This is a genomic window from Flavobacterium cellulosilyticum (genome assembly GCF_004349355.1).
Classification (GTDB): domain Bacteria; phylum Bacteroidota; class Bacteroidia; order Flavobacteriales; family Flavobacteriaceae; genus Flavobacterium; species Flavobacterium cellulosilyticum.
Genome location: NZ_SMFK01000002.1, coordinates 173,015 through 230,685, shown reverse-complemented (window position 1 = coordinate 230,685; position 57,671 = coordinate 173,015). Strand labels below are relative to the sequence as shown.

Here is a 57,671-nt window from a genome sequence, read left to right as displayed (position 1 = left end):
TTGTTACAGGGATAGGGCTTGTCTATTGGATAAGCCGTAGAAAATTTTACAGGCGTAATGCGGTTGGTGCAGAGGGGTTTTCGAGCTTTGAAGCATCTGTATTTACCCGTTTTATAGAACGTATCGGTAAATGGGTTGCTTACGCTTTGATTATCATCGGTATTCTTTTTATTTGGTCATATACACAAATGAAAAAAGACAAGGAGAAAGAACAACAGGAAATAAAAACAGAACAACCTGTCCCACGCTGACACATATTCTTCTGATAATTTAAAACAAAATCGGATAGCCCAAAAGGTTATCCGATTTTTTATTTGTGACAAAAGTAAACTGCCAAATACTGCCTTTCAAAGCCAACGGGTACAACATTTTCGAACCTTGTAATAAGCCTTTATAAATTCGACTTCCACAGAAAAATGGAGCAAGCTATGGAAGTTATCGCAATACAAAAATCCGTATTGGACGGAATGAAAAATGAGTTGAAGGAACTTTTGGAACTGACCGAAAATGCCACTCGGAAATATACCTCGATTTTCAAAGAAGAGAAATGGCTGGATAACCAGGAAGTGTGTCTGATGATGAATATTACCAAACGTACTTTACAGACCTATAAAGACAAAGGTTTATTGCCTTATTCCAAACTGAACCGCAAGAATTATTATAAACTCTCGGACGTACAGGCTTTGCTCGAAGCTGGACAACCATACAACACCAATGACAATGGATTTACTGACGAATGAAGCCGAAGAAATCATTGAACAACAGCAGATGATAATGCAGTTGAGAAGCCGTATCGAAGAAATATTAAAGAATTACCGTCCTGTAATGAATGGAGAAATATACTTCTCTGGTCAGGAGGTATGTGAGTTGCTACACATTAGTAAGCGTACTTTACAACAATACAGGGATGATAAAATACTTCCTTATATCCAGATAGGCGGTAAGATTATTTTCAAGCAATCAGATATACTCTTAGTACTTGAGCAAAATTACATAAACAAAGCTAAATGCTTATAAAAGTTCTTTATTCAATCGTTGAAGTCTGATTGTGTATCATTAGAGAGTTTAGTATCTTTGTAGCAATATATAGAAAAATCTTAAAGTGTTTTTACTTTAAGTCCCACATTGAAAACTGGTAATTTTTAAGACAACGGGACAAATAAGGAGGAACGCTCATGCCATTGGCGTGGGCGCTCACTTATTCGTTGTCGGGCGTACCAGTGCCTCAATGTTCGGTAAGTGTAGTTGCCTGCGTCTTCTTTTTTGTGCAGGGCTAAATCAACTCAAAAAAGGTATGATATGAAAACTGGTACAGCACAACAAAAAAAAAACCTAGCCTTTATCAATGATAAAAGCCCGATTTTGGATTTGACTTGCAACAACCTCGTTGCTTCAGGAATTGAAGTATTGTTTCGTTCAGAAAACATTAAAGACGGACTATCTCAATTATCCACTTTAAAGACACTTCCCCAAGTGTGTGTTATTGATCTCGATTTTTATGATAAGAATATATTGGCACAGCTTCAAGAATTGAGGACACAATACCCAACAATAAAACTGATTGCCCATAGTGATATTGATACCGAAAAAGTTGTAAACCCTCTTTTGGAAATTGGTTTTGCAAGTTATCTGCTCATTGGTAGCGATGCAGATGATTTTAAAAAAGCCATTGAAATTGTTATCAATGGCAGACGATATTTTAGTATGGGAGTAGCGGAAATTGCTAAAGAATATTTTCACAACAACTAAGGTTGCCTTTTTAAATCTGTAATTTTTATTTGAATAATATTAGTGTCATTTATTCCGAGTTGTAGCAATGTTTCTTTGTGTATTTGCTTTTCAAGCTCACTGTAATATGAAACACTCCAAATTACATTTTCGTTTAGTTTTGCTTTCAATATTTCAAAATATTTTAAATCAACTTCTGATATAGAATGTCCCAAAACAATAACTTTTTCGACTTCCGTAATACTTGTAAAAAAGTCAATATTGTTTTCTATAATTGAGGCTGTATTTTTAAATGCCGTTGTGTAATAAGATAGTATTTCTTGCTTGGCGCTTTCATAAGAGTAATCATATTCATCAGCTTTTTGTTCTCGCCATTCGTAAAATTCTTCTTCGCTTAAACCTTGTGGCGGTTCTTCTTCTTTCTCAATAAAATTTGACGGGTCGGTTCCGTGTCCTAAAATTAGCATACAATTGTCTGCATCGGCTCTGTTATGAATATAAGTTATTCGTTCCTCGGGAACACCGTAGCTTTCCTGTAATGTTTCAGTATAATTGAAATTTAAAAAATGGCTATCGTCTTCCAATTCAATTAGCGTATCATCAGGAATGTTTTCGTATTCGACTTCGAGGATGAACCTATTAAAATCGCTAATTAGATTGGTGGTTAAATCTTTGATGATTAGTTCCATCTCTATCTGATAACTATGCCAATCTCTATCTCGAAAATCTTCAGCTCCAGGGCGAGCAATTAAATCAGAATTATCGTCCAATACTGTTAAGTAATCTAAATCAGCTAATGCTTGCTCAAATCTTGACCATAAAGCATATTCTTCATCTGTCAATTCGGGATTTGTAATATCAGGAAGTCCATAATAATTTAATAAAAGGTCATAAACCTCACTGTTATTTTCAGCCAAGTAGTTCGCAAAACTTTGATATCTTGTGTCTAATTTATGATGGATGTCAAATCCATTACCGATAATGTATAATATTTTCATTAATTCAGTTGTTTAATCTATTTTATAAGGTTACAAACCACTACGTTTTCCAAATATTGGACTTAGTTTGTCCCAAAATTGCTGTTCAAGAATTTCGACAATGAAACGCTCTACCATTTCTTCACTTTCTGAAATGACTTCGTATGCTGAAATTTTCAAATCGTATTCCAAACAATTGTCCCACTTGCATAAATGCAAACTATAAACCCGAGTTCCCTCTGTGCCAAGATGGTTTTTAATTCTTGTTTTGAAATCTGTCGTTGAGCTTCCAACATATAATATATCTGATGATGTTTTATTGTATCTGGATAGATTAACACGGTCTTTATTTTTTATTTTTAGCTTATTTGATGAATGGTAATCTTCAAAATATTCAATCAATGTGCTTATAGTTTTTGTGGACTGAACTTGAAATATATAAATAAGCGGATTATTGCTTTTCGGAACTTTATATAAGTGTTTTTTTATGGTTGCTCTATCTCTAAATTCTGAGGAATGAAAAGAGATTTCGCAGAATGGTTTAACCGTAATTCTTGAGATTTGGTCAGCTGTATTCAACGCAAACTTCTCTGATTGCTTTACAATGTCTTTTGTGTCAATTTTCATTTAATTTATTTTCTTTCGTTTTAAAGTGTTCAATTTCACTTTTTCTTTACTTAATTCGTCATCCCAGAAAAAAACTGCCGACTTATGATTTCTATTTTGCGAAGAGGGATAAATAACTCCCGATATTTTATTCTTTCTGTTTTTATTAAATGGATACCTTAGAAATTCTGTTACAACTTGTGTTGGAACGTATTCGGTATGCTCTTTTCCATCCTTAGTAATTTGTTGAGTTATATCCCTTACAAATGAATAAAGAAATAAAACTAAGTAATATTTTTTCTTATCCTTAATTTCAAAAATACTAGGGATTTTTGGAAGCTTATTAAAATCAACAACGAACTGATTTTCTAAAGTTTCAAATTCTGCAATGGTAATATATTTTTTGTACTTATCCTCTCTACTTATTGTTTCTAAAATTGCTGTATCAATATCAAAAGCAGAATAAAACATAGATATTCCTGAAGGGCTAAACCTATTTGGATAGATTGCTCTTTTATTAGGGGGAGCAGAAATTTCCTCAAAATCAGTAATTTTTGTTTTGAAGTCGTGTTGTCGACAACGATAAAGTTTTGTTCCTGCAGGGATTACCTTTAGTATGTTTAGTTTCGATATCAGTTTGCCAACCTCTTGTAATATATGAAAAGCCTTAGATTGGTCACTATCTCCAGATGAAAAAAGATAACGAGACGTATGTTTAATGATTTCTTTGAAGTATTTCCATTGAAATTCTAAGTCATCTTTAATATTGTCGTAATACAAGTCTGGTTGAGCCCAAGCAATATCTTCAATTGAGTTAACAATGTCTTCTATAACTTCAAATGGTTCAGCATTTAACTCTATATGTTCTTGGATGAGTTCGTCAGGATTATAGATTTCTCCAAGATAACCTCCTTCTCTTGAATTGTAACTCATAAAATTGGCAGCATCTTCGTAGAAGTTTGAAATGCCATCCATAATAAATTCCATTAAACCTTCAAACTCTACAACTTTTAATTCCTTCCCACAATAATCACAATAACCATCTTCATAATTTTGTCTAATGAAGCGATTAATGCTTTTGTCATCAAAATGCTTGATACAAATATGTTTATCTGGAATGTTGCTTAAATTTCTACTTTCTAATTCTAGCCATCTTTGTTTAACTCCTCCCATTTGTCTTATATTGGAGAACAAATTTAACTAAATTAAAATGATGATTTAACGTGTATTAAATCAAAATTCAACATCAATAGAGCGACGTTCTTTTGCTTCTTTTCTTTGGTCGCAGTTTGGAAAGAAAAGATGTCAATTCAAAACTAAAAAAGGGATACTGAATATCCCACGAAAATATCTCGCAACCTGTTTGGAAAAATAGGGAAATGAAAGAATGAAATGAAAGATTTTTAACAAAGTGGTTGCACCTTTTTAAATGCAAAAATGCGTTTCCGACCGTAGTTAGGAATTGCATTTTTGCCGCCCGTCCTGATAGAGTAATCGGGGTCAGGTCAGGCGACTTTTATCGGGTGGGTGCGAAAATCTTTCAGATTGTGAAAAAATCCTTTGTATTCGGTCATTCCTCTGCGGAATAAATTCCACAATAAGGAACAACCCATTTGTGCCAATGATGAATTGATAAACAAATCTTGGTGTTCCAATGCTTCGGCAAGTGAGCAACTTGGCGTGTTGTCCTCTTGTTCGGATTGCTTCAGCAATTCGCCAAATTCATCGGTAACAAATGGCAGACTTGCCACCGTTTCGTATTTCTCTGAATGAGGTTGCTTTATGGCTCCAATAGTAGATAGTATTACTTGCCCCGTATCTTGACTGTTTCCAAAGTCTAACCAATATTTTGGTTCGTCTTGGTAGTGTCTGCGGTAGCTTATTTCTTTAAGAATTTCAGCAACGCCGAACCTCGCCTGTACATTGTCCACACAAGTAATGGTAATAGTAGCCCTTGCTTTTTCGGGTAGTCTGCCAAAGTTGTCCTTTTCAAATTTTACCGTTTCGGCTTTCCAATTTGTACCTGCCCAACGGTTGCAACGATTGATTAAAGCAACGGATTTGTATAATCCTGTTTCACTTTCTGCAAAACGCTGTCTGCCTAAATTGGCGGTGGTAATACTGTCATCGTCCCAAAGGCGAACTTGCAACCCTGAGTGTCCTAACGCTATTAAGCTCTCGTTTATTTCCATTAAAGCGGTCAATACCTTTGAGCCTGTACCACCTGCTCCGATAAGGTTTACCGAAATCGGGTTGGTAGGATTGAGTAAATAATTGTCCGTAAAATGGACTGCTGTTTTTGTAGTATTCATCACAATAGATTTTTAAGGGTTTTATTATTCTTTTTCAATACCTCTTTAGGAAAGGGTTTATCTGTATTGATTAGGTCTTTCCAAAGGGTTACAATATTTTTTCTTGTCACGTTTTCGCATAATGAATGGCTGAAATAGGAATTGAAAAAATAATGTTTCCACGCCTGTATAAATTCTTCAACCGAAGCCGAATTTTTAATATCAATACTAACAGTACCCATACATACATTGCCCTTTTCGTAAATATTGAAGAAAGGTGCGTAATGCAATAGCGTTTTCTCGGTTGGTCTTCTGTCGTTTGCCAAAGCAAATACTGAAAGGCTGTTTTTGTTGGCAAACCAAAGCATTGGTGGTACTTGTGCTTTTCCGTTAGGTATGCCCAAACCGTTTACAAAATATAGTTTCCTTTGCTGTGCTTTGGTGTACCAGAGTACCGTACCCTTTTCGCTTGGATTGATATGCAGAATGTTAGTCGGTAAAATTCCCTTTGGCTTTAAAAAGGCTGTGCTTTTTTCTTCATCGGTCTGTAAAGCCTTTGCCAATATGTTGGCTTCTTTTACTGTCAATGGGTGGGCATTTATAGGCGTTCCGTTGCTATCCATATCAAAATGCTCCACATACATATCGGTTTCTGTTCCTGCGGTTTCATAGAAAACCAAAGCGGATTTTGGATGGTACAATGTTCCGAAATTCTCGGCTATGTTATTTACGTTGTTCATTTTTCTGTTGTTTTATAGTCATATAGCAACCCACATAAATCCTTCAATAAAGCAAACAAACGGTTCTCAAAATCAAGATTGGTTGCTGTTATTTCGCTTCCGTCAAATTGTTTGCTAATGGTTGGTTCTTCCATTGCCCCATACTCGTTAAACTCGTTGTTGATGTTATCCGAAAGGCTTTCATACAGCCAACCTTTGGTATCGGCAATAAAAGATATATACTTTTCCATTCCGATAGTTTCGTTTTCATCATCATCATCATCATCATCATCATCATCATCATCATTATAAGGGTCTTGTTCGGGTCTTGGTGCATTTCTGAAAATAGTTGCGTTCGGATATTCTGTATAAAGGGCAAACGCATTGCAAGCCACCTGCCAACACTCCCTGTCGAAAGTATCACGGCTTTTAAATCGGTTCAAACGCTGTTCAAATACCTTTAGATTGATACGGTTAAATAGTTTCTGTTCTATCTTATCGCCAATATATTCTGCATTTCTTAACTCCCTTTTGTATGTTTCGGATTCATCCGTTTCATCGTCCTGTTCTATCCAGTCTTTTTGCATTTCATATAGCCAATACAAATAGCTGTCTTCCTGTCTGTAATAGGGTACATCGGCAATATGGTACAAATAACTGCATACCGATATAAGTAGCTGTGCGGTCTTTTTACGCTTTGAGTCTTTGAGCATTTGAAACAATGGCATAATGGGAATATAATACAAGGTTGTACCCACATTGTACCTTTCCTCGCTTACAAAAAATGTTTTCTTACTATCCTGTACCAATTTGAAACTATCCCAATTAATATGGGTGCGTTTTACTTTGGTTTCCATATCCCACATAGACAATACTACATTGTATGGAAAACCAAAATCTTTGGTTTGCATTGGTTCAATGCTGTAATGCTCGGCAAGTTTGGAAAGGGACTTGTAAAAATCCCTCTCCGTTTTCTGACAAGCCTGTACGGATTGTGCCGTTTTCAGTTTAGGCAGAAACGTACACTTTAGAATACCATTGGTAGCATTGCTATTGGTACGGATTTCTGCTTGTCTTTCTGCACTTGGTTTGCGTCCTTTGGTCTTTGTAGCCAATTTGCGAACTCGCCCAACTGTCGGTGTAACTGCCGTTGTCGTTTCTGTTCGGGTATGCTGATAACTCCCGATATAATGTTGCGTTGCATAATTCATCGTTTTACTATTTTGGTTTAACCTTTCGTACCCATTACGCTCTCAAATTTGTACTCTACTGCATCATCTTTGATTTGCGGTGCAGATACTTTTGCAGTAGTCAAAATAGGGTACAAATTGGCGTAAAAATTCATTACTGCCTCCACGCTCCAACGTGGTTCGGGGTCGGTCAATCTGATGTCCTGTCCTTTATCTTTGAGTATAAAAACTCGTTCTAATTGCGTTGCTAATAACATAGTTCTCGTTTTTAAGTGTTAATACTGTTCTTTTTCGTCCGTTTCATCAATGGGGTAATCGGTAGTAACTTCTTCCGCTTGTGGCAGTTCGGGTGTTGCTTCTTCCATTGCTCCAAAAAGGCTTGGCGTTCCAAACTTGTCAGATAATGATGTTTTGCGTTTGCGTATCTCGTCCGCTTTTTCAGGGAACTCCGTCATATCGGGAACTTTTATCCACGCTTCACGGAACTTACTCTCTTTTTCGAGTTCGTCAGCCTTTGCCATTCCGTCTTTAAACTTCTTGTCTTTGGCTTCCTGTTCTTTCTTTTGCTTGTCGGCTTTTTCTTTTTCCATAGCCGATTGACGTTTGACTTCTTCCAATTGTTTTAGGTATTTTTCCATATCGACCATTAAGCCCGATACCTTTTGAATAGGTGCGGTTATCTGCTCAAAAAATCCCTCGTCAAACTCCTGCGGTGTGGCGTTGAATGTCAATGGAGGAATACCGTTTTTGGCATTATCTCCGCATTGTTCGTTGTTGAGCATTACCGTTACTATTAGGTTGCTTTCTATTCCTTTTGAAATGTTCAGTTGCAATACTCCTGTAAAGTCCAACTGCTGTATCTGATTGAAAAAATTTGTGTTCATTGTTCTATAATTTTAATGTGTTTGATAATTGTTCTTTAATTGCTGTCAGTTTCTCGTACATATCCGACCAATAGGCATTTTGTCTTTTGTCGAACTCCGAAAAATTCTTGTCTTCGTGGCGGTATTCCTTGTACCTCCTTGCTATTTTTATTGCTTCTTTTAAATCTGTTATCTCTATTGGACAACCGTTTAAATCGTTTACTTTCATATCCCTTGTTTATATTAAGCTACCACCATTTAAGGCGGTAGCCTGTGAGTTCTTTAATTAAGATTTAGAATTTCTGCTCCGTCCAAAGCAAATACCGTACATAGGTCAAATGCTTTTTGTGATTTGAGTTGGGCAGTACCACCCAATACGATGCTTTGCAATTTGGCTTCGTCATTTTTGTAATTTCTTACGTTCTGATAGTAGCCTGTAACAGCGTTGTACGCTCCGAACAATGTGCCTTTTGTCGTGTCCATTTGTTGCGTGTCGCTTATCATTGCATAAGCAAATGCGTCCTCAACGGTATTTTTGAACACGGTTGAAATTTCATCTTCCGCACCTTTTTTGATTAAATCCAAAGTTTCTTTATTCGGGCAAAGTGCCAATTGGATGAGTTTTTTTACTTCTCTGTCTGTTACTTTTACCTTTGCCCACTCATTGAAAATTCCCTCTAATTGATTGCTCAATGTATCGGCAAGTCCCATAATCTTGTGAGCGTTCTCGATACGCTGTTTTGCACCCGAAGTGTGTTTGATACGGACTACATTTGTCATACTGCGTAACGAAGCGTTAAGGGTGTTTTGACAAACGATACGAATAGGCGTAAATGCGGCTGTGATACTTCCGCTACCATCGTGCGAAGTAGTCAGGAAAATGTACTTTTCCGTTACATCATCGCCATTGCCTACACGAATATAGTCGGGCAATTTCGCAGTGATAAATATGCGTTCTCCGTTGCCCAATGCTCCTGCGGTTTCATAGAGAATACCCTCGCCACCACCTACAATAGCATCGAAGAAATTAAAGGCTTCACGATTTTGTACAATGTGGTAATCTCTACCCACTACGCCCAATACTGCATTGTTATCGGTACGGATGTTGGCGAAATAGTTAGGTACTTCCAATTCGTTACTGCCTATTTCTATGCCGTTAGCCGTTTCGATAATGCCCGAACCTTTGGTAAATAATGGGGATTTTACGACTTCGTAATCTAACCCTGCATATTTGATAGCTTCCTCGCTTGTTGGGTATTGCTCCACGATTTGCCCCAAACCGTGCCACGCTTTTTGCTGTACGCTAAAGAATGAATAATGTCCTGTTCTCTCGTTGAAATTGATATTATGTGCCATAATGCTTAAAATTTTGATGTTAAAAAATGATTGAATACTAGTTGTTAGAATGGGAGGTCGTCCGCTGTTTCCTGTGCTGTAACCTTGTTGTTTTTGGTTTGTGCAGAAGCCTGTACGGTTTCGGCTTTCCTGCTACCTCCGTGCAGTTTGATTTGTGAGGTATGGAAATTCAGTCCTGCTCTTGGCTCTCCGTCATTACCTGTCCACGCTCTCGTGCTTATTCTTCCCGATAATTCTACCAATGTGCCTTTTGTGAGTAGCTTGGCTACTTTCGAGGTTATCCAATAGGAGCAGTCGAAATAGGTTGTTTGTTCTATGCGTTCGCCCGATTTGTTTTTGTAGCTGTCATTGATGGCTACTGAAAAATTTACTACTTGTTTGTCCTGTGAGGTTGTGCGTACTTCCGCATCCCTTGTCAATCTTCCTGTGATGTTCATGATTTTCGATTTTTACGTTATTGAATTTCTGTTTGATTTTTTTTGCCTTGATTTTTTTTGCCTTAATTTATTCGGCAATGAGAGGAGGTGCTGAAGTTTCGTTTCACTTTTTTTGCCATTTTCAATGCTGTATTTTTTCATTTCTGACATTTTTTTTATTCGTCTAAAGAGCCGGAGTATGCTTTGTTTCGTTTCACGAGCATAAAAGGTTCGTGTTTAGCAGAAACAAGGTTTTGTCAAAAAAATACGACCCGAATGGGTGGAGATTATTTTGCAAACCCGGAGGGCAAGACCTTGTTTCTGCGTTAAGAACACGGAAATACCTTTGCTCTTGAAATGGGACAAAACAGCATACCGGCTTCTTGAATAAAACTTATGTGGAAGCCAATGGAAAAGGCATTTAGGGAATGGTCTATGTGGTTACAAAACCTGCATCCTTTCAGGAGAATTTCTAAACAACTATTGTTTTTGGTGGTGGCTAGGGAAGCCACTGAAAGGGTATTTAAAAAATATCATCAAGCAATAGTGGCGGGATATTTTTTCAATATGCTTTATCAAGTATCCAATCAAAGCTCTTTTATGAGCAGCGGGATTTGCGTTGGGAAAATAAATGTGCTTTGAGGATTAAGTATGGGCATAAAAAAAGCAGGATGGTTAAATCCTGCTTCAATCTGTATGTAAAGAATAAATTTCAAACAATAATTTCGTTTTCCATTTCAATAAATGCTGCTTCCATACCAGAGAATTTATGAGATACCAGATCCATATCCTTACTTATCTTTTGGCTGGTAATCTTAGCATAAATCTGTGTCGTAGAAATATTTTTGTGCCCCATCATTTTACTGAGGCTTTCCAATGGGACACCCTCTGTTAAAAACATCGTTCCAAATGTATGCCTTGCTGTGTGAAAGGTCACTTTTTGTTCTGTAACAATCTTTAATTCCTGAATAAGCTTGTCTATATGACTGTTACAAATTTTGTTTGTAGGAACGGGGAAAATAGAATCATTTCTGGTAGTACCTTTATATTTTTCAATAATTCGTTTGGGTATTTCCATAAGTCTTACATTAGAAGCAACATCAGATTTTTGTCTTCGGCTTATAATCCAATCGTGACCATCAAAAAAGGATTGTATATTAGTCCTTTTAAGTTGTTTAATATCGATATAAGATAACCCTGTGAAACAGCTGAATACAAAAAGATCCTTTACAAGTTCATACTGTTGTTTTGAAGGATTGTGTAATAAAAGGGATTCTACGTGTTCTTTAAGTAGATAACTACGGTCATTTTCTTTCATAGAGATTTCATAATCTTCAAAAGGATTTATCCTGATAAGACTATTCTTGACAGCTATTTCTGCAACACGATAGAGTGGCATCGTATATACCCAAACAGTATTATGTTTGCATTCTTTGTCTATTCTAAGGAAGAAATCAAATTCCCTAATAAAATCACAGGTCAATTCCCGAAACGCCATATCATCACGATGATACCTGCTTTTTATAAATTCTGCGACGTGGTTATACACAATTTTGTATTTGTAGTAGGTGCTTTTGGAGCGTTCTCCTTTATCCACCATTTTTCCAAAATCCTCATTGTTCTTTTTAAATACTTTCAGTAAGGAATCGTCCATAACACCAACACCGAGAAATGCGAGTTTTAGCTTTTCTGCCGTGACAAAACCCTCCTGTTTCAGCATATCTTCATAAATAGTGTCGATACGTCCCCGTATGTTATCCAATTTTTGGTTAATGCTCAATGCTTTGACACTTTTGCCCTCAACTCTTCCATACTTTAAATCCCAATTATTGGAGTTAATTTCTAACTTTGTTCCCAAAGTCTTAGCTGCTCCATCAATGGTAATGCGTGCCATAATGGGAGCGTTACCGTTCTTTTTCGGTTCATTCTTTTTCAGATAGAAAAGCAGTTTGAACGTAGATTTTTTCGTCTGTTCCATAACTCAAATGTTTAATGTTTAAAATTAAATTACTTTGAGTTACAAGGGAATATGAAAAAGAGTGCAAAACACTGAAATATAATTAGTTAAACTCTATAGTTACCTTTATCAATCGGTAACGAATTAGTAACCTAACTTTGTGTTTTCACGACCAAAACGTATCAGACACCGAGTTCCAAACTAAGACTACTCTTTTAGAAAGCATTGTATAGCAACGGTTTTAATCGTTTTGCTTACTTTTGCTTTTTACTAATCTTTTTTATTTAAAAAATTCAACAATATAGTATAATTGTTTATATACAAACAAATTGTTATAATTTGTGATTAATAACTTTTAACTTGTAAGTATGAATAAAGAATAATAAATTTGTAAAAAAATATTACAATGCAAGCGAAAGATTTAGTACAATTAGCAGAACAATTTGGAAGTCCATTATATGTATATGATGCGGCAAAAATCCAATCCCAATATAAAAGATTAACCAACGCATTTTCTAAAGTAGATAAATTGCGTATCAATTATGCTATGAAGGCATTGTCGAATGTTGCTATTCTCCAATTGTTGAGAGAATGCGGTTCGTGTTTAGACGCAGTTTCTATCCAAGAAGTTCAATTAGGACTTCACGCTGGATATGCACCAGATCAAATATTCTTCACTCCAAATGGTGTTTCTCTCGAAGAGATCGAAGAAGTATCTGCTATGGGAGTTCAAATCAACATTGACAATTTATCAATATTGGAACAATTTGGCGCTAAACATCCAAATGTACCTGTTTGTATCCGTATCAATCCACACGTAATGGCTGGCGGAAACGCTAATATTTCTGTTGGTCACATTGACAGTAAATTTGGTATTTCAGTACATCAATTACCCCATTTAGTACGTATTGTTGAAAATACAAAAATGCATATTGTGGGTATCCACATGCATACAGGTTCAGATATCCTAGACATTGAAGTATTTTTATATGCAGCAGAAATATTATTTGATGCTGCTAGAAGCTTCAAGGAACTAGAATTTTTAGACTTTGGTAGCGGTTTTAAAGTACCGTACAAAAAAGACGATATTGAAACCGATATTGAAGAATTAGGTAGAAAATTATCAAAAAGATTTAATGCATTCTGTAAAGAATACGGAAAGGATTTGACCTTAATTTTCGAGCCAGGTAAATTCTTGGTAAGTGAAGCAGGGCATTTCTTGGCAAAAGTAAACGTAGTTAAACAAACTACATCTACAGTATTTGCCGGAATTGACAGTGGTTTCAATCACTTGATTCGACCTATGTTTTATGGATCTCAACATTGCATCGAAAACATTTCGAACCCAAAAGGAAAAGAACGCTTCTATTCAGTAGTAGGATATATTTGCGAAACGGATACTTTTGCTAACAATCGTAGAATTTCAGAAATCAAAGAAAGTGATGTCCTTTGTTTTAAAAATGCTGGAGCCTATTGTTTCTCTATGGCATCGAATTATAATTCTCGCTACAAGCCAGCCGAAGTATTATGGTTAAACGGAGAAGGTCATTTAATACGTGCTCAAGAATCTTTTGAAGATTTGCTTAAAAATCAAATTCCATTGCCAGTTACAGCAACTGTTTCATAAACTTAAAAATCCCATTTCAATGAAAAATGAAATGGGATTTTTTTTGAATGAAATTTAAATATATTTTATTTCGCAGTTCACTTTGTGAAAATAATTTAATTCTTCGGTATGCTATTGCTCGTGATCAATTTTGCACTATCCAACAGGAGATAGTTACTTGCATATCTGAACATCGTGTTTGTCAAATAAAAATAGCACATAAAAAAATTTACTTTTTGATTATCTTTGTATAAGTATATAAGTTTACGCAACTTAAAACATAAAATTATTCAACCAATCAATATCACAGCTTACACCGAAGATCCTTCACAAATTGAAGCCGTTAAAGCTTTCTTGAAAAGTCTAAAAATAAAATTCGAAATCGCTGCAAACAAACCTTTTACATTATCTTCTGAACAACAAAAAATATTAGATAATCAATTGAATTCCGACAAATCTCAATATTCCAATGCAGCAACGCTTTATTCCGACTTAAAAAAGAAGTATGAATTATAAGATTATTGTATCTCCAATTGCTTACAAAAACATTGAAGATGCTCTTGAATATTATATTTACAAAGCCAGTAAAAAAGTGCTCTTGAATTTTTGAAAGAATACAGAAAAATATATAAAGCTTTACAAACAAACCCTTATTACCAGGTTCACGATAATAATTATAGATTTTTACCTTTTGGTAAATTTCCTTACATCGCCTTTTTTATTGTTGATGAACCTAGCAAAACTGTGTTTCTAAATGCTGTGTTTCATACTTCACAGGATCCTGACAAATATCCTATTATTTAAAAAAAGGCAGTCGGAAAATTATTTTAGACTGCGCCCAAAAATTTAGACAAATTTACAACTTATTTCCCTCCCAAAACTTCTTCTAACACATTAGCATCTGTTCCGTTTGTAAAAGGAATTTTTAACATTTGTGAAAGCGTAGGTGCGATTTGAGTAATCACTTTTTTGCTAAACGACTCCCCTTGTTTTACATGCCATCCGTAAAACAATAAAGGGACATGAGTATCATAACTGTATGCCGTTCCGTGAGAAGTTCCCGTTGTGCCATATTCGATAAAACCAGGTTTGTCCAAGATAATTAAATCGCCATCTTGTGTTGGATCGTAGCCATTGGCAATGAAATTAAGATAATAATCATTTCCGGTTGAGCTCAGAATTTCTTCCTCAGTATATACCCTTTTCACCTGATTTTGTGTCAATAAAAAGTCTTTGAAAGATTGCTTTACTTTTGCTAATTCTAATCCTTTGGTTTTGATTATTTCTTTGTTGAAGAATATATTAAAATTAGAATAATTCAAAACTAAATCTTCACCAAAAGTGTCATTTGAAAATTTACTTAATGTTTTTCTAATTTCCCTAGGTTCTACATTCGTTACATTGTATTTATTGTCTTTTAAATATGTTGCATTTTCTGCACCAGCATGATCAGCTGTTAAAAAAAGCAAGTAATTGTCTTTACCCACAGTTTTATCTAAGTAAGTTAAAAAATCTGCGATAGTTTGATCCAATCGCAAATAAGTGTCCTGTAATTCTATTGATCGTGGCCCTAGCGTATGACCAACATAATCAGTAGATGAAAAACTAACCGTTAAAAAATCAGTTATTTCGTCTTTACCTAATTCTTCTTTTTCAATAGCTTTTTTGGCAAATTCAGCTAAAATATCATTTCCAAAAGGAGTCGCCCGTATTATACTCGCTCCATTTTTATCAAACATTTTTTTAAGATTATACGGAAAAACTGGTTTTTCTCCATTGAGCATTCCTTCATAAGGATTATCATCGGCAAGACTTTCGTTATATGTAGAAGCAGGTTTCAATAAATCCCATCCTTTATTAATATAAGGAATATATCGCTTCTCTTGATTGAATTCCGTAACCCAATTTGGCAAAACTGAACCATAAAAAGTACTAGAAATAAAAGAACCTGTATTACTGAACCAAAAAGCCCAATTGGCAAAATGACCTGCAGGCAAAATTGCACCTCGATCTTTCAGACTCATCCCAATTACTTTTCCTTTAAAGTTGGTTGCCAAACGTAATTCGTCAGTAATAGTGGTGCTTTGTAGATTTTTAGGAGACATCTCCCCTTCTTTTGATGTACCATCTCCAACTGTTTTTACAGAAGCATCATCTGTACAATACATTTCTTTTCCCAACTTTCTGCTAAACCACTCATTTCCTACAATTCCATGAGTTGATGGAGTCGTCCCTGTATATATTGAGGCATGTCCTGGACCTGTATAAGTTGGAGTATAATTAAAATGCATGTTTTGGAAAGTATAGCCTTTATCCATTATTCTTTTGAAACCATTTGGAGAAAAATCATCTGAAAAACGGTATAAATATTCCATTTTCATTTGATCAACCACAATTCCTACAACTAGCTTGGGACGTTGTTGTTGCGCATGAATAGTGTTAATCAAAACAAATAGCAACAACAGAAAGAACTTTTTCATAATACGTTTTTTATAAAAACAAAAATAAGTATTAAATTTTATAAACTAAATTAAGGTAGTATAAAAGGGGTAAAATTAATACAAACTTAACTTACAACAATTATTTGAAATTAAAAATATTATAGAGAATAATTGCATTATCATAATTGATATAAAGTTGTTTTCTATTGCCTTGGTTTTTTCTCGTAATTATAGATAGTGTACAGTTCTCACCATTATTGTCTTTACATGTAAAAGAATAAACACTATCTGTTTCGTTTTCTTCTAGTGGAATATAATCTATGATTTCGAATAATTGAATTGCTTCAGAGTAAACAATAATTCGGCTTTTATCAGTATCTAGTTTTACCAAAATATTCACTAACTTTAATTCTGACCATTTACCCCATTTACCATTTTGATCTTTTTGTAAAACACTTAATCCAGATGTTTTGAAATTATAAGTTTGACTATAGGATGGTTGAAAACCAATTCCCAGAAAAATCAATACTATGATTATTTTTATTCTTGACATTCTTTTAAATATTAGTGTGATGTTAAAAGTACTACAATTAGCTATTAGAAATCAAATTTGGCAACATCTTTTTTGACCTTTTCAAAGTCCATAATCATTTCTGATATGATTTCAGCAGCTGGTTTTATTGTATGAAGTAATCCTGCAATTTGTCCAATTTCGAGTTCCCCTTCGTTTACATCACCTTCAAACATCCCTCTTTTTGCCCTAGCTCTTCCTAACAATGTTGCCAATTCTTCTTTAGTTGGACATTGAGCATACAAATCCTGAATATCTTGATAAAATTTATTCTTGATTAATCGAACTGGAGCTAATTCTTTCAATGTGACATGGGTATCCCCTTCTTTTGTTTCTAAAATTTTATATTTAAAATTATCATGAGCAGAAGATTCTACCGATGCCGCAAACCTACTTCCCACTTGAACACCATCGGCTCCAAGTACCATAGCGGCAAACATACCTCGTCCATTTGCAATTCCGCCTGCGGCAATTAAGGGAATTTGGATTTTTTCTTTCACCATCGGAATCAAAGTAAAAGTGGTAGTTTCTTCTCTTCCGTTATGTCCTCCAGCTTCAAAACCTTCGGCAACAACGGCATCAACTCCTGCATTTTGGGCTTTTAGTGCAAATACTGAACTGCTTACTACATGAACCACTGTTATGCCTTTTTCTTTCAAAAAAGATGTCCATGTTTTTGGATTTCCTGCGGATGTAAAAACAATTTTAACCCCTTCTTCAACAATAATATCTAATATCTCTTCGATGTTTGGATACAACATCGGGACATTTACACCAAAGGGTTTGTCAGTTGCTTTTTTACATTTTTGAATGTGTTCTCGCAAAACTTCGGGATACATAGATCCTGCTCCAATCAGCCCCAATCCACCAGCATTACTCACTGCGCTAGCTAATTTATAGCCACTATTCCATATCATTCCGCCTTGAATAATTGGATATTTAATTTTGAATAGCTGGGTGATTTTGTTCATTTATTGCATTGAAAATTACTGTTTAATAATTTTTCCAGTTTTTAAATAACCATTCGATTCTATTTTATAGAAATAAATTCCGCTATTCAATGTTTTTAATGATATGATTGGTAGTTGGGTTGTGGTATTTTCCTCTATTACTTTTTGTCCTGTTAAAGAATAAATATAAATATTTTTAGTATCTATATTCTTAGGCAAATTAAATGAAACAAAATCATTAGTAGGATTGGGATAGATAGCCAACTCATCATTTAATAATTCCTCAACAGATAATCCATTGGACAAAGCCAAATTAAAATCTGGAATTCCATAACCAAATTGATTTGTTGGTGCTGAAAAACGATCCGCTGATTGGGTGATTAATTGTTTGATTTGTATATTCGTTTTTGAAGGAAAAGCCTGCCACAAACAAGCGACCATTCCTGCAGTAATTGGACATGCAAATGAAGTTCCGTTTGCAGTTACAATATTTCCATTGGGATCTGATAAAACTACGGTTTGTCCTTGAGCCATTACATCTGGTTTAACCCTTAAATCGTAACTAGGACCTATAGAGCTAAATGTAGCATAGGTTCTATCAGGCTTAACGGCTCCAACAGCGATCACATTATTGGCTTCGGCCGGAATTCCAATGTGTTTTTCAGTTGCTAAACCTTCATTTCCAGCACTTGCAACTACTATAATTCCCTTGTTAAAAGCAATATTTGCACCTTGTGAGGCAAAAGCCAGATTACCAATCATATCAGCATAAGTATGACTATAATTAGGATTGTCATAAGCAAAATACCCTAATGAAGTACTAATAATATCCACTCCTAGTCTGTCTGCTTCCTCAGCCGCTTCAACCCAATTGGATTCTTCAACAGGATTTTCAGATGCAGAATCTTCAGTAATAAATAAATAATATTGTGCATCAGGAGCCGTTCCTATTAATTGTCCATCGACATAACCTCCCATTGATGAAAGAACATTTGTTCCATGATTACTACCAGAATAAAAAATGGCGCTTTTATTTACATAATCATAGCCCCCCAGAATTTGATTGTTATCTCTTAACCTTTTATATGGCAATGCGGTATTCACTCCAGGAAAACCGGCATCCAACACGGCAATAATTTTTCCGTTTCCTGTATAATTTAATTGATGAAGTAAATGGCCATTCAACATTTGAATTTGATTGGCAGATGAGCCATAATTGTAGTTTACAGCTGTTTCTAAAACTTTGTTAACTAGTTTTGATTTTAGTTTTGCTGTTGTTCTTTTAGTTGAATTGAGCGAACGATCGGCGTAATCTACCCGAAGTACAGAAGACACTAATTTTAGTGCATTTATATCAGCTTGCGATCCACGGACGTGAACACAATTAAGCCACTTGGATTTAGCCTTTACTGTAATTCCATTTGATGCAATAACTTGATCTATATAAGGTTGATAAATAGGTACATCAACATTATCAAGAGCAATACCCTGATTGGTACGCCTATCCAAAGCTCTTTGTGTGAGCATTGTTAATGGGCTACTTAAATAAGTTGCCGAATTGGGTTTGTCTTTAAAATATACCCAAGCGTCTTCTTGCGAAAAGCCTGCAAAACTTGCTATTAAAAATAGAAAAAGAAATAATTTTTTCATTTTATTTGGGAATTAAAATACGAATCTAAGAAATAACACCCGAACCTACTAATTCATCTTGTAAATACCAAGCTGCGAATTGCCCCTCGGTTATGGCTGATTGTGGTTCTTCGAAAGTAATAAACATTCCGTCTTCAAACTGATGTAAAGTAGCGCATTGAAGAGGTTGACGGTAACGAATTCTGACCATTAATTCCATAGATTCTCCATTTGCTAAAGCCAAATCAGTACGAATCCAATGCACTTCGGACTTTTCGATAAACAAAGCTTTTTTGAATAATCCAGGATGTTGACTTCCTAAACCGGTGTAAATAGTATTTGTCTCAACATTGGTCGCTATTATAAATAAAGGGTCTTTTGTTCCGCCAACGTTGAGTCCTTTTCGTTGTCCAATTGTAAAATAATGGGCACCTTGATGTTTCCCGACTACTTTCCCCATTGAAGGAGTATACCCAATTTTTCTAGAATCGAATAATAACTCTTCTTCAACTGAAAGTCCTTCTTGTTTTATATAATCATATTCCGGAATCCCTTTGTCTATTTGAATAATCTGACCTTCTTTGGCTTGTAATTTTTGTTGTAAAAATTCAGGCAATCTCACTTTTCCAATAAAACACAATCCTTGTGAATCTCTTTTTTCAGCAGTTACTAATCCCAGTTGAGTAGCAATTTCGCGTACTTCTGGTTTGGTTAATTCCCCAATTGGAAACAAAGCTTTCGCCAATTGATCTTGTGATAATTGACAAAGAAAATAAGATTGGTCTTTGTTGTTATCTGCTCCAGATAAAAGTTGGTATACTTTTTCACCATTCACTTCGATTTCACCTTTTCGACAATAATGTCCAGTTGCTACATAATCAGCACCAAGACTCATAGCGATTTTCATAAAAACATCAAATTTTATTTCGCGGTTACAAAGTACATCAGGATTTGGAGTACGCCCTTTTTCATATTCGTTGAACATATAGTCAACTATTTTTTCTTTGTATTCCTCACTTAAATCAACGGTTTGAAATGGGATTCCCAATTTTTCGGCAACCAATAAAGCATCATTGCTATCTTCCAGCCACGGACAATCATTAGATATCGTAACGGAATCATCGTGCCAATTTTTCATAAAAAGCCCAATAACTTCATATCCTTCTTGTTGCAATAAATAAGCTGCAACACTTGAATCTACACCACCAGAAAGCCCAACAACTACACGTTTCATTTTGAAATAATTATAATTTTACAAGGGGCAAAGTTACGAAGAAAAAATGCAGTATTGAAGTATAAAAGTTTAGGTTTTAAAATTTGCCACGAAGACACAAAAACACGAAGCTTGCTTTAGTTTTACCACAAATTTTTTAGGAAACTAATTGTGCGAAATATGCAATACAATTAAATGTTGTTTTAAATTTTAAACCATTAGTTAGTTAATAAAATTTAAGGTTTAAAATATTCCTTAATTAAACTTAACTCCCTTAATGGTTTAATAAAAAGGGTTTTACTGGCAATTCTACGAAAGATCCAATGCTATTTAATATGGTTAAAAAAGCACCAAAACTAAAACGGCAAAACAAGCCCTTTTATTTTTTAATTTTCGATTGGCTTTGCGGATTACTCATATTTATTTCTTTGACCAGTTTACCTCTATCGTAAAATTGCCAAACACCTGTTTTTTTTCCATTGGTAAACTTCCCTTTCGAAACGATGGTACCTTCATCGGGGTCTCTAAAAACAGCTGGTCCGTCAAATTGATTGTTTTTGAAATTAGATTCTTCGATGACAATTCCAGTTTCAGTATATTTTTTATAAATACCGTTTTTTTGGTTATCCTTAAACATCATTTCTTCGGCAATTTTAGTACTTGGATAAAAAACAGATCGCAATCCTTCTAATTTTCCTTTACTATAAAATTCAGTAGACATAATGTTTTTAGAAGCTTTATGATAGTATATCCATTTTCCTTCTGACAATTTATCAACTACTTTTCCTTCGCTGACTTTATTCTTGAGTTGATCATAGACAATTGTGTAGGCTGAATTATCAAGAGGAGTAAATTCTCTAGTTGCAACAACTCTCTTTGTTTTCGCATTATCATAGAAGGTAAAAATCCCTATTTCCTTTCCGTGATCGAAAGTTCCTTCGTATTTAAGATTCTTAGTGTCCGCATATTTCCCTATCCAAGGTCCATTTTTATTCCCTTTTTCATCTAATTTATTTACTTGATTTTGTGCTTGAACACAAAAAAGATTTAATAAAATCAATACGACAACTCCCTTTTTAAATATCATCTCTATAATTATTTATTTATTCTAAACGAATTTTAACAACAAATAGTATTCCAAAAAAAATCCCGAAACTTCGGGATTTTTTAAAATTTATTTCTTTTTATCTTTTGCTTTTTGAGCTTCGGCCTGTTCCATCACTTCTTGAAGTTTCTTTTGGAATTTACCTTGTTTTTTAGGCTCTTTCAATTTATTTTCTTGAATTCGAGCATGTATCTTATCGCTATCAATAAAATAACGCTTGATGACAATCATAATACCAATAGTAATTAAATTGGAAATAAAGTTATACAAACTTAATCCAGCACCATAACTATTGAAGAAAATCAACATCATAACTGGTGAAATATAAATCATATATTTCATCATTTTTGCCATATCAGGCATACCTTCTTGTTGAGGCGCCGCCATTTGTTGGTCACCAGATGTCATTTTCATATAAAAGAAAATCGCAATGGCTGCTAATATTGGAAACAAACTAATGTGATCTCCATACAAAGGAATATGAAACGGTAATTTCACCACTTGGTCAAATGAAGACAAATCGTCTGCCCAAAGAAAACTTTTTTGTCTTAGTTCAAAAGCAGATGGAAAAAATTGAAACGAAGCATACATAAATGGAATTTGAATCAATGCTGGAATACAACCCGCCATCGGATTTACCCCAGCTTTGTTGTACAACTTCATTGTTTCTTGTTGCTTTTTCATTGGGTCTTTTTTAAATTTTTCTCCCAATTCAGCAATTTCTGGTTTCAATACTTTCATCTTAGCTTGAGACAAGAAAGATTTAAAAGTAATTGGTGACATTGCTATTTTTATCAATATTGTAAAAATGATAATTGCAATTCCATAAGAAATATAAGAACTTAAAAATCCAAATAATGGAATAAAAACAAATTTATTGATCCACCCAAAAATACCCCAACCTAGTGGAATTATTTTTTCTAGATTTTTATCGTACTGTTTTAAAGTTTTATAATCTGATGGTCCAAAATACCAACTCATTTTATAATCTATTTCACCGTTACTAAATGCCAAAGGAACATTTGCTTGTAAATGCTTAGTAAAAATGGTGTCAATTTTTTCATCATTTACTAAATTATTAGAAACTAATTTAGAAGTAACAAAAGGTTTATCAGTCAATAATATCGTACTGAAAAAATGTTGTTTAAAAGCAATAAAACTCACTTTAGCAGGTGTTTCTTCTTTATCTTTTCCTTGACCAGTATAATTATCTTTACCATCTTCGTATTCGTAACGAATATCGGTATACCTATTTTCATAAGAAATACTCTTCTCGTTACGGTAGGTTTTCATACTCCATTCTAAATCCAATGGTTTAGCAGTATTCAATACCTTATTCAACCCTTGAGAACGCAAATCAAAACCAACCATATAATCATTTGGTTTCAAAATGTATTTGTATTCTAAATATTCATTAGCACCTGCTTTCAATTTCATCGATAGCACTTGGTCTGCTCCTACTTTTGTTAAAGTAGGTTCAAAATAAAGTTCTTTTGTGTTTAAAGTACGATTATCACTTGTTAGCAATTGAATATTCAAATTAGAATTATTGTCTTTTACTAATTCTACTAATTGCCCTGAATTTTTATCGAATTTTTTGTGGTCTTTTAAGATCACTTCAACAACATAACCTCCTTTATTGGCAATTTTTAGTTGTACCACTTCATTTTCAAGAGTAGTTACATCATTTTTTGCTGATGGAAGTGTGGCAGAATATGCGAAACCCCCAAGTGTTTTTTGTGCTTGTGCTAATTGAATTGAATCGCCTGCAATAACAACATTTGAAGTTGCTGATGGCATAGTAACCGCATTTTCTTTCGCTTTTTCTGCCGCTATTACTTGTTCTTTTTTAGCTTTATCTGCTGCAATAGTAGCTTCAGATGGTTTGTTTTGGTACATTATCCAAATCAAAATTCCAAAAATCAATACGAAACCTATTATCGAATTAATGTCTAATTTTTTTTCTTCCATTTCTAATTTTTTATTCTGTCTTCAAGCTTTAAATTGAATCTAGAATGTGTTTATATGTATTTAACTATGATTTATTCTAATTAACGGATCACTATTTCATTTAACATTCTGAACACTACTTTTTCTTTGCTTTCACTGTCGCGGCAACAAAACTCACAAAAATAGGGTGCGGATTTTCAACAGTACTTTTATATTCCGGATGGTATTGCACTCCAATAAAAAACGGATGATTTTCAATTTCGACTATCTCAACCAATCCTGTTTCTGGATTAACACCAGAAGCTTTTAAGCCTGCTTTTTCAATTTCAGATACATAACTACTATTGTATTCATAGCGATGACGATGACGTTCAGAAATAGTTTCTGTTCCGTATATTTGATACGCTAATGTATCTGGTTTAATATTACATTTCCATGCTCCAAGACGCATTGTTCCTCCTTTATCAGTAATGGTTTTTTGTTCTTCCATTAAGTTAACTACAGGATATTTCGTATCAGGATTCATTTCTGTTGAATTAGCATCTGCATAACCTAAAACATTTCTAGAATACTCGATTACGGCCATTTGCATACCCAGACAAATTCCGAAAAATGGAATGTTATTTTCTCTTGCATAACGAACTGCTTCAATTTTTCCTTCAATACCTCGTTCTCCAAAACCCGGAGCCACAAGTATACCGTCAATTCCTGCTAGCTTCACATAAACATCATTAGCATCTAAAAATTCAGAATGTATCGATATTACATTTACTTTCGTTTCATTGGCCGCACCTGCATGAATAAATGCCTCTAAAATGGATTTATAACAATCCTGCATTTCAACATATTTACCAATTAAAGCAATATTAATGGTATGCTTTGGGTTTTTTATTCTTCGTAAAAAAGTATTCCAGTGTTTTAAATCCGGAGCCGCTCTTTTAGGTAAATCTAATTTTTTCAGTGCTACAACGTCTAGCCCTTCTTCCAACATTAAATTGGGAACTTCGTAAATTGTTGAAGCATCAATAGATTGAATTACAGCTTCTCTTTTTACGTTGCAAAACAAAGCCAATTTATTGCGAATTTCGTCCGAAATTTCATGTTCTGTTCTACAAACTAAAATATCGGCTTTAATTCCGCTCTCCATCAAAGTTTTAACGGAGTGTTGGGTTGGTTTTGTTTTTAATTCTCCGGCTGCTGCCAAATAAGGAATCAATGTTAAATGAATAACGATGGCATTGTGTTCTCCTAAATCCCAAACCAATTGACGAACGGATTCAATATAAGGTAAGGATTCGATATCACCTACAGTTCCACCAATTTCAGTAATTACAATATCAAAATCACCAGTTTCACCTAGCAATTTCATTCTATCTTTAATTTCGTTTGTAATATGAGGAACAACTTGAACAGTTTTTCCAAGGAACTCTCCTCTTCGTTCTTTTTCAATAACCGAAAGATAAATTCTTCCAGTAGTTACATTGTTCGCCTGAGACGTTGGAACATTTAAGAAACGTTCGTAATGCCCCAAATCCAAATCGGTTTCGGCACCATCATCTGTTACATAACATTCTCCGTGCTCATAAGGATTCAATGTCCCTGGATCAACATTGAGATAAGGATCAAATTTCTGGATTGTAGTTCTATACCCTCTTGCCTGTAATAATTTTGCTAATGAGGCTGCAATAATTCCCTTTCCTAACGAAGAAGTCACACCGCCAGTAACAAAAATATATTTTGTTTGATTCATTTTATTGTAATTGTTGTAGTTGTTTGGATAATTGCAAGCTTAAAGTTTGCAAAAACGATGCAAAAATACAATTATAAATTGACAAAAGACTAATTTAGAATTGAGATAATTTTGAATTTATTGGCATGAATACTATGACGTTCTTTTTTTAGATAAAAATCCTTCATAAAAATACTCACTATAAAATCCGCATTTCGAGTAGCTCTTTCAAAATCTAATTTCTCGTTTTTTTTTGGAACAAAAGTGAGGTCTGAAAATTTCAATTTAATAGCATAATATAATAGCTAATCTATTTACATATCCAAAAAAAAACACTAACCAATACCAATAAAAAGCACTGTTCTTAGCGTTTTTATACAATCACTTTTCAAAAACGTTTAATTTATAATCTGTTATTATTAAGCATATTATACTCCATTTACTTATTCTACTATTGCCTTGAGAATACTATTTTTTCTAATCAATTATTTTGTTTCTTCTCATTAAATCAATTGCATTCATACTTTTAGTAACTCCTCTTTGAAGTTTGTAGTCCGGCTCAAGTAAACCGTTATTATTATACAATTCAAAACAATAATTAACAATAGTATTAGGATATAAATCTTCCATTTTGGTAAGATCAAGATCGTGGGTAGCTATCAAACACGTATTAAATGTTTGCATTTTCATGATTTTCTCTAAAAACAATTCTGAGCCTTTTAATTTATCTACAGAATTGGTCCCTTTCAAAATTTCATCCAGAATTATAAATTGAGGTTCCTTATTCTCCAATTTATCGACAAGGATTTTCAATCTTTTAATTTCTGCATTAAAATAAGAACTTCCATCCGAAAGTGAGTCACTTGTTCTCATACTAGTAAAAATAGAAATAGGATAAAAACTAAAAGATTCAGCGCAAACAGGACAGCCGTTCATTGCTAAAACTAGATTGATTCCAATGCTTCGCAAGAAAGTACTTTTACCAGTCATATTTGCACCAGTAATAATGGTTACATTGTTATTTTGAATGGTCGAAAAATTATTATACACCCTTGCGTTTTTTGAAATCAAAGGATGAGAAAGATTAACCGCAGTAACAACCCTTACGTTTTCGGTGCAAATTGGGTAATTAAATCCTTCATTTTGATAAGCAAAAAGGCCAAAACAGATTAAAGCTTCGTATTCAGCAACGGCATCAAACCATTGTGGAAGTTCATTACTATTATCGAAAATAAATTTTTCAATTCGTACTGCAAATTGTAATTTCCATAAAAAAACAACATTAAAAATGGTACCAAAAATCATAATATTACCACTTTCAAAAGAATCAATTAATCCAGATAATTTTTTTATTAAAACAGATGCAGCCTCATTATTTTTTGAAATTATTTTTTGTTGCAATAGTATCTCCTCCTTTGAATTAAATTGCTCTTGTTCAATCAATGTAAAAACAGCAACATAGCCTTTTAATTCATTGGCTTTATTATCAACTGTTGCAACAATTTCATTAATTGATTTGCCGTAAAGCTTATTAATAATCATTGATATCAATAGTAAAACAAAAAAAACAAGAGAGCTAATTAGTGTCGATTTTATTGTAAATGCCAAAACAATTAGTATCACATTTAGTATTGGAATCGCAATTAACAAAAATTGTACTGTTTTGCTATTGAGTCTAAAATCGGTATAATTAAACGTCCATTTATCCTGCTTTTTAAAATCCCCCACTTTTGATTGTATCGATTTTGTATTCGCAAGGAATTTGACACACCACTCCAATTTTCCCGACAATTCCTTAACCGCATTTTGCCTCTCTATAATCGCATTCGGGTCTAACAAATGATTTAACAAAAAAAACTTTAATTTGTTTTTTCCAATATTCGTCTGACATCTATTTATTTTCTCAATTAAGGATTTGTTTCCAATAACATCCAAATCAAAGGCATAATGATGATCATTTACTGATTCTACGACCGTATTTTTCAAATTCTTTTTCCCTTGATTTTTAATTTCATCGCAGACACTTTTCACATTATTGTAAAATTGAATGGTGTTGGATAGATTAACAGAAATAGACAAAAGGAATAAAAACAGCGCAAAAGACACAACTCCTATTATCAATTCAAAAGTATTAGATTTAATAAAATACCTAACAATTTCAATTAGAGACACTACAAACAATACGATTCTAAAGAAAGAAACTAGGTCATATTTTTTTTTAGAATCAATAGTAATTTCAATTGCTTCTTGATGTATACTTTCAATATTTTTCATTTATATTATTTTGGTTTAAAACTGTTGAAGATTCCTCCTAGATCAAGCAAGGTGTCTTTCCGTTTTTATCAACTAGTTCAGTTTTAAATTCTTTGGAACAGTTATTTTTATGGCAACAAAAGTATCAAAATCTACCCCTTTACCACTAATTTTCATTTCATATTGTGCGAATAATTTTAAATTAATAGAAATGTATTAGTCTCGTACTGATATTTCATAGAAATTAAGATACAATAAATGGAATCACAAAAAAAACCTACTCAAGATTTAACATCCTGAGTGGGCCTTTCCATTCAACTATTCACCTTATTTTCTATATTTTTAGAAATGAATCGAAAATATTATAAATCTCTGAACAATTCCAATCGCTCCCATTTAGAATGAACTTCATCTTGGGCTTGATTTAATAATTCAGCACCTAACTCAGCATTTTCTTTTACAACTCCCGTAAAACGAGCCTCGTTACACATAAAGTCACTCAAGGGAATGCTTGGTTCTTTAGAATCTAATTTAAATCTTTTTCCTTTTGGTTGAGAAGGATCAAATCTAAAGAGTGGCCAATATCCCGAATCGATTGCTTTTTCTTGTTGTGAAACAGCATGTTTCAATTCATAACCGTGTTCACCACAATGAGAATAAGCAATAATTAAAGATGGTCCAGGATAAGCTGCCGCTTCTTGAATGGCTTTCAACGATTGTAGGTCTTTTGCACCCATTGCAATTTGAGCAACATATACATTTCCATACGAAATCGCTTGTATAGCCATACTTTTCTTACTGGTTTTTTTACCTCCAATAGTAAATTTGGCACTTGCTCCAAGCGGAGTAGATTTAGATGCTTGTCCTCCAGTATTCGAATATACTTCGGTATCCATTACTAAAATATTAATATCCTCACCAGTAGACAAAACGTGATCTACACCACCATAACCAATGTCGTACGCCCAACCGTCTCCACCAAATATCCAAACCGCTTTTTTACGCAAATACTCCGTTAATTGACTTAGTTTTTTGGCGTCTTCATTGTCTTTAAGACTTTCTAATTTTATCTTAAGTGCATCAATTTGAGCAAATTTTTCTTTTTTAAGAATTTCCTTATCTTCAGGATTATTGATGATAGCTTCTACTAATTCACTTCCAACTAATGGCTCTAGTGTTCTTAATAGATCTACTGCTATCTCTTGTTTTTTGGTTAAACCTAGTTTCATTCCCAAACCAAACTCGGCATTGTCTTCAAAAAGGGAGTTGGCCCAAGCTGGACCTCTACCAAATTCATTTTTCTTGTAAGGAGTTGATGGTAAATTACCTCCATAAATAGAAGAACATCCAGTTGCATTCGCAATCATTATACTATCGCCATACAATTGGGTAATCATTTTGATATACGGTGTTTCACCACAACCGGAACAAGCACCTGAAAACTCAAATAATGGTTCTAAGAACTGTGATCCTTTTATGTTTGTGGTTTGCAAATCCGTTCTATCATAATAAGGTAAAGTAACGAAGTGATCCCAGTTTATATTTTCTTCGACATCAACATCAATTTTCTTGTGCATGTTGATGGCTTTGAAGTTTTCTTTGACTTTAGAAACAGCAGGGCAAACCACAACACAAAGATCACAACCGGTACAATCTTCAGGTGAAACTTGCAATATGTAGGATTCGTTTTCTTTAGAAAATGGTCTTCCTATCGCTGGCACACTTTTTAGAGAAGTTGGAAAACTTGCAATATCTTCGTTAGAAACTACTTTAGATCGAATGGCAGCGTGAGGACAAATGGCGATACATTTATTACATTGTGTACATAAATTTTCGTCGTCCCAAACTGGAATAAAGTCGGCGATTCCACTTTTTTCGTATTGAGAAGTTCCGGTAGGGAAAGTTCCATCTACTGTGAAAGCACTTACTGGAAGTTCGTCTCCAAAACCGGCTAATATTTTCTCTAATACTTCGGTAACAAACCCATCAGACGCACCTCTCATTGCCGATAACATTGATGTTTCGCTAGTAATTACCTTTGGATAATCTACTTGGAATAAATTTTCTAATGCTTTATCAACTGCATTAAAATTCATTTTTACTACTTTCTCCCCTTTAAGAGAATATGATTTTACAATCGCTTTTTTAATTTTATCAATGGCTTCCTCTTTTGGTAAAATTCCAGAAATGGCAAAGAAACAAGTTTGCAAAATCGTATTGGCTCTTTTACCAAGATTGGCATCCTGAGCCACCGGAGAAGCATCAATTACGTGATGTAATTGATCCTTTCAAAGACGACCCCTCAGAATAAGTCCATTGGGTGTCTGGTTCGTAAATTGCATTGTTGGGACATTGAGTTATACAAGCGTCACAATTAATACATTCCTCTGTAATTATAATAGCCATTTTTTAAATATTTAATAATCAATTGGGTAAATTTATAATCAATTTCACTATATTTATATGATAATAATCATCTTTTAAATAAAATATTAAAAATACATTTGACTACTATTTCAGCACTCAAATCAACTGATTTTTAGGATTTAAACTTTTTATAATTATGACTGAAGATAAAATAAAACTTAAACTTCAACCTGAAGTATTGGAAGCTGTAGTGATTCGATTTGTTGGTGATTCTGGTGATGGAATGCAATTGACAGGAACTCAATTTTCAGACACCTCGGCTATGTTTGGTAATGATATTGCCACTTTTCCAAATTATCCTGCCGAAATTAGAGCGCCTCAAGGTAGTTTGTATGGCGTTTCTGGATTTCAAGTTCACATAGGAAGTGTTGAAGTAAGTACTCCTGGTGATAGTGTGGATTTATTAGTCGCTATGAATCCTGCAGCCTTAAAAACAAATCTATATGCCTTAAAACCAGGGCATACTTTAATTGTTGATACCGATTCCTTTACCAAAAAGAATCTAGAAAAAGCAGAATACACTACAAATCCTTTGGAAGATGGTAGTCTTGAAAATTATAGAGTTATCGAGGTCGATATGACTTCATTAACTAAAGAAGCTTTGAAAGATGTTTCTGATCTTGACACGAAATCGATTTCAAGAAGTAAAAACATGTTTTCTTTAGGTATGGTGTACTGGATGTACGATCGTTCTAAAGATTACACAATTGATTTCTTTAATAAAAAATTCAAAACACAACCTTCCATCATTGAAGCCAACACCAAAGTGCTGAATGCAGGCTATTATTATGCCGAAACATTAGAACTTATTCCTAATGCTTATACCATTTCTCCTGCAAAAATGAGCCCTGGAACCTATAGAATCATTATGGGTAACACAGCAACGGCTTGGGGATTTTTGGCCGCAGCCGAAAAAACAGGTTTAGAATTATTTTTGGGATCGTATCCAATAACTCCTGCCACCGATATTTTACATGAATTAGTAAAACACAAACATTTTGGTGTAAAAGCATTCCAGGCAGAAGATGAAATTGCAGGAGTAACATCCGCAATTGGAGCCGCTTTTGCAGGTGATTTAGCAATTACCACAACGTCTGGTCCAGGTTTAGCGTTGAAAGGCGAAGCAATAGGTCTAGCAATTATGACCGAACTCCCTTTAGTAATCGTTGATGTACAGCGCGGTGGACCTTCGACAGGTTTACCAACAAAAACAGAGCAATCTGATTTATTGCAAGCTATGTACGGCAGAAATGGGGAAAGCCCTTTGATTGTAATTGCTGCAAGTACTCCTGCCAACTGTTTTAATTTTGCTTATGAAGCTTCTAGACTTGCATTAGAACATATGACTCCAGTTATTTTGTTGACAGATGGTTATATTGCAAACGGTTCTGCCCCATGGAAAATCAAAACAGTTGCTGAAATGCCAGAAATTAAGTGCAACAGAATTACGAAAGTTAAAGAAAACTGGCATCCTTATGAAAGAAACGAAAAAACCTTAGCGAGAAATTGGGCCATACCCGGAACTCCAGGCTTAGAACATAGAATTGGTGGACTTGAAAAAGATGCCGTGACAGGGAATATTTCGTATGAGCCGATGAACCACGAAAAGATGACCGAAATTCGAGCTAAAAAAATTGAATTGGTTCAATTTAACATCCCTGATCTAGAAATTGAATTTGCCAAAGAAGGTGATTTATTGGTAATTGGGTGGGGTGGAACTTATGGTTCCCTACATTCAGCCGTGAAACAAATTTATGATGAAGGATACAAAAAAATTGGCTATGCACATTTTAATTATATTAATCCAATGCCAAAAAACACTGGAGAAATATTATCCAAATACAAAAAAATTGTTGTTTGTGAATTAAATACCGGTCAATTTGCCAGTATTTTAAAAATAAAATTTGGTCAATTTGAATTTTTACAATTCAACAAAATTCAAGGATTACCATTTTCGAATGATGATCTGATTCAAAAATTTAATGAACTAGTATAATTATGGAAACCACAACAGAAAATAAATATACAGCAAAAGATTTTACTACAAACCAAGAAGTAAGATGGTGTCCTGGTTGCGATGATTACGTGATTTTACGTACCATGCAAAAAGTATTACCCGAATTAGGCGTTACAAAAGAGGATGTAGTATTTGTATCAGGAATTGGATGTTCCTCCCGTTTCCCTTATTATATGGAAACTTATGGAATTCATAGTATTCACGGTCGAGCTCCTGCAATTGCAACCGGTGTAAAACTAGCCAATCCAAACCTAAGTGTCTGGATTGCAACTGGTGATGGTGATTCTATGGCCATTGGTGGAAACCATTTTATACACATATTACGAAGAAATATCGATTTGAACATTATTTTATTCAATAATGAAATTTATGGTTTAACCAAAGGGCAATTTTCACCAACTTCAACCATTGGACAAAAAACAAAATCGTCTCCTTACGGAAATACACAACCTCCATTTTCACCAGGGGAATTGGCATTGGGAGCTAATGCTCGCTTTTTTGCTAGAGTTGGTGGTAATACGCCTAAAGAAATGGCGCAAATATTCACCGATGCCCATCAATTTAAAGGAACTTCACTCATTGAAGTTTTACAGAACTGTGTGATTTTTAATGACGGATGTTTCGATCATATCACTGATAAGGCAGTAAAAGAAGACAAACAAATTTTTCTGGAACACGGAAAACCAATGATATTTGGCAAAAATAGAGACAAAGGATTAGTGCTAAATGGTTTAAAATTAGAAGTCGCTACCATTGGTGAAAACGGAATTACGCAAGAAGATTTATTGGTTCATAATGCAAAAGAACAAGATCCTACACTTCATCAAATGTTAGTGCGGTTAAAGTCTCCAATGGTAATGGGAGTCATACGCAGTTATAACGATGTTACATTTGAAGTAAGAGAAGATGCCTTAACTGCACAGGTCAAAGCAAATTCAAATTTCACAAAAACCGATGATTTATTTTTCTCTGGTGAAACGTATGAGGTGAAGTAAAAATACATACAAAAAAGCAAAAAAATCATTGTCCTATGGGATAAGTAGATTATTTAATGTAATTTTGCTTTTTTAAAGTAAACGAATAAATATATTAATGTAAATTTGCCTTTTAAAGCAAACGAATAAAGTAATAAAAGCAATAAAAATGGGTTCAGAAGCAATTATAGTTTTCTTATTGGCTGGTATTGTATTAGTTGCAGGCGCCAACTTTCTTTCCGATTTAATTTCACCAAAATCAGACAATTTACAAAAACGGGAGCCTTATGAAAGTGGTATGACTACAATTGGTCCAACATGGGTTCAATTTAAAGTTGGCTACTATTTATACGCGATTTTATTCCTTGTTTTTGATGTCGAAGTTGCCTTTTTGATTCCCTGGGCACTCGTATTCAAAGAAATTGGAATAGTTGCCTTTTACGAAATCATCATATTTTTAATAATTTTAGGTTTAGGCTTAGCCTACGCTTGGAAAAAAGAAGCATTAAAATGGGAATAAATTTCAACCCCGATTTACCCTCTGATTTCCCAGGAAAAGTACTTCCTGCCGGAAATGGAGCCAATGTATTAGTAACTTCATTAGACGAAATCATCAATTGGGGTCGCGCCAATTCGTTATGGTCCTTGTATTTTGGAACAAGCTGTTGTGCCATCGAAATGATGCAAACAGGAGCTGCCCGCCACGATTATTCAAGATTTGGATTTGAAGTGGCAAGACCATCCCCAAGACAAGCCGATTTAATTATCATTGCAGGCACGATTGTAAACAAAATGGCGCCAGTTCTACGAAGATTATACGATCAAATGGCCGAGCCTAAATACGTGATTGCCATGGGAGCTTGTGCAATATCAGGAGGTCCGTTTTATTACAATTCTTATTCTGTTGTGAAAGGCGCAGATCACGTAATACCTGTTGATGTTTATGTTCCTGGTTGTCCTCCTCGTCCTGAAGCATTATTAGAAGGAATGCTCATGTTACAAGCAAAGATTAAAACGGAAAACATGAAAAACAAGGAGTTCCCAATTGATGGATTTGACGAAGGTCTATAAAAATATAAATTATGACTAACGAAGCATTACAAAATTTAATAAGTACTTGGATACCCAATTTAGAATTTACTGAAGAAAAATCCCAGTTTTTAAATATTACAGTTCAACCGGAACAATTGCACCAATTAATGACCCAATTAAAAAGCAATCCCGATACCCATTTTGATTATTTGTTTTGTCTAACGGGCATTGATTGGGGAAAGGAATTGGGCGTAATTTATCATTTAGAATCAACCACACACCGACATTCTATCGTAGTAAAAGTAAAAACGGAAGATAGAGAAAACCCAACATTAGATACTGTTTGTTATATTTGGCGCACAGCCGAATTTCACGAACGGGAGGTTTTTGATTTCTTTGGAATAATCTTTACCAATCACCCGAATTTAAAAAGACTTTTTTTAACCGAAGATTGGGACGGTTTTCCGCTTAGAAAAGATTATGTAGATGAAATTAATATGGTTATCAAATAGCTTTAAACCAATTAGAAAATTAAGTTAAACCTAATTTATTTTAAACCATTAAGCTAATTAAATTAAAACTTAACAAACCTTAACTTTCTTAATGGTTTAAAAGAAAAATAAGCAAAGTGGTTCTAAATTATAAGAATATTTTTTTACCATTAATCAATAAAATTAAAACTTAACAAACCTTAACTTTCTTAATGGTTTAAAAGAAAAATAAGCAAAGTGGTTCTAAAATAATAAGAATATTTTTTTACAATTAATCAATAAAATTAAAACTTAACAAACCTTAACTTTCTTAATGGTTTAAAAGAAAAATAAGCAAAGTGGTTCTAAAATAATAAGAATATTTTTTTACAATTAATCAATAAAATTAAAACTTAACAAACCTTAACTTTATTAATGGTTTAAAAGAAAATAAAAAATTTTAGTCCAAAAAACGGACATTAAAATAAGTAAAAATGGACACACCAATCCTAAGAAATAACTTTAAATCCGAAGAATATCAAATCAATATGGGACCGCAACACCCAGCAACTCATGGTGTTTTGCGACTTTTATTGACTATTGACGGAGAAATAATTAAAAAAGTCGAACCCGATTTAGGATATATTCATCGTTCGATCGAAAAAATGTGCGAACGAGACAGCTACCAACAAATTGTGCATTTGACGGATAGAATGGATTATTTATCTTCACATATCAACAACGAAGCAGTATGTTTGACGGTTGAAAATGCCTTACAACTAGAAGTTCCAGAACGTGTTAAAGTCATTAGAACCATCATTGCTGAACTAACACGAATAGCTTCTCATACACTTTGGTGGGGTGTTATGGGAATGGATGTGGGAGCGCTAACTACTTATTTTTATGGCTTTAGAGACCGGGAATTGATAAATGATATTTTTGAAGAAACTTGTGGCGCACGATTGACCATGAATTACAATATTCCGGGTGGTTTAATGTTTGACATTCACCCTAATTTTGTCAATAGAACCAAAGAATTTATCGCTCATTTCAAAACCAAACTTCCAGAATACGACTTGCTTTTATCGGGTAATATCATTTTCCAAAAAAGGATGCAAGGCATTGGAATTTTATCAAAAGAAGATGCGATTTCGTATGGTGCTTCGGGTCCAGTGGGCAGAGCTTCAGGCTATTCTTGCGATGTTCGAATACACCATCCGTATAGCAATTATGACAACGTGAAATTTAATGAAATTTTAAAAACCGAAGGAGACACATTAGCTCGTTATCAAGTGAGAATTCTAGAAATGTGGGAATCGCTTTCGATAATAGAACAATTGATAGACAACATTCCGGAAGGCGATTTTTTTGCAAAAACGAATGTAGTAATCAAATTACCAGCTGGTGAATATTATCAAAAAGTAGAAACCGCAAGAGGAGAATTAGGCGTTTATATCAATAGTACGGGAACAAAAAATCCATACCGAATGAAATTCCGTTCCCCAGGATTCTCTAATTTATCATTATTAAATCATATTGCAGTGGGTGGAAAAATTGGGGATTTAGTTGCGACAATGGCAACACTAGACCTTGTAATTCCTGATATTGACCGATAATTAAAATACTATTTTCAAGATGAATATTACAAAAAGCATACATGAATGGCTTTTTAGCCTGATGCCAGAAATGACAGCAAGTATAGTAGAAATGGTATTGATAGCAGTAATTTACTTAGCAATTTTTGCTGTAGCTGGATTGTACTTAGTTTTATTAGAAAGAAAAGTTGCAGCTTGGTTTCAACTACGACTTGGACCAAACAGAGTAGGTTATCTTGGTTTATTGCAAACCTTGGCCGATGCCCTAAAATTAGTTTCAAAAGAACTTACTATTACAGAAAAAGCCGATAAATTTTTATACAATTTAGCGCCCTATTTTGTAATTATATCGGCGCTAATGGCTTTGTCTCTCTTTCCTTTTACGCAAGAATTTCAAGCATTTGACATCAATATTGGCATTTTCTTCTTAATTGCTATTTCATCTATCGGAGTAATCGGAATTTTATTAGCAGGATGGAGCAGCAATAATAAATTTGCTATGATTGGTGCTATGCGAAGTGGAGTTCAAACGATAAGTTATGAACTTTCGGTTGGGCTATCACTTTTGACAATGGTTTTAATGACAGGTTCTTTACAACTATCAGAAATAATAGAAGTACAAAAACACGGTTGGCTTATTGTTCAAGGACACATTCCCGCATTTATAGCCTTTTGCATTTTTTTAATTGCCGGAACTGCAGAGACCAATAGAGCTCCTTTTGATTTAGTGGAAGCTGAATCTGAACTTGGAGCTGGTTTCCACACAGAATATTCAGGAATGAAATTTGCCTATTTCTTCTTGGCCGAATTTATTAATATGTTTATTATTGCAGCCATTGCTGCAACTGTATTTTTTGGCGGTTATTTATCTCCATTCGGAATCACAGAATCGATACCATTACTAGGCATATTTTGGTTTTTAGCTAAAACATTGGTAATTATATTTTTAATGATGTGGTTTAGATGGACATTCCCTCGATTGAGAATAGATCAACTGCTAATATTAGAATGGAAATATTTACTTCCTTTAAACCTAATGAACTTGATTCTAATGGCAATGATGGTTTTGCTTGGATTAACAATTCAATTTTAAAAATTATGACTTATTTTAAAGATATATATTACGCAATAAAGTCGCTCCTCACAGGTATGAGTGTCACCGGAAAGTACTTTTTGAACGCTCGAAAAGGGGCTATTACCCAACAATATCCTGAAAATCGTGCCACTTTAAAAATGTTTGAACGTTTTCGTGGTGAAGTAGTAATGCCGCACGACGAAAACAATGAACACCGTTGTACTGGCTGTCAAAAATGTGAATTAGCTTGTCCCAATGGAAGTATCGAAATTATATGGGATAGACAAGTTGATCCCGAAACAGGCAAAAAGAAAAAAGTGATAGACCAACATATTTACCATTTAGGTATGTGTACCATGTGTAGTTTATGTATAGAGGCCTGTCCTACAGATGCCATAGTGTGGGCTCAAAATTTCGAAAATTCCGTTTACGACCGAACAACACTTACTAAAGTTTTAAACAAACCAGGATCCAAATTAATGCCTGGAGTAGAAGATTAATCTTATGGAAAAATTTGTGTTTTATATTTTGGCAATTATAATGATTGTTGCTGCAATTGCTTCTGTTAGCAGTCGCAAAATGCTGCGCTCCGTTGTTTATTTATTATTTGTTCTCATTGGAATCGCTGGTATTTATTTTTTAATTGATTATAATTTCTTGGCTGCTGTTCAACTTACGGTTTATGCGGGAGGAATAATAGTGTTGGTTATTTTCTCTGTTTTATTGGTTCACCATATAGAAATGGAGTTGGAAATGGCAAAATTACCTGCAAAAATACTAACCGGCTTGCTTTGTTTAGTAGGACTCGGCATTTTCTTGATTACGATTTATTCGTATGATTTTAAAGTGGTCGAAAATTACAAATCAACTTCAGTTGCTGATATTGGCAGGGGACTTTTAAGCTATGACGCAGGTGGTTTTATTTTGCCCTTTGAAGTAATAAGTGTCTTGTTATTGGCCGCAATGATTGGAGCCATAATAATAGGAAAAGGAGATAAACTAACTAAAAATGACGAAATAGTATGATATCTGGAATTAGCATCTATGAAATTTTCACCCTTACTTCCATCCTGTTTTTTATAGGTATTTATGGGTTTATTACAAGAAAAAACTTGATTTCGATATTGATTTCTATCGAACTTCTATTAAATGCATCAGCAGTTAACTTTGTTATCATTAACAAATACATGTATCCAGATGCCTTGCAAGGTGTTTACTTTTCGATTTTTATTATAGCCGTAGCCGCTGCAGAAACTGCTCTTGCTGTAGCAATTATTATCAATCTTTACAGACAAATTAGTTCTGTAGAAGCGAAGGACACTGAAATTATGAAGTATTAATATTCTAAAAATATGAACTTATCTTACCTCTTATTAATTCCGCTGATTCCGCTAGCTGTGTTTTTGCTTTTGGGAATTTTCAACACCCAAATCAAACCCGCAGTTTCTGGATATATCGGCGTTTTGGGATTGGCTACTTCAACTGCTCTTTCGTATTATGCGGCTTTTCAATACTTTTTTGTTAGTGGAAAAGTAGATGGGGTTTACCAAACTTTTGTAGAAAAAGTGGTGTGGATGAACTTCACCGAAACTTCGTCACTTAAATACCTACATATTGATATGGGAATTTTGATTGACCCTATATCTGTTATGATGTTAATCGTGGTTTCGACTATCTCTTTAATGGTCCACATTTATAGCCGAGGTTACATGAAAGGCGACGATGGATACACTAAGTTTTTCGCCTACTTATCGCTTTTCTCTTTCTCCATGTTAGGATTGGTATTAGCAACAAACCTTTTCCAAATCTACATGTTCTGGGAATTAGTGGGTGTTTCTTCTTTTCTTTTAATTGGTTTTTATTACACCAAACCATCAGCGGTAGCAGCCGCTAAAAAAGCTTTTATTGTTACCCGTTTTGCCGATTTAGGTTTCTTGATTGGAATTTTAATAATAGGTTATTATGCTGGAACATTTGATTTTCAAACTTTAAATGCCGTTAATCCAGAAGGGGAGGCTTTATTATTAAACTGGGCTTCCACTACATTTATGGGAATGTCTGTTTTTACATGGGCATTAATCCTAATTTTCATGGGAGGCGCTGGAAAATCGGCCATGTTTCCATTACATATTTGGCTACCCGATGCGATGGAAGGACCAACACCCGTTTCTGCATTAATTCATGCTGCAACAATGGTGGTTGCGGGAGTTTATTTGGTTGCCCGTTTATTCCCAATGTATTATTTTGTTGAAGAAGGTTTCGTCTTGAATATCGTAGCGTATGTGGGAGCTTTTTCTTCCTTGTTTGCCGCAGTAATTGCCATTACACAAACGGATATCAAACGCGTTTTGGCTTTTTCTACCATGTCACAAATTGGCTATATGATGCTGGCCTTGGGTGTTTCTAGTTATAAAGGAGAAGAGGGCGTTGGTTATATGGCGTCGATGTTTCATTTGTTTACCCATGCCATGTTTAAAGCCTTATTATTCCTTGGTGCAGGTTCTGTTATTCACGCGGTTCACAGCAATTATTTGAAAGATATGGGCGGATTGCGCAAGTATATGCCAATCACCAATATTACGTTTTTAATTGCAGCATTGGCAATTGCAGGTGTTCCTCCGTTTGCAGGGTTTTGGAGTAAAGATGAAATTTTGGTAGCAGCCTTTGAAAAAAATGAATTTCTGTATTTCATTGGACTTTTCGTAGCTGGACTGACTGCCTTTTATATGTTTCGACTTTATTTTGGAATATTTTGGGGTAAGGAAACGGAATACACACACACTCCACACGAAGCCCCAATTTCCATGACATTTCCTTTACTTTTCTTAGCCTTTATGAGTATTATTGCTGGATTTATTCCTTTCAGTGAATTCATAACTGCAGATAAAGTAGGGTTTGAAGGTCATTTAAATTATACCATGGCCGCTTTGGCTGTCGGAACTGGATTGTTTGGAATCATACTAGCTTGGATTTTCTATAAAAAAGAAAACGATTTGGCCGAAAAGTTTGCCCATTCCTTTGGAATGTTTTACAAATGGACGTACAACAAATTTTACTTTGACGAAATATACATTTTCGTTACCAAAAAAATAGTATTCAATCTCGTTGCTGCTCCTATTGCCTATTTTGACAAGAAATATGTCGATGGTACAATGGAAGGTATCGGAAACAAAACGGTTTGGATTTCAAGAAAAATCAAAGGAGTCCAATCCGGAAAATTACAAGATTATGCCTTTTCATTTGTTGGTGGAGTTGTAATTATAGCATTGGTTTTTATTTACTTATGGACAAACTAATCAATTAACATGGATATTTTATCACTTTTTATCATTGTTCCTGTACTAACCATTTTAGCTTTGGTTTTCACCAAAGGTTTACAACAAGCTCGAATTACGGCAATGGTCGGCAGCTTGATTCAATTGGGAATGGCTAGCAACTTGGTAATTGCTTATTTCAAGGAAAGAGCCGTCAATGACAGTATCATGTTATTTACCAAGGATATGATTTGGTTCGATCATTTCAACATACATTACGCCATAGGTGTCGACGGTATCTCAGTAGCCTTATTAGGATTGACTGCCATAATAGTTTTAGCAGGGGTTTTTATATCTTGGAAAATGGAGGATTTACCAAAAGAATTTTTCATCTCCTTATTGGTTTTATCAACCGGAGTATACGGATTCTTTATATCGATCGATTTGTTTACCATGTTTGTATTCTACGAAATAGCTGTGATTCCAATGTATTTGTTAATTGGAATATGGGGATCAGGCCCAAAAGAATATTCAGCAATGAAATTAACCCTGATGTTAATGGGAGGTTCGGCTGTTTTATTAGTTGGAGTCCTAGGCATCTACTTTAATTCAAATGCAGATGGAGGCGCCTTAACTTTCAATATATTGGAAATTGCCAAAGTACATATTCCTTTTGCAGCACAAAAATTATTTTTCCCATTGACCTTTTTAGGCTTTGCAGTTCTTGGCGCTTTGTTTCCATTCCACACTTGGTCACCTGACGGTCACGCTTCGGCGCCAACGGCAGTATCCATGTTACACGCTGGAGTTTTGATGAAATTAGGAGGTTATGGAATATTTAGAATTGCCATGTTCTTGTTGCCTTTAGGAGCAATGGAATGGTCTTGGTTTTTCATTATTTTAGCAGCAATTGGTGTTGTTTATGGTGCTTTTGGAGCAGTAAGACAAACGGATTTAAAATACATCAATGCCTATGCTTCTGTGAGTCACTTAGGATTAGTTTTATTTGCCTTATTGACATTCAATAAAATTGCTTGGAACGGAGCCATACTTCAGTCGCTTTCTCACGGATTGTTAACCGCCTTATTTTTTGCTTTAATCGGAATGATTTACGGCAGAACGCATACCAGAGACATCAATAAATTAGGAGGTTTAATGAAAACGCTACCATTTATTGGTGCTGTATATGTAATAACTGGACTCGCCTATCTAGGTTTACCGGGATTCAGTGGTTTTATTGCGGAGATGAATATTTTTGTTGGTGCTTTTGAAAATCCAGATATGTTCCACAGAGTACTGACCATTCTTGCAGTTTCATCGATTGTAGTAACGGCGGTTTACATTTTGAGATTGGTTGGTAAAATTATGATGGGGCCAATTATTGATGAACATCACCATGATTTACCAAAAGTGACTTGGTATGAAAAAACAGGTATTTTATTGTTACTAATTCCAATTATCGGGATGGGAGTAGCACCAATATGGTTAAGTGATATGATTATGGCAAGTTTACAACCATTTATTCAAGGAGTATTAACTCATTAATAACAAAACAATTAAAATGAATTTGAATAGCGTTATCTTAATGAGACAAGAAATTTTCCTATTGGCAATTTTACTTTTATTGATTGTCGGCGAAATTTTCATACCAAATCACAAAAAAAGAAGCATGGTACATTTGGCCCTACTCCTATTTGGAATTCACACCATGGTAGGTTTTTTTGCCATCGAGGAAGCCAGTTTGTTTGGCGGTATGTTTCGAACCAACCCTTTAATTCATCTTTTCAAAAATGTACTGAATGTTGGTGTATTTATATTATTGCTTCAATCAGCCGATTGGATTCAAGAAAAATTAGTAAAAGACAACAAAGGAACTGAGTTTTTTATGCTTATGTTCTCTTCCCTATTAGGAATGTATTTTATGATTTCGGCAGGCGATTTTCTAATGTTTTTCATAGGCTTGGAATTATCCACGTTGCCAGTTGCGGCATTAGTAGCCTGGGAAACCTCCAAAAGAATTTCAAGTGAAGCGGGTGTCAAATTTATTCTTTCGGCAGGACTGGCTTCAGGAGTTTCATTATTTGGAATTTCATTATTGTATGCCACTACAGGTTCAATCTATTTTGATGATATTATTGGATTAGTAGCCTCGAATAATCTAACAATTTTGGCTTCCATTTTATTTTTCTCTGGATTGGCGTTCAAAATATCGTTGGTTCCTTTTCATTTTTGGACTGCCGATGTTTATGAAGGTGCTCCCATAAGTATTGCCTCTTATTTATCTGTGATATCTAAAGGTTCCGCCGTATTTATTTTGATGATTTTGATGTTTACCGTTCTAAAACCATTACTACATATTTGGGAACACATCATTTATGGCATTGCAGTTGCTACGATGTTTATTGGTAATTTATTTGCCATTAGACAACACAATATGAAACGATTCTTGGCTTTTTCATCAATTGCCCAAGCTGGTTTTATACTTCTCGGTTTAATTACCGGAACCCAATTAGGAACTGCCACTGTAGTTTATTTTGTATTGGTTTATATCTTTTCCAACTTGGCTGCTTTTGGTGTGGTACAAGCCATTTCGTTAGAAACAGGGAAAGAAAAAAGGGACGATTATAACGGATTGTATAGAACAAACCCCAATTTGAGTTTGATTATGATGTTGGCTTTGTTCTCATTGGCAGGAATACCGCCTGTAGCAGGATTTTTTGGTAAGTTTTTCTTATTTACAGCCGCAGCAAGCAAAGGCTATTATTTTCTTGTCTTTTTATCTGTAGTCAATGTAACCATTTCACTTTACTATTATTTATTGATCGTACGAGCCATGTTCATCCGTAAAAGCAACCATCCAATTCCTTTTTTTAAGAGCAAAATCTACATGCGTTTGGGATTAATCGCCACTGTTTTAGGTATATTGGCACTTGGATTATACAGCCCATTGTACGATTACATTTTTGATATAAGCATCATTTTTAATAAATAAGTTATGGCATCATTAGACGGAAAACATTCATTTGGAAGCATAGGAGAAACAAGAGTCACTTTTGTCGAAAAAGGTGTTGACGAACACCGTAGAGATTTTTTGAAACAACTCTTAGAACATAACGGTTTTGAAGTAGTTCTCGAAGAAGAAAAGAAAAAAGACGAAGAAGATCCTCAATTGTATACAGTAGCCGTTACCGATATGGTTTTTAATCCTACGATTTGGATATTCCAGCGAAAAATGCAAACATTAGACGGGCATAAAGTAACTCCAGACTACTGGTTTCAAAGAACTGAGGATACCAAACCACAATATTGGAAGAATTCATAGATTCTAAATTCTATAATTTTCAAAGCCAATTCTAGCCTATTGACCTCACCCAAAAGTGTAAACAAATTAACAATGCCCCTGATATTGCAACTGGCTGAGTTAATTTTTATGGACTTGCTCCATTATTTTACTATATAAAATGTCTTCGTCTATAGGTTTAGAGATATAATCATTCATACCTGTTTTTTTAGACTTTTTAATGTCTAATGAAGTAACATCGGCTGTAAGTGCAATTATAGGTATTTGAAGATTTAATATATTCCTGATATAATCAGTAGCTTCAAAACCATTCATTACAGGCATTTGTAAATCCATTAAAATAATATCATATTCTTTTTCTTGTAGTTTTTCCAGCACTATTTTACCATTTTCGGCAATATCACATTCAAAGTCAAAATCGGCCAAAATTAACTTTATCAACATTTGATTTAAAGCGATATCTTCCGCAACTAGAACTTTAATTATTCTTCCATTATTTTCCGCGTTCAAAATTAAAGCTGTTTCTTGAGGAATTATGTCAGCTGTTTTAGCAAAATCCATTAAAAAACTAAAGGCCGATCCTTTTCCTAATTTACTTTTTACAAAAACAGATCCTCCTTGATGTTCAACTAATTGTTTTACAATAGAGAGTCCTAGTCCGGTACCACCATATTCTTTTGAAATTTCATCAGAAGCCTGCTCGAAATTATTAAAAATATGACACAATCTATTTTCATTTATACCAATACCGGTATCAATTACAGCAAATTCTATAGTTATTTTTTTTGCATCTTCATTTACAATACTAATATTTATGGATACTTTCCCTTTATGAGTAAACTTTATTGCATTGCTAATTAAATTTAAAATTATTTGTCGCAAACGAACCGCGTCACCAAGTAGCGTTTTAGGAATTGAAGCGTCATAGTCTTTGGTGAATTCAAGATTTTTTTCTTGACATTTTGGTTCTAACAATTTAAAAATATCCGAAACAGATTCTTCCAGACTAAACGGATTATTTTGAAATGACATTTTCCCAGCATCTACTTTGGCTATATCAAGAATATCATTAATTAAAATAATTAGGGATTCGCCAGACTTTTTGATGGCATAAATAAATTCTTTTTGATTTTGGTTTAATTCCGTTTTTAAAATCAAATTCGTAAAACCAACTATCGAATTCATTGGTGTCCGAATTTCATGACTCATATTTGATAAAAATTGTTGCTTGAATTTTAATGCTTCTTCAGCCATCAGCGTTTTATGCTCCGCAATACATTTAGAAGCAATCAATTCCACTTTAACATTATGATGATCAGTAACCTCTAAAGCAATAATGGTTATTCCTGAAATAGATTCGTCTGCTTCCAGGTAGGGTTGGTATACAAAATTAAAATAAGCATCCGATAATTTACCATTACGCATCATCGGAATTAGAACTTCATAGCCTTCAAAATGTATACCTGTTTTGTAAACTTCATCAAGAATTTTTGGTATTTTTCCGTCTATCAGTTCTGGTAAAACTTCTAATAATGGTTTTCCTTCAACTGCATTCCCTTTTCCCCAAATTTCTTTGATACTGTCGTTGGCCAGTTTAATTTTCATGTCTTTGCCTTTCAATATAGCAAAAGCAAAAGGAGATTGCATAAGCATCATATTGTAGCGCTTATTACTATCTTCAATCAGTTTATGTGCCTTTTTCTCTACTTCTAATTGTTTTTCTAAGTCCTTTTTTTCTTTTATTTGCAATTCTATGGCTAATAATCGCACTTCTGTTATGTCAACTATAGTAAGAACAATTAATTCTTCATTAAGGCTTGGCTGCACAATTCTATGGGCATTAAGTAACATTGTTTTTGGACCAATTGATGGAAAAACATGTTCTACTTCAAAATCAAAGAAGCTATTGTTTTTAGGAACAATTTCTTCCAATAATTCTCGTAATACATGAATGTTCCATTGATTATTTCCTAATTTAAATAACGATTTTCCAATACTTTCCGCTTCGGTTACTTTAAAAGTTTTGTAAAAGGATTTATTGGCCGATTTAATTTTAAAATCTTTGTCCAATACCAAAACCGGTTCGTGCACTGTCGAAAGAATGGCTTCATTATAATTATTTAACTCTTCCACTTGTTGAATGCGGGCTTGCAATTCTAAATTACTCGTGGTGAGTTCTTCATTGGTAGATTCTATTTCTTCTTTCGAAGTTTCAAGTTCTTCGTTTAAACTCTGAAGTTCTTCATTGCTGGAAACGATTTCTTCGTTGGCACTTTGCAATTCCTCATTTGCAGCTTCTTGATCATGGGTTATAGAACCCATGTCGGCACGAGCACAAGACAATTCTTCTTCCAGTTTTTTGATGCGTCTGTCTTTGGCAATCGAACTTTTTTGTCTTGCTTTTTTGGGATCTTCATCGGACACAATTTCTTGTTGACCCGTAAAAATAACTATTAATAAGGGTTCTTCTCCTTCTAATGTAAGGGGAATCACTTCAATATTTACTATTTGAATAGAATTGTCTTTTGAGTCCCGATTCATTTCTATCCCCATTTTTCGAACGGGCTGTTTGGTTTTAATGGCATGATGAATGGCATTGCGTAGCTCAAAAGTAATTTCGAGATGCACCATTTTTAAAATATTGAAACTGGCTTTTCCTGACGAATGTTGCAAATACAAAGCTGTATTTCCTCTAAATTGCAGGATGTCTAAATCATGGTTGATAATAACACTTGCTGGAACATGTTGCTCAAGTAAAACAGCATCAAAGGCTTGACCAAGATTTCCTTTGGTGGAAAGTGGTGTTTTTTTGAAGGGTGGTAGGTTCGGATTACTATTTTTATCTGTCATAGTTATATAAGAATTGCGGGAACTTAGGTTTGGGATGGAACGGAGAGCAGTATTATTTTTACGGGAATAAAATTTATATTTTTTATCAATTGCAGTGAATAGTTGGGCCGAAGCTCCAATAGTTTCCGATTTGCCGAGCATTAAACAACCGCTATCATTTAGCGCATAATGAAAAGTACACATTACTTTTTTCTGGGCTGGGATGTCTAGATAAATGAGCATATTTCGGCAACTGATAAAATCTATTCTAGAGAAAGGAGGATCGCGCAAAATATTATGATGAGCAAACACACACACATCACGGAGTGATTTTGAAATACGATATTTGCTTTTTGATTTCGTGAAAAACCGCTGCATCCTTTCAGGACTTATAGAAGAAACTTGCGAGGTAGAATACTCTCCAACACGCGCTATACTGATGGCTTCCGTGCTTAAATCCGAAGCGAAAATCTGAAAAGGCACATCAAGTTTCTCTTCTTCCTTGATTTCTAACAGTAACATGGCAATCGAATAGACTTCTTCCCCTGTTGCGCATGCCGCAACCCAGATCCGGAGTGTTTCTCCTGACTCTTTTGATTTTAATAATTTAGGTAAAACAGTACTTTTTAAAAGTAAAAAAGCATCGATGTCTCTAAAAAAGGAAGTAACATTAATCAGTAAATCTTGGTATAAAAGATCTGCTTCATTAGCATCTTTATTAAGTAATTCAGCGTATTGTTTAAGTGTTTGTAATTTATTGATGAGCATTCTTCGCAGGATTCTCCTATTGATCGTATTCATTTTATAATGACTAAAATCAACATCTTTTTTTTTATGTAAATACTGTACAATCCTTTTTAAATCGGGATTATTATTATCGAAATCAAAGGGGAAAGTCTTTTTTATTTTTTCTCGGATTTCTGAAGGATTTAAACTTATCCTCGATAATTCGATTCCTATTTCTTTTGGGGACATAATATAATCTACAATGCCTTCAGCAATAGCAGAATTGGGCATGCTGGAAAATTTCGCAGAATCATCTTGGGCAAAAGTGACTCCACCAGCTAACTTAATATCTCGTAAACCAACAGTTCCATCATGGGCACTACCAGATAATATAATTCCAATTACATCTTCTTTGTGGGTCTCTGCCAACGATGAAAAAAGAGTGTCAATCGAAATAGCGGAACCTTTACCTCCACGTGGAATTAATTTGATATGACCATCGGTAACTTCAATTCCTTTATCGTATGGAATGACATAGACATTATTTGGAATCAATTTTTCCATATCATCTATATCTTGAACTTGCATTTGCGTTGTTTTTGACAATATGGAGGAAAGCATGCTTTTATGGTCAGGACTTAAATGCTGAACGTAAATAAAGGCCATACCGGTAGTTGGCGATAGATTTTGCAACAATTGTGTTATGGCTTCAAGTCCACCAGCCGAGGCACCAATTGCAACAACAGTAAATGAATTCTTAATTTCACTTGAATTGTTTTTTTGTGGCAACAAAGTAGCATCTTCCTCGTCAATAGGTAGTTGATTTAAAAGTGTAGTGTTTTCTATGGAGGAATTTGATTTCATTTCAACTTTTTGGCATTAGATTTAAGTTGAGTCGTACTCTTTTAACAACTCCTTTTAGCAGGTGCTTTTCACTTCAAATATACGTATTAAAACTGTGTAAACTTTAAATCCTTCTCTTTTTCTATAATGGTGATGTGCATATTAAAATCATAAATTAAGCCGTTGGACTAATTATTAAAATGTTAGTTCTAGTGGTTTTGTGGTTTTGCAAAACCTCTCGATAGACTTCAAAATCCTATTGACTTATTACGAAAATTGTAATTGTCGACTATTTTTTAGTTTTTCAATACTCTTTTATAAAAAAAACAAATTACTCCTATCGCATAATAATCATTAACTTACTACTGAACAGTTATTTATACCCTACATTTTTTGTTTCTGGGTGATTTTATAGATGCTTTTTTGAAACGAGTTTTTTTTAATTCTAATTTTAAAAATAGTGTTGGATAAGAAAAAATATTTTATATATTTGCACCCGCATTCGGGGTGTAGCGTAGCTCGGTTATCGCGCCTGCTTTGGGAGCAGGAGGCCGCAGGTTCGAATCCTGCCACCCCGACTAAAAGCCGAACAAATGTGTTCGGCTTTTTTTTGTTTATTATTTAAATAATTACTATTTATATTTAATTCTCCACAGCTGCAGCTCCTGATCCAAACCTTTTTATAATACTGTTACAAATACCACAATAAAGGCCTTTCCTTTAAGTTTTAACTAGTAGCTATTTTATTTTTTAAAGGATCAAATATGTTCCACTGCGATTCCTACTGGATTAGAATTTTGAAAAAATTGAACCAATTCCTTATTTTTTAGTATATTATACAAATTTTAAACGTTACAAAAAAAAAAAAAAAAAATCACAATGAAAAAAATAATTCTTGTCTTAACTATACTTTTATTGATTGGATGTAAAACAAAAAAAGTTATTAATGAACCAGTCGAAATTAAATACATTAAACTCAATAATGATGAAGTGAGTGAAAGTCAAAAGAAAAAAGCGTATGATTTAGGCAAAAGAACTTTAATGATTTGCAACACTTCAAAATTCATTCCCTTCAATGAAAGTGAAGCCACCCAATCTGTAATTCAAAATACAACTTTGGAAAAACATTCTAAAATATGTGTGATTTATCGAGGAAGATACGGCAATTTTAAAGATCTCAAATTAGTTGAAATAATCAAAGATAATACCCAAAACGAGCTTATATTTAGATACAAAGCCATTTTTGATCATTCAAATGCCAATAAAGAACTCAGGGTCACATTAAATGAGGAAAATAAAGTTTCATCCTTAAGAACAATGAATTGGACAGATGTTTTCAAACAATAAAAAACCATTGATTTTACTATACTCATATTTAGGTAGTTAATTAATGACTAACTAATTAGCAGTACTAAAATATTGGAGTGAAATTATATCAACTTAGTGCTACTTTATTCGTAACTTTATAAAAATATTGATTTTATAACCCAAAATCGACCCCCTTTTTTTCCAAATTCTGCTATAAAACTACCTCAATTTCATAAACACATTTCAATTAAAATGTGTGAATTATACAACTTTTTATAAAAGTTGTATAATAGCTTTTATAAATAATTGTGAGACTTTTACATAATCTGTTAAAAATCAAAAAAATTGAAATTATATATAAAATACATGGTCAGCAATCGCTGTAAGATGGCAGTGAAAGAAGAGTTAAGAAATCTAGGTCTCCATTTCATCGTTGTAGATTTAGGCGAAGTAGAGATTATGGAAAACATCTCTTTGGCTCAACGAGAAGTATTGAAAACCAACTTGCTTAATTCAGGGCTTGAATTAATGGATGACAAAAAAGCGATGTTGATTGAAAAAATTAAAAATGTAATAATTGAAATGGTGCATCATTCTAATGAAATCATTAAAGTGAATTTTTCTGATTATTTAAGCGAAAAGATGAATCACGATTATACGTATTTGTCAAATTTATTTTCAGAAGTACAAGGAACGACAATCGAACATTTTATCATTTCTCATAAAACAGAACGCGTCAAAGAATTAATTATTTATGGTGAACACAATATTACCGAAATAGCATGGAAAATGGGTTATAGTAGTGTGGCCCATTTATCAAGCCAGTTTAAAAAAGTTACAGGTCTCTCCCCTTCCCATTTTAAAAAGTTGAAAGACAAAAGACGAAGCCCAATTGAAGAAATTGGAAATAGCAACGATATAAATTAATACATCAATAAAGGGTTATGAAATTAGCTTCCGAAAATAGAACACATCTATCCTATTTCATTATGGCTACTTTATTGTTATCAGTATTGATGATTTTTTATTATAATAATATAAAAGCAAAATCAACAAGTGAATTGATTGAGCACACACAGGATGTAATTCACAAAAACGACAATTTACTTTTGGGTATTCTTGACCTTGAAAATATGACCAGAGGTTATATGATAACAGGAAACAACTTTTTTTTAGAATCATTCAATTCCTCTATAGTTAAAATGAATCAGAACTTGATTGCATTATCGGTTCTCACTAAAGACGAAGCAAATCAACAAGTACGAATAGACTCCTTGAAAGGAAAATGCGCAGATAAATTAGTCTTGGTTAATCAGATTATTGAAGACCGAAAGCACAATCGACTGACTGAAATTGAAAAGGTAGAAATCCTTAAAAAAGGAAAAAATATTACCGAAAAAATAAAAAAATTGGTAACTGATATCAATTCAGCTGAGTTTAAACTGCTCAAGCAACGAAAAACAGAAAAAGAAAATAACAACACCTATTCTGAATTTCTATTTTTTATAATACTCATTTTCATTGTTGTGATTTTTACTATTATTTTTATAAATATCAAAAATTTAAAAACTAGAAATAATCAATTAGAAGCATTTACAGCAGACCAAAAATTAGCCTCACAATATTCCTTAAGTCTCATAGAAGCGAGTCTTGATCCATTAGTTACCATTAGCACTTTGGGTAAAATTATGGATACGAATCAAGCCACGGTAAATATTACAGGTGTAGAACGGAATGAACTTATAGGTTCTGATTTTTTTGAATATTTCACAGAACCACAAAAGGCTCGTGAAGTATATCAAGAAGTTTTTGCTAAAGGTTCCGTCGCCGATTCGCCGCTTACCCTACTCCATAAAGAGGGCAAACTCACTGATGTTTTATTCAATGGTTCGGTTTACAAAGATGATAAAGGTAATATTCTTGGAGTCGTAATTGTAGCAAGAGATATTGCTGAACAAAAATGGGCACAAGATTTAAGGATTGCCAATAAAGAATTGGCTTTTCAAAACGAAGAAAAAGAAAAAAGAGCAAATGAGTTAAGCGAAATCAATAAAGAATTGGCCAACCAGAATGTAGAAAGAGAAAATCGGGAAGCAGAATTAATAGTTGCCAATAATGAACTTGCCTTTCAAAATAAAGAAAGGGAAAACAGAGCAAATGAATTAGTAATTGCAAATGAAGAATTGGCTTTTCAGAATAAGATAAAAGAAAAACGAGCAGCTGAATTGGTGATTGCCAATAAAGAATTGGAATATCAAAATGATGAGAAAGAAAAACGGGCAGCTGAGTTAGTTATTGCCAACAAAGAATTGGCTTTTCAGAATAAGATAAAAGAAAAACGGGCAGCTGAATTGGTTATTGCCAACAAAGAATTGGAATATCAAAACGAAGAGAAAGAAAAACGGGCAGCGGAGCTAGTCATTGCCAACAAGGAATTGCTATTCCAAAACAAAGAAAAAATAAAAAGAGCCGATGAATTAGTGATTGCTGACTTAGAATTGGAGTTTCAAAACAAGGAGAAAGAAAAACGGGAAATAGCCAATATAGAACTTGAAAAAATCAATAATTCTTTAAAGTTAGCATCAAAATATGCTCGGAGTTTAATTGAAGCAAGTTTAGATCCCCTATTAACGATTAGTGCGGAAGGAAAAATAACAGATGTTAATAACGCCTCTACTGAAGTAACTGGAGTGGAGCGAGAAATACTTATTGGCACCGATTTTTCAAACTATTTTACAGAGCCTGAAAAAGCACAAGAAGGCTATAGACAAGTTTTTGAAAAAGGATATGTTGAGGATTACCCGTTAACCATAAAACACCTCAACGGGCAATTAATAGATGTATTATACAATGCTTCTGTTTATAAGGATGATAATGGTAATGTACTTGGGGTTTTTGCAGCAGCTAGAGATATTACAGATCAAAAAAGAATAGCAACAGAACTGATTGAAGCAAGAGTTTTTGCTGAATTGGCAACAGGAATAGCCGAAGAAGAAAAAAGAAATGCAGAAAATGCAACCGGAATTGCCGAAAATGCTGTAAAAGCAAAACAACAGTTTTTGTCCAATATGAGTCATGAAATTCGGACACCCATGAATGCTATTATCGGATTTACAAAAGTGGTTCTAAAAACAGATTTGACTGAAAAACAAAAAGAATATTTATCTGCTATAAAAATGAGTGGTGATGCCTTAATTGTATTAATCAATGACATTCTTGACTTGGCAAAAGTTGATTCGGGTAAAATGACTTTTGAAAAGGTACCTTTTAAATTATCTGCTTCCGTTTCGGCTATGCTTCATGTGTTTGAAACCAAAATACAGGAAAAAAATTTAGAATTAGTAACCGTATATGATGATTCTATTCCAAAAGTAGTATTGGGCGATCCAGTTCGTTTGCACCAAATAATTTTGAATTTAGTAAGTAACGCTATTAAATTCACTTCGAAAGGAATAATAACAGTTAGTATTAAATTGATAAATGAAGATGAAGAATCTGCTACCATTGAATTTGCTGTTACTGATACTGGAATTGGAATTGAAGAAAGTAAAATAGAATCTATTTTTGACGATTTTCAACAAGCTACTAGCGACACCTCAAGGTTATATGGAGGAACGGGATTAGGACTCGCTATTGTAAAACAACTGGTAGAACCACAAGGTGGGACGATTAGCGTAAAAAGTAAAATTAATGAGGGCACCACTTTTAGTTTCATTTTGAGTTTCAAGAAAACAACGATTGAAGCTGGTGTGGAAACTGAAATAGTTGAAATTGATTCCGAAATCAAGAACATAAAAGTACTAGTTGTAGAAGACATGCCGTTGAATCAATTATTAATGAAGACGCTTTTGGATGATTTTGGTTTTGAACGCGACATCGCCGAAAACGGAAAAATCGCCATCGAAAAACTAGAAAAAGAAACTTACAATATCATTTTAATGGATTTGCAAATGCCTGTAATGAATGGTTTTGAAGCTACAAAACACATTCGAAATACTATGAAATTAAAAATTCCGATTATCGCTTTAACTGCTGATGTCACAACGGTTGATTTGGCAAAATGCAAAGAAGTTGGTATGAATGATTACATTGCAAAACCGGTAGATGAACGCATATTGTACAGCAAAATTGTTGACTTAGTAAAAAAACAGAAAAATAGTAAAGGGAATGAAACTGAAATTATCCGTAAAAAGGAGATTGAATGTAAAAGTGAAACCGAAAAAACGAAATGCATTAATTTGGATTATTTAAATGCCCGAACAAAATCAAACCCCAAATTAATGGTGGAATTGATTTCAACCTATTTGCAACAAACTCCACCCTTATTAAGCACAATGAAACAAAGTATGGCGGAAAACAACTGGTCTCTGTTAAGTAGCACGGTTCATAAAATCATCCCTTCTTTTGCTATAATGGGTATAAGTCCACAATATGAAAATATGGCACGAAAAATACAGGATTGTTCCAATGCAGTCCAATTTACAAAAGAAACAGAAGGAATGGTAATCCAAATAGATGAAATTTGCCTGCAAGCTTGCGAAGAACTAGAAAAAGAATTTAACTTAATTAAAAACACTATATCGTGAAAAACGAAAATAAAATAAAAATATTCTTAGTAGATGATGATGCTCTATTTTTAAAATCATTAGAAATTGAATTTCTAGAACATGCCGATTTCACTATCGAAACCTATGCAACAGGTGAACTTTGTGTAGCCCATTTATCGCATAATCCAGATGTAATTATATTGGATTATCAACTGGATGGTATTGACCAAGATGCGATGAACGGAATAGCAACTTTGGACAAAATAAAAGATTTTAATCCCGATCTTTCTGTGGTCATGCTTTCCTCACAAGATAAAATTGAAGTCGCCATAAATTGTATGCACCATAAGGCTTTTGACTATGTAGTAAAAAGTGAAACTGCCTTTATCCGTCTTCAAAAAATAATTACTGCCATTTTTGAATTTAAAAAAATGGAAAAACAATTAAATTGGTATATGGATAGAATGTAGTCCTAATTTTCGCTCAACAAAAAAATTAGTAACAGCACAATGAATTATTATTAATTGGCAAAGATGAAATATGTCATAAAAAAAGAAGTAAGTTGCAAGTCAATACCACAAACACAATAATAAAAGAAATTTATTCTATAAAATGATCCATAAAGACACATCAGATATAGAAATATCATTACTATTAGAAGCTATTTTTCAGAAATACGGTTATGATTTTAGACAGTATTCTCAAGCCCACATCAGACGCAGGCTTATGAATAGGATGAAAATGACGGGATTTGAATATATTTCTCAAATGCAATCTGAAGTTCTTAATGATGAACTATTTGCCTCTAAACTATTGCAGGATTTATCAATAACAGTTACTGAAATGTTTCGCGACCCTGCCTTTTATAAATCATTGCGGGAAAAAGTGATCCCTATCTTAAAAACGTATCCTTTTATAAAAATATGGCATGCCGGCTGCGCAACAGGTGAAGAAGCCTATTCGATGGCTATCCTTTTGCAGGAAGAAGGCTTATATGACCGAACTACAATCTATGCCACTGATTTTAACCAATTAGCCTTGAATCAGGCGAAAGAAGGTATCTTCTCTAACAAAATGATTAAAGAATATTCTGTCAACTATCAGTTATCCGGAGGAAAAGATTCTTTTTCAAGTTATTATACATCGAATTATGATAACGTAATAATGAATCAGTCATTAAAGAAAAACATCGTTTGGGCAAATCATAATTTGGTAACAGACAGTGTATTTGCAGAAGTCAACTTAATATTATGCCGAAACGTACTTATTTATTTTGATAAAGATTTACAAAATAAAGTACAAGAACTTTTTAATAACAGTCTTATTAACGGAGGTGTTTTATGTTTGGGATCAAAAGAAAGTTTGTGTTATACCGATTTTCAGGAAGAATATATCGAATTGGATAAATATCAACGCATCTATAAAAAAAGATATTAATTAAAAATGAAGCACGAAGCAATCGTAATAGGAGTATCTTCAGGAGGAATGAGCGCGATGAAAGTCCTATTTTCTCTTTTGCCTAAAGATTTCAATATTCCAATAATTATAGTGCAGCATTTAAATGCCCGTTCAGATGGTCAATGGATACAACTATTAAATAATGAAAGTAATCTCCATGTAAAAGAAGCGGATGAAAAAGAAGCAATTGTCGCTGGAAACATTTACATTGCTCCTCCAAATTATCATTTAATGATCGAAAAAGACAAAACCTTTTCCCTAACAATTGATGAACGCTTCAATTATGCAAGACCATCCATCGATGTATTGTTTGAATCGGCAGCTGAAGCCTATAAAAATACGCTGATAGGAATCGTACTTACAGGGGCAAATCATGACGGGGCAAATGGTATAAAAAGAATAAAAGAATACGGAGGCCTTGCCATTGTTCAGGATCCAAAAACAGCAGAATGTGCTTATATGCCTGCATCAGCCATTGCGGCAATAACACCCGATTATATTTTACCATTAAAAAACATTGTTGCGTTATTACTAAAAATCGATAACCCAAAAAGTGAATCAGAATAAAACTTATAAAAATCAAAATGAAGATATCCCTTGGCAGAAAAATAGTATTAGGATTTATTGTTAGCATCTTAGTGATTTTTGGCGTTGCCATTTTCTCTTTTAAAAATAGTGAAAAATTTGTTGCTTCAAATGCATTGATTAATCATACCAATCAGGTATTGCATGAATTTGAGAAAATATTGATCTATACCCTTAGTGCTGAGACTGGAGTACGTGGTTATGTTATTACAGGAGATAATTATTATCTGAATTATTTTTCGACTTCAGATACATTTGTAAAACAACATTTGAATAAGGTTAAAGAGTTAACAAAAGACAATCTGAATCAGCAAAATAACATTGAAGAATTGCAAAATGAAATCAAAATTCGTTTTGATAATTTAAACACTGCCATAGCACTCCGTAAAAATAATTTTGAAAAAGCCAAAGAATTTATAGCAACACGAAAAGGAAAAATAATTCAAGAAAAAATAGGACTAATAATTGATAGGGCTGAGGAAATAGAATATCAATTACTCTCGGAAAGAAAAATAGCCAGTGAGGATGATGCTGCTACATTTAATTCCGTATTTGCCGTTTTACTATTGATTATTATTCTCATTCTTGTAGTTGTCTACTATGTAGTCACTGAAAATTTGAAAGCCCTAGAAATAGCTGAATCAGAAACTGCTAGCAAAAACTGGTTACTTACTGGTAACTTCGAACTAAATGAAAAATTAATTGGAGACCAAAGTATAACACAGTTGGCAAACGGCACCATTAGCTTTTTATGCAATTATCTCAAAGCCAATATAGGGGCTGTTTATCTTTTTAATGATAAAGACAATACCTTACAGCTGGGTGGGCAATTTGCTTTTTCGTCTCCAAATGACATCAAAGAAAAATTTACTTTACATGAGGGTTTAATTGGTCAGGTTGCTTGGGAACAAAAACAAATTTTTTTGACAGATATCTCCGAAGAACAAATACGAATCACATCATCTTTTGTAGATGCAAAACCAAAAAACCTACTTATAACTCCATTTTTGCTTGATGGTAAAACGGTAGGCGTAATAGAAATAGGCAAACTGACGCATTTCACCGAAACAGAAAAAGAATTTATCGCAGTTTCTATGAACAGTATTGCTATAAGCGTTTACACGGTTCAGCAAGCGGAAGAGAAAGAAAAAAGAGCCGCAGAGTTAGGTATTGCCAACACAGAATTAGCATACCAAAATGAGGAGAAAGAAAAAAGAGCTGCAGAGTTAGGTGTTGCCAACAAAGAATTGGCGTATCAAAATGAGGAAAAAGAAAAAAGAGCCGCAGAGTTAGGAATTGCCAACAAAGAATTGGCGTATCAAAATGAAGAGAAAGAAAAACGAGCCGCAGAATTAGGAATTGCCAACAAAGAACTGGCTTTTCAAAATGACGAGAAAGAAAAACGAGCCGCAGAATTAGGAATTGCAAATAAAGAACTCGCCTACCAAAATGAAGAGAAAGAAAAACGAGCCGCAGAACTAGGAATTGCGAATAAAGAACTCGCTTATCAAAACGATGAGAAAGAAAAACGAGCTGTAGAGTTAGTAATTGTCAACAAAGAACTTTCAAATCAAGCCGAAGAACTTCAAATTCAGCAAGAAGAACTCCGACAACTAAATGAGGAATTGGAACAACAGGCGCAAAATCTGAAACAGCAGCAAGAAGAATTGCAAATGACCA

General features: G+C 34.0%; 51 protein-coding genes and 1 tRNA gene (2 of these 52 running past the window's edge). 28 read left to right on the top strand and 24 right to left on the bottom strand.

Features of this window, described 5'->3' with window-relative positions; genetic code table 11:
• The 4 genes from E0F76_RS04995 to E0F76_RS04980 form a co-directional block, all read left to right on the top strand.
• On the top strand, positions 1 to 251 hold the 3' portion of the coding sequence (locus E0F76_RS04995) for a molybdenum ABC transporter permease (RefSeq protein WP_132002220.1). Its footprint begins 43 nt before the window's first position; the window shows 251 of its 294 coding nt (coding positions 44-294); its start codon lies off the left edge, out of view; the stop codon is at positions 249 to 251.
• Between the two features lie 177 nt (positions 252 to 428).
• Positions 429 to 740 (top strand): helix-turn-helix domain-containing protein, encoded by a 312-nt coding sequence (locus E0F76_RS04990; protein ID WP_132002217.1) that lies wholly within the window; start codon positions 429 to 431, stop codon positions 738 to 740.
• The gene (locus E0F76_RS04985; protein ID WP_072938828.1) at positions 721 to 1,017 is read left to right on the top strand and encodes a helix-turn-helix domain-containing protein; all 297 of its coding nucleotides are present in this window, start codon (positions 721 to 723) and stop codon (positions 1,015 to 1,017) included. The genes E0F76_RS04990 and E0F76_RS04985 overlap by 20 nt, the downstream gene beginning before the upstream one ends.
• 282 nt (positions 1,018 to 1,299) lie before the next feature.
• Complete coding sequence (locus tag E0F76_RS04980) at positions 1,300 to 1,749, top strand: response regulator (protein ID WP_132002214.1); 450 nt, start codon at positions 1,300 to 1,302, stop codon at positions 1,747 to 1,749.
• Here E0F76_RS04980 and E0F76_RS04975 read toward each other — a convergent pair.
• The 12 genes from E0F76_RS04975 to E0F76_RS04920 form a co-directional block, all read right to left on the bottom strand.
• A complete protein-coding gene (locus E0F76_RS04975) occupies positions 1,746 to 2,726 on the bottom strand; it encodes a bacteriophage abortive infection AbiH family protein (RefSeq protein WP_072938834.1) in 981 nt (326 codons plus the stop codon). The genes E0F76_RS04980 and E0F76_RS04975 overlap by 4 nt on opposite strands.
• Positions 2,727 to 2,756: 30 nt before the next feature.
• Positions 2,757 to 3,332 (bottom strand): hypothetical protein, encoded by a 576-nt coding sequence (locus E0F76_RS04970; RefSeq protein ID WP_072938837.1) that lies wholly within the window; start codon positions 3,330 to 3,332, stop codon positions 2,757 to 2,759.
• A complete protein-coding gene (locus E0F76_RS04965) occupies positions 3,333 to 4,484 on the bottom strand; it encodes a HEPN-associated N-terminal domain-containing protein (RefSeq protein ID WP_072938841.1) in 1,152 nt (383 codons plus the stop codon). It abuts the gene before it with no gap.
• A 332-nt stretch (positions 4,485 to 4,816) separates the two neighbouring features.
• Positions 4,817 to 5,623 (bottom strand): PRTRC system ThiF family protein, encoded by an 807-nt coding sequence (locus E0F76_RS04960; RefSeq protein ID WP_072938844.1) that lies wholly within the window; start codon positions 5,621 to 5,623, stop codon positions 4,817 to 4,819.
• A complete protein-coding gene (locus E0F76_RS04955) occupies positions 5,623 to 6,342 on the bottom strand; it encodes a PRTRC system protein B (RefSeq protein ID WP_132002211.1) in 720 nt (239 codons plus the stop codon). The genes E0F76_RS04960 and E0F76_RS04955 overlap by 1 nt, the downstream gene beginning before the upstream one ends.
• Positions 6,339 to 7,532, bottom strand: a complete 1,194-nt coding sequence (locus E0F76_RS04950) for a hypothetical protein (protein ID WP_132002208.1) — start codon at positions 7,530 to 7,532, stop codon at positions 6,339 to 6,341. The genes E0F76_RS04955 and E0F76_RS04950 overlap by 4 nt, the downstream gene beginning before the upstream one ends.
• Before the next feature lie 17 nt (positions 7,533 to 7,549).
• Positions 7,550 to 7,768: a PRTRC system protein C gene (locus E0F76_RS04945; protein ID WP_072362451.1), complete on the bottom strand. Its 219-nt coding sequence runs from the start codon at positions 7,766 to 7,768 to the stop codon at positions 7,550 to 7,552.
• 18 nt (positions 7,769 to 7,786) lie between these two features.
• Entirely contained in the window at positions 7,787 to 8,395 is a 609-nt protein-coding gene (locus tag E0F76_RS04940) for a PRTRC system protein E (protein WP_132002205.1), read from the bottom strand.
• Positions 8,396 to 8,399: 4 nt separating this feature from the next.
• Positions 8,400 to 8,603 (bottom strand): hypothetical protein, encoded by a 204-nt coding sequence (locus E0F76_RS04935; RefSeq protein ID WP_132002202.1) that lies wholly within the window; start codon positions 8,601 to 8,603, stop codon positions 8,400 to 8,402.
• Between the two features lie 53 nt (positions 8,604 to 8,656).
• Positions 8,657 to 9,730, bottom strand: coding sequence for a DUF932 domain-containing protein (locus E0F76_RS04930; protein WP_132002199.1), 1,074 nt, complete (start codon positions 9,728 to 9,730; stop codon positions 8,657 to 8,659).
• Positions 9,731 to 9,774: 44 nt separating this feature from the next.
• Positions 9,775 to 10,167 carry a single-stranded DNA-binding protein gene (locus E0F76_RS04925; protein WP_132002196.1) on the bottom strand — a complete coding sequence of 131 codons (393 nt, stop codon included), beginning with the start codon at positions 10,165 to 10,167 and terminating at the stop codon, positions 9,775 to 9,777.
• Between the two features lie 691 nt (positions 10,168 to 10,858).
• Positions 10,859 to 12,124 carry a site-specific integrase gene (locus E0F76_RS04920; RefSeq protein WP_132002193.1) on the bottom strand — a complete coding sequence of 422 codons (1,266 nt, stop codon included), beginning with the start codon at positions 12,122 to 12,124 and terminating at the stop codon, positions 10,859 to 10,861.
• Positions 12,125 to 12,509: 385 nt separating this feature from the next.
• Here E0F76_RS04920 and lysA point away from each other — a divergent pair, with 385 nt between their 5' ends.
• Positions 12,510 to 13,730, top strand: a complete 1,221-nt coding sequence (gene lysA, locus E0F76_RS04915; RefSeq protein WP_132002190.1) for a diaminopimelate decarboxylase — start codon at positions 12,510 to 12,512, stop codon at positions 13,728 to 13,730.
• Between the two features lie 225 nt (positions 13,731 to 13,955).
• Positions 13,956 to 14,225 (top strand): hypothetical protein, encoded by a 270-nt coding sequence (locus E0F76_RS04910; protein ID WP_246021984.1) that lies wholly within the window; start codon positions 13,956 to 13,958, stop codon positions 14,223 to 14,225.
• A gap of 347 nt (positions 14,226 to 14,572) precedes the next feature.
• Here E0F76_RS04910 and pafA read toward each other — a convergent pair whose 3' ends face one another.
• The 11 genes from pafA to E0F76_RS04850 form a co-directional block, all read right to left on the bottom strand.
• Positions 14,573 to 16,189, bottom strand: a complete 1,617-nt coding sequence (gene pafA, locus E0F76_RS04900) for an alkaline phosphatase PafA (RefSeq protein WP_132002187.1) — start codon at positions 16,187 to 16,189, stop codon at positions 14,573 to 14,575.
• 100 nt (positions 16,190 to 16,289) lie between these two features.
• Positions 16,290 to 16,703 (bottom strand): hypothetical protein, encoded by a 414-nt coding sequence (locus E0F76_RS04895; protein WP_132002184.1) that lies wholly within the window; start codon positions 16,701 to 16,703, stop codon positions 16,290 to 16,292.
• A 44-nt stretch (positions 16,704 to 16,747) separates the two neighbouring features.
• On the bottom strand, positions 16,748 to 17,692 hold the full coding sequence (locus tag E0F76_RS04890; protein WP_132002181.1) for an NAD(P)H-dependent flavin oxidoreductase: 945 nt from the start codon (positions 17,690 to 17,692) through the stop codon (positions 16,748 to 16,750).
• Positions 17,693 to 17,707: 15 nt separating this feature from the next.
• A complete protein-coding gene (locus E0F76_RS04885) occupies positions 17,708 to 19,321 on the bottom strand; it encodes a S8 family serine peptidase (protein WP_132002178.1) in 1,614 nt (537 codons plus the stop codon).
• A 25-nt stretch (positions 19,322 to 19,346) separates the two neighbouring features.
• Complete coding sequence (mnmA, locus tag E0F76_RS04880) at positions 19,347 to 20,534, bottom strand: tRNA 2-thiouridine(34) synthase MnmA (RefSeq protein WP_132002175.1); 1,188 nt, start codon at positions 20,532 to 20,534, stop codon at positions 19,347 to 19,349.
• 358 nt (positions 20,535 to 20,892) lie between these two features.
• Positions 20,893 to 21,600, bottom strand: coding sequence for a toxin-antitoxin system YwqK family antitoxin (locus E0F76_RS04875; RefSeq protein WP_132002172.1), 708 nt, complete (start codon positions 21,598 to 21,600; stop codon positions 20,893 to 20,895).
• Between the two features lie 87 nt (positions 21,601 to 21,687).
• A complete protein-coding gene (gene yidC / locus E0F76_RS04870; protein ID WP_132002169.1) occupies positions 21,688 to 23,589 on the bottom strand; it encodes a membrane protein insertase YidC in 1,902 nt (633 codons plus the stop codon).
• 115 nt (positions 23,590 to 23,704) lie between these two features.
• A complete protein-coding gene (locus E0F76_RS04865) occupies positions 23,705 to 25,318 on the bottom strand; it encodes a CTP synthase (protein WP_132002166.1) in 1,614 nt (537 codons plus the stop codon).
• Between the two features lie 456 nt (positions 25,319 to 25,774).
• The gene (locus E0F76_RS04860) at positions 25,775 to 27,571 is read right to left on the bottom strand and encodes a MutS-related protein (protein ID WP_132002164.1); all 1,797 of its coding nucleotides are present in this window, start codon (positions 27,569 to 27,571) and stop codon (positions 25,775 to 25,777) included.
• Between the two features lie 341 nt (positions 27,572 to 27,912).
• Complete coding sequence (locus E0F76_RS04855) at positions 27,913 to 29,802, bottom strand: 4Fe-4S dicluster domain-containing protein (protein WP_246021983.1); 1,890 nt, start codon at positions 29,800 to 29,802, stop codon at positions 27,913 to 27,915.
• A gap of 10 nt (positions 29,803 to 29,812) precedes the next feature.
• A complete protein-coding gene (locus tag E0F76_RS04850; RefSeq protein ID WP_132002158.1) occupies positions 29,813 to 29,956 on the bottom strand; it encodes a 4Fe-4S binding protein in 144 nt (47 codons plus the stop codon).
• Positions 29,957 to 30,113: 157 nt separating this feature from the next.
• Here E0F76_RS04850 and E0F76_RS04845 point away from each other — a divergent pair, with 157 nt between their 5' ends.
• The 14 genes from E0F76_RS04845 to E0F76_RS04780 all read left to right on the top strand — a co-directional run bounded on the left by E0F76_RS04845 (position 30,114) and on the right by E0F76_RS04780 (position 43,716).
• Entirely contained in the window at positions 30,114 to 31,973 is a 1,860-nt protein-coding gene (locus tag E0F76_RS04845) for a 2-oxoacid:acceptor oxidoreductase subunit alpha (RefSeq protein WP_132002156.1), read from the top strand.
• Positions 31,974 to 31,975: 2 nt separating this feature from the next.
• Positions 31,976 to 32,989, top strand: a complete 1,014-nt coding sequence (locus tag E0F76_RS04840; RefSeq protein ID WP_132002153.1) for a 2-oxoacid:ferredoxin oxidoreductase subunit beta — start codon at positions 31,976 to 31,978, stop codon at positions 32,987 to 32,989.
• Between the two features lie 148 nt (positions 32,990 to 33,137).
• Positions 33,138 to 33,488, top strand: a complete 351-nt coding sequence (locus tag E0F76_RS04835) for an NADH-quinone oxidoreductase subunit A (protein WP_132002150.1) — start codon at positions 33,138 to 33,140, stop codon at positions 33,486 to 33,488.
• Positions 33,479 to 34,039, top strand: coding sequence for an NADH-quinone oxidoreductase subunit B (locus E0F76_RS04830; RefSeq protein WP_132002147.1), 561 nt, complete (start codon positions 33,479 to 33,481; stop codon positions 34,037 to 34,039). The genes E0F76_RS04835 and E0F76_RS04830 overlap by 10 nt, the downstream gene beginning before the upstream one ends.
• Positions 34,040 to 34,050: 11 nt before the next feature.
• Positions 34,051 to 34,512, top strand: a complete 462-nt coding sequence (locus tag E0F76_RS04825) for an NADH-quinone oxidoreductase subunit C (RefSeq protein WP_132002144.1) — start codon at positions 34,051 to 34,053, stop codon at positions 34,510 to 34,512.
• Between the two features lie 452 nt (positions 34,513 to 34,964).
• Positions 34,965 to 36,086: an NADH-quinone oxidoreductase subunit D gene (locus E0F76_RS04820; protein WP_132002141.1), complete on the top strand. Its 1,122-nt coding sequence runs from the start codon at positions 34,965 to 34,967 to the stop codon at positions 36,084 to 36,086.
• A gap of 19 nt (positions 36,087 to 36,105) precedes the next feature.
• Positions 36,106 to 37,158 carry an NADH-quinone oxidoreductase subunit NuoH gene (gene nuoH / locus E0F76_RS04815; protein WP_132002138.1) on the top strand — a complete coding sequence of 351 codons (1,053 nt, stop codon included), beginning with the start codon at positions 36,106 to 36,108 and terminating at the stop codon, positions 37,156 to 37,158.
• Between the two features lie 5 nt (positions 37,159 to 37,163).
• Positions 37,164 to 37,640: a 4Fe-4S binding protein gene (locus tag E0F76_RS04810; RefSeq protein WP_132002135.1), complete on the top strand. Its 477-nt coding sequence runs from the start codon at positions 37,164 to 37,166 to the stop codon at positions 37,638 to 37,640.
• A 4-nt stretch (positions 37,641 to 37,644) separates the two neighbouring features.
• Positions 37,645 to 38,166 carry an NADH-quinone oxidoreductase subunit J family protein gene (locus E0F76_RS04805; RefSeq protein WP_132002132.1) on the top strand — a complete coding sequence of 174 codons (522 nt, stop codon included), beginning with the start codon at positions 37,645 to 37,647 and terminating at the stop codon, positions 38,164 to 38,166.
• On the top strand, positions 38,163 to 38,480 hold the full coding sequence (gene nuoK / locus E0F76_RS04800; RefSeq protein WP_132002129.1) for an NADH-quinone oxidoreductase subunit NuoK: 318 nt from the start codon (positions 38,163 to 38,165) through the stop codon (positions 38,478 to 38,480). Before E0F76_RS04805 ends, nuoK begins: the two co-directional genes overlap by 4 nt.
• Before the next feature lie 12 nt (positions 38,481 to 38,492).
• Complete coding sequence (nuoL, locus tag E0F76_RS04795) at positions 38,493 to 40,436, top strand: NADH-quinone oxidoreductase subunit L (protein ID WP_132002126.1); 1,944 nt, start codon at positions 38,493 to 38,495, stop codon at positions 40,434 to 40,436.
• A gap of 9 nt (positions 40,437 to 40,445) precedes the next feature.
• Complete coding sequence (locus E0F76_RS04790; RefSeq protein ID WP_132002123.1) at positions 40,446 to 41,939, top strand: complex I subunit 4 family protein; 1,494 nt, start codon at positions 40,446 to 40,448, stop codon at positions 41,937 to 41,939.
• A 16-nt stretch (positions 41,940 to 41,955) separates the two neighbouring features.
• Positions 41,956 to 43,386 (top strand): NADH-quinone oxidoreductase subunit N, encoded by a 1,431-nt coding sequence (locus E0F76_RS04785; protein WP_132002120.1) that lies wholly within the window; start codon positions 41,956 to 41,958, stop codon positions 43,384 to 43,386.
• Positions 43,387 to 43,389: 3 nt separating this feature from the next.
• Positions 43,390 to 43,716 carry a hypothetical protein gene (locus E0F76_RS04780; RefSeq protein WP_132002117.1) on the top strand — a complete coding sequence of 109 codons (327 nt, stop codon included), beginning with the start codon at positions 43,390 to 43,392 and terminating at the stop codon, positions 43,714 to 43,716.
• Between the two features lie 99 nt (positions 43,717 to 43,815).
• On the opposite strand, the gene E0F76_RS04775 is transcribed toward E0F76_RS04780, so the two are convergent.
• Positions 43,816 to 48,114 carry a CheR family methyltransferase gene (locus tag E0F76_RS04775; protein ID WP_132002114.1) on the bottom strand — a complete coding sequence of 1,433 codons (4,299 nt, stop codon included), beginning with the start codon at positions 48,112 to 48,114 and terminating at the stop codon, positions 43,816 to 43,818.
• Positions 48,115 to 48,596: 482 nt separating this feature from the next.
• On the opposite strand from E0F76_RS04775, the gene E0F76_RS04770 reads away from it, so the two are divergent.
• The 8 genes from E0F76_RS04770 to E0F76_RS04740 all read left to right on the top strand — a co-directional run.
• Positions 48,597 to 48,671 (top strand) — tRNA-Pro (locus E0F76_RS04770).
• Between the two features lie 301 nt (positions 48,672 to 48,972).
• On the top strand, positions 48,973 to 49,440 hold the full coding sequence (locus E0F76_RS04765) for a hypothetical protein (protein WP_132002111.1): 468 nt from the start codon (positions 48,973 to 48,975) through the stop codon (positions 49,438 to 49,440).
• A gap of 327 nt (positions 49,441 to 49,767) precedes the next feature.
• Positions 49,768 to 50,328, top strand: a complete 561-nt coding sequence (locus E0F76_RS04760; protein ID WP_132003135.1) for a helix-turn-helix domain-containing protein — start codon at positions 49,768 to 49,770, stop codon at positions 50,326 to 50,328.
• A gap of 17 nt (positions 50,329 to 50,345) precedes the next feature.
• A complete protein-coding gene (locus E0F76_RS04755; RefSeq protein WP_132002108.1) occupies positions 50,346 to 53,987 on the top strand; it encodes a PAS domain S-box protein in 3,642 nt (1,213 codons plus the stop codon).
• Positions 53,984 to 54,418 (top strand): response regulator, encoded by a 435-nt coding sequence (locus E0F76_RS04750; protein ID WP_132002105.1) that lies wholly within the window; start codon positions 53,984 to 53,986, stop codon positions 54,416 to 54,418. Before E0F76_RS04755 ends, E0F76_RS04750 begins: the two co-directional genes overlap by 4 nt.
• Before the next feature lie 142 nt (positions 54,419 to 54,560).
• Entirely contained in the window at positions 54,561 to 55,385 is an 825-nt protein-coding gene (locus tag E0F76_RS19245; RefSeq protein ID WP_165932638.1) for a CheR family methyltransferase, read from the top strand.
• Between the two features lie 6 nt (positions 55,386 to 55,391).
• Entirely contained in the window at positions 55,392 to 55,973 is a 582-nt protein-coding gene (locus tag E0F76_RS19240; protein WP_165932637.1) for a chemotaxis protein CheB, read from the top strand.
• A 17-nt stretch (positions 55,974 to 55,990) separates the two neighbouring features.
• Positions 55,991 to 57,671 carry the 5' end (the start) of a response regulator gene (locus E0F76_RS04740; RefSeq protein WP_132002102.1) on the top strand. It continues 2,096 nt past the right edge of the window, so only the first 1,681 of its 3,777 coding nucleotides appear in the window; it begins with the start codon at positions 55,991 to 55,993; the stop codon falls past the right edge of the window.

Excerpts from the sequence above, each read along its gene's own strand:
- E0F76_RS04990 (WP_132002217.1), top strand. The coding sequence starts at position 429 with ATGGAAGTTATCGCAATACAAAAATCCGTATTGGACGGAATGAAAAAT.
- E0F76_RS04985 (WP_072938828.1), top strand. The coding sequence starts at position 721 with ATGGATTTACTGACGAATGAAGCCGAAGAAATCATTGAACAACAGCAG.
- E0F76_RS04980 (WP_132002214.1), top strand. The coding sequence starts at position 1,300 with ATGAAAACTGGTACAGCACAACAAAAAAAAAACCTAGCCTTTATCAAT.
- E0F76_RS04975 (WP_072938834.1), bottom strand. The coding sequence starts at position 2,726 with ATGAAAATATTATACATTATCGGTAATGGATTTGACATCCATCATAAA.
- E0F76_RS04970 (WP_072938837.1), bottom strand. The coding sequence starts at position 3,332 with ATGAAAATTGACACAAAAGACATTGTAAAGCAATCAGAGAAGTTTGCG.
- E0F76_RS04965 (WP_072938841.1), bottom strand. The coding sequence starts at position 4,484 with ATGGGAGGAGTTAAACAAAGATGGCTAGAATTAGAAAGTAGAAATTTA.
- E0F76_RS04960 (WP_072938844.1), bottom strand. The coding sequence starts at position 5,623 with ATGAATACTACAAAAACAGCAGTCCATTTTACGGACAATTATTTACTC.
- E0F76_RS04955 (WP_132002211.1), bottom strand. The coding sequence starts at position 6,342 with ATGAACAACGTAAATAACATAGCCGAGAATTTCGGAACATTGTACCAT.
- E0F76_RS04950 (WP_132002208.1), bottom strand. The coding sequence starts at position 7,532 with ATGAATTATGCAACGCAACATTATATCGGGAGTTATCAGCATACCCGA.
- E0F76_RS04945 (WP_072362451.1), bottom strand. The coding sequence starts at position 7,768 with ATGTTATTAGCAACGCAATTAGAACGAGTTTTTATACTCAAAGATAAA.
- E0F76_RS04940 (WP_132002205.1), bottom strand. The coding sequence starts at position 8,395 with ATGAACACAAATTTTTTCAATCAGATACAGCAGTTGGACTTTACAGGA.
- E0F76_RS04935 (WP_132002202.1), bottom strand. The coding sequence starts at position 8,603 with ATGAAAGTAAACGATTTAAACGGTTGTCCAATAGAGATAACAGATTTA.
- E0F76_RS04930 (WP_132002199.1), bottom strand. The coding sequence starts at position 9,730 with ATGGCACATAATATCAATTTCAACGAGAGAACAGGACATTATTCATTC.
- E0F76_RS04925 (WP_132002196.1), bottom strand. The coding sequence starts at position 10,167 with ATGAACATCACAGGAAGATTGACAAGGGATGCGGAAGTACGCACAACC.
- E0F76_RS04920 (WP_132002193.1), bottom strand. The coding sequence starts at position 12,124 with ATGGAACAGACGAAAAAATCTACGTTCAAACTGCTTTTCTATCTGAAA.
- lysA (WP_132002190.1), top strand. The coding sequence starts at position 12,510 with ATGCAAGCGAAAGATTTAGTACAATTAGCAGAACAATTTGGAAGTCCA.
- pafA (WP_132002187.1), bottom strand. The coding sequence starts at position 16,189 with ATGAAAAAGTTCTTTCTGTTGTTGCTATTTGTTTTGATTAACACTATT.
- E0F76_RS04895 (WP_132002184.1), bottom strand. The coding sequence starts at position 16,703 with ATGTCAAGAATAAAAATAATCATAGTATTGATTTTTCTGGGAATTGGT.
- E0F76_RS04890 (WP_132002181.1), bottom strand. The coding sequence starts at position 17,692 with ATGAACAAAATCACCCAGCTATTCAAAATTAAATATCCAATTATTCAA.
- E0F76_RS04885 (WP_132002178.1), bottom strand. The coding sequence starts at position 19,321 with ATGAAAAAATTATTTCTTTTTCTATTTTTAATAGCAAGTTTTGCAGGC.
- mnmA (WP_132002175.1), bottom strand. The coding sequence starts at position 20,534 with ATGAAACGTGTAGTTGTTGGGCTTTCTGGTGGTGTAGATTCAAGTGTT.
- E0F76_RS04875 (WP_132002172.1), bottom strand. The coding sequence starts at position 21,600 with ATGATATTTAAAAAGGGAGTTGTCGTATTGATTTTATTAAATCTTTTT.
- yidC (WP_132002169.1), bottom strand. The coding sequence starts at position 23,589 with ATGGAAGAAAAAAAATTAGACATTAATTCGATAATAGGTTTCGTATTG.
- E0F76_RS04865 (WP_132002166.1), bottom strand. The coding sequence starts at position 25,318 with ATGAATCAAACAAAATATATTTTTGTTACTGGCGGTGTGACTTCTTCG.
- E0F76_RS04860 (WP_132002164.1), bottom strand. The coding sequence starts at position 27,571 with ATGAAAAATATTGAAAGTATACATCAAGAAGCAATTGAAATTACTATT.
- E0F76_RS04850 (WP_132002158.1), bottom strand. The coding sequence starts at position 29,956 with ATGGCTATTATAATTACAGAGGAATGTATTAATTGTGACGCTTGTATA.
- E0F76_RS04845 (WP_132002156.1), top strand. The coding sequence starts at position 30,114 with ATGACTGAAGATAAAATAAAACTTAAACTTCAACCTGAAGTATTGGAA.
- E0F76_RS04840 (WP_132002153.1), top strand. The coding sequence starts at position 31,976 with ATGGAAACCACAACAGAAAATAAATATACAGCAAAAGATTTTACTACA.
- E0F76_RS04835 (WP_132002150.1), top strand. The coding sequence starts at position 33,138 with ATGGGTTCAGAAGCAATTATAGTTTTCTTATTGGCTGGTATTGTATTA.
- E0F76_RS04830 (WP_132002147.1), top strand. The coding sequence starts at position 33,479 with ATGGGAATAAATTTCAACCCCGATTTACCCTCTGATTTCCCAGGAAAA.
- E0F76_RS04825 (WP_132002144.1), top strand. The coding sequence starts at position 34,051 with ATGACTAACGAAGCATTACAAAATTTAATAAGTACTTGGATACCCAAT.
- E0F76_RS04820 (WP_132002141.1), top strand. The coding sequence starts at position 34,965 with ATGGACACACCAATCCTAAGAAATAACTTTAAATCCGAAGAATATCAA.
- nuoH (WP_132002138.1), top strand. The coding sequence starts at position 36,106 with ATGAATATTACAAAAAGCATACATGAATGGCTTTTTAGCCTGATGCCA.
- E0F76_RS04810 (WP_132002135.1), top strand. The coding sequence starts at position 37,164 with ATGACTTATTTTAAAGATATATATTACGCAATAAAGTCGCTCCTCACA.
- E0F76_RS04805 (WP_132002132.1), top strand. The coding sequence starts at position 37,645 with ATGGAAAAATTTGTGTTTTATATTTTGGCAATTATAATGATTGTTGCT.
- nuoK (WP_132002129.1), top strand. The coding sequence starts at position 38,163 with ATGATATCTGGAATTAGCATCTATGAAATTTTCACCCTTACTTCCATC.
- nuoL (WP_132002126.1), top strand. The coding sequence starts at position 38,493 with ATGAACTTATCTTACCTCTTATTAATTCCGCTGATTCCGCTAGCTGTG.
- E0F76_RS04790 (WP_132002123.1), top strand. The coding sequence starts at position 40,446 with ATGGATATTTTATCACTTTTTATCATTGTTCCTGTACTAACCATTTTA.
- E0F76_RS04785 (WP_132002120.1), top strand. The coding sequence starts at position 41,956 with ATGAATTTGAATAGCGTTATCTTAATGAGACAAGAAATTTTCCTATTG.
- E0F76_RS04780 (WP_132002117.1), top strand. The coding sequence starts at position 43,390 with ATGGCATCATTAGACGGAAAACATTCATTTGGAAGCATAGGAGAAACA.
- E0F76_RS04775 (WP_132002114.1), bottom strand. The coding sequence starts at position 48,114 with ATGAAATCAAATTCCTCCATAGAAAACACTACACTTTTAAATCAACTA.
- E0F76_RS04765 (WP_132002111.1), top strand. The coding sequence starts at position 48,973 with ATGAAAAAAATAATTCTTGTCTTAACTATACTTTTATTGATTGGATGT.
- E0F76_RS04760 (WP_132003135.1), top strand. The coding sequence starts at position 49,768 with ATGGTCAGCAATCGCTGTAAGATGGCAGTGAAAGAAGAGTTAAGAAAT.
- E0F76_RS04755 (WP_132002108.1), top strand. The coding sequence starts at position 50,346 with ATGAAATTAGCTTCCGAAAATAGAACACATCTATCCTATTTCATTATG.
- E0F76_RS19245 (WP_165932638.1), top strand. The coding sequence starts at position 54,561 with ATGATCCATAAAGACACATCAGATATAGAAATATCATTACTATTAGAA.
- E0F76_RS19240 (WP_165932637.1), top strand. The coding sequence starts at position 55,392 with ATGAAGCACGAAGCAATCGTAATAGGAGTATCTTCAGGAGGAATGAGC.